The organism is Nostoc edaphicum CCNP1411, from assembly GCF_014023275.1.
In the GTDB taxonomy this organism is placed as follows: Bacteria; Cyanobacteriota; Cyanobacteriia; order Cyanobacteriales; family Nostocaceae; genus Nostoc; species Nostoc edaphicum_A.
In genome coordinates this window covers 5,275,687-5,333,357 of sequence record NZ_CP054698.1, presented here as the reverse complement: position 1 = coordinate 5,333,357, position 57,671 = coordinate 5,275,687, and the positions used below count along the sequence as shown (strand labels likewise).

48 protein-coding genes and 4 pseudogenes (2 of these 52 only partly in view) are annotated in these 57,671 nt (G+C 40.5%); 29 read left to right on the top strand and 23 right to left on the bottom strand.

The features are described from left to right. Together HUN01_RS25145 and HUN01_RS25140 are read left to right on the top strand one after the other, a co-directional pair. A protein-coding gene (locus HUN01_RS25145; protein WP_238845593.1) for a GNAT family N-acetyltransferase crosses the window boundary here: on the top strand, window positions 1-479 show its 3' portion. The gene continues 70 nt to the left of window position 1, outside the view; 479 of the gene's 549 nt are visible here — the last part of the coding sequence; its start codon lies beyond the left edge, outside the window; its stop codon occupies window positions 477-479. 174 nt (window positions 480-653) lie between these two features. After that, window positions 654-1,412, top strand: coding sequence for a HEAT repeat domain-containing protein (locus HUN01_RS25140; RefSeq protein ID WP_181928465.1), 759 nt, complete (start codon window positions 654-656; stop codon window positions 1,410-1,412). Between the two features lie 100 nt (window positions 1,413-1,512). Here HUN01_RS25140 and HUN01_RS25135 read toward each other — a convergent pair whose 3' ends face one another. The 9 genes from HUN01_RS25135 to HUN01_RS25095 form a co-directional block, all read right to left on the bottom strand. Beyond that, window positions 1,513-1,920, bottom strand: coding sequence for a phosphomannose isomerase type II C-terminal cupin domain (locus tag HUN01_RS25135; protein WP_181928464.1), 408 nt, complete (start codon window positions 1,918-1,920; stop codon window positions 1,513-1,515). Window positions 1,921-2,094: 174 nt separating this feature from the next. After that, window positions 2,095-3,438 carry a PQQ-dependent sugar dehydrogenase gene (locus HUN01_RS25130; RefSeq protein WP_181928463.1) on the bottom strand — a complete coding sequence of 448 codons (1,344 nt, stop codon included), beginning with the start codon at window positions 3,436-3,438 and terminating at the stop codon, window positions 2,095-2,097. Between the two features lie 220 nt (window positions 3,439-3,658). Beyond that, the gene (locus HUN01_RS25125; RefSeq protein ID WP_181928462.1) at window positions 3,659-4,870 is read right to left on the bottom strand and encodes an EAL domain-containing response regulator; all 1,212 of its coding nucleotides are present in this window, start codon (window positions 4,868-4,870) and stop codon (window positions 3,659-3,661) included. A 26-nt stretch (window positions 4,871-4,896) separates the two neighbouring features. Further along, on the bottom strand, window positions 4,897-5,760 hold the full coding sequence (locus HUN01_RS25120) for a PAS domain-containing sensor histidine kinase (protein WP_181928461.1): 864 nt from the start codon (window positions 5,758-5,760) through the stop codon (window positions 4,897-4,899). Between the two features lie 334 nt (window positions 5,761-6,094). Continuing rightward, window positions 6,095-8,845, bottom strand: a complete 2,751-nt coding sequence (locus HUN01_RS25115) for a family 10 glycosylhydrolase (protein ID WP_420832741.1) — start codon at window positions 8,843-8,845, stop codon at window positions 6,095-6,097. A 236-nt stretch (window positions 8,846-9,081) separates the two neighbouring features. Beyond that, on the bottom strand, window positions 9,082-10,215 hold the full coding sequence (locus HUN01_RS25110; RefSeq protein WP_181928460.1) for a mechanosensitive ion channel family protein: 1,134 nt from the start codon (window positions 10,213-10,215) through the stop codon (window positions 9,082-9,084). A 5-nt stretch (window positions 10,216-10,220) separates the two neighbouring features. Then, window positions 10,221-11,318, bottom strand: coding sequence for a mechanosensitive ion channel family protein (locus tag HUN01_RS25105; protein ID WP_181928459.1), 1,098 nt, complete (start codon window positions 11,316-11,318; stop codon window positions 10,221-10,223). A gap of 1,236 nt (window positions 11,319-12,554) precedes the next feature. After that, on the bottom strand, window positions 12,555-13,880 hold the full coding sequence (locus HUN01_RS25100) for a TIGR03279 family radical SAM protein (RefSeq protein ID WP_181928458.1): 1,326 nt from the start codon (window positions 13,878-13,880) through the stop codon (window positions 12,555-12,557). Window positions 13,881-14,026: 146 nt separating this feature from the next. Then, a complete protein-coding gene (locus HUN01_RS25095; protein WP_181928457.1) occupies window positions 14,027-14,989 on the bottom strand; it encodes an undecaprenyl-diphosphate phosphatase in 963 nt (320 codons plus the stop codon). Window positions 14,990-15,185: 196 nt separating this feature from the next. Here HUN01_RS25095 and HUN01_RS25090 point away from each other — a divergent pair, with 196 nt between their 5' ends. From HUN01_RS25090 to nadB, 3 genes are all read left to right on the top strand, one after another. Then, window positions 15,186-15,965, top strand: a complete 780-nt coding sequence (locus HUN01_RS25090; RefSeq protein ID WP_181928456.1) for a DUF3120 domain-containing protein — start codon at window positions 15,186-15,188, stop codon at window positions 15,963-15,965. 703 nt (window positions 15,966-16,668) lie between these two features. Next, the gene (psbU, locus tag HUN01_RS25085) at window positions 16,669-17,097 is read left to right on the top strand and encodes a photosystem II complex extrinsic protein PsbU (RefSeq protein ID WP_181928455.1); all 429 of its coding nucleotides are present in this window, start codon (window positions 16,669-16,671) and stop codon (window positions 17,095-17,097) included. A 143-nt stretch (window positions 17,098-17,240) separates the two neighbouring features. Next, entirely contained in the window at window positions 17,241-18,917 is a 1,677-nt protein-coding gene (gene nadB, locus HUN01_RS25080; RefSeq protein ID WP_181928454.1) for an L-aspartate oxidase, read from the top strand. Between the two features lie 1,369 nt (window positions 18,918-20,286). Here nadB and HUN01_RS25075 read toward each other — a convergent pair. The 3 genes from HUN01_RS25075 to btpA form a co-directional block, all read right to left on the bottom strand. Continuing rightward, entirely contained in the window at window positions 20,287-22,491 is a 2,205-nt protein-coding gene (locus HUN01_RS25075; protein WP_181928453.1) for a CHASE2 domain-containing protein, read from the bottom strand. A gap of 696 nt (window positions 22,492-23,187) precedes the next feature. Next, window positions 23,188-24,171 (bottom strand): vitamin K epoxide reductase family protein, encoded by a 984-nt coding sequence (locus HUN01_RS25070; RefSeq protein WP_181928452.1) that lies wholly within the window; start codon window positions 24,169-24,171, stop codon window positions 23,188-23,190. A gap of 144 nt (window positions 24,172-24,315) precedes the next feature. Beyond that, window positions 24,316-25,164 (bottom strand): photosystem I biogenesis protein BtpA, encoded by an 849-nt coding sequence (gene btpA, locus HUN01_RS25065; RefSeq protein ID WP_069069006.1) that lies wholly within the window; start codon window positions 25,162-25,164, stop codon window positions 24,316-24,318. A gap of 758 nt (window positions 25,165-25,922) precedes the next feature. On the opposite strand from btpA, the gene rimO reads away from it, so the two are divergent. Together rimO and HUN01_RS25055 are read left to right on the top strand one after the other, a co-directional pair. Further along, window positions 25,923-27,242 carry a 30S ribosomal protein S12 methylthiotransferase RimO gene (gene rimO, locus HUN01_RS25060; RefSeq protein WP_181928451.1) on the top strand — a complete coding sequence of 440 codons (1,320 nt, stop codon included), beginning with the start codon at window positions 25,923-25,925 and terminating at the stop codon, window positions 27,240-27,242. Window positions 27,243-27,515: 273 nt separating this feature from the next. Next, complete coding sequence (locus tag HUN01_RS25055) at window positions 27,516-29,027, top strand: DEAD/DEAH box helicase (protein ID WP_181928450.1); 1,512 nt, start codon at window positions 27,516-27,518, stop codon at window positions 29,025-29,027. Window positions 29,028-29,326: 299 nt separating this feature from the next. Here the strand turns inward: HUN01_RS25055 and HUN01_RS25050 are convergent, their stop codons facing one another. From HUN01_RS25050 to HUN01_RS35620, 6 genes and pseudogenes are all read right to left on the bottom strand, one after another. Continuing rightward, entirely contained in the window at window positions 29,327-30,274 is a 948-nt protein-coding gene (locus HUN01_RS25050) for an aldo/keto reductase (protein WP_181928449.1), read from the bottom strand. 20 nt (window positions 30,275-30,294) lie between these two features. After that, a complete protein-coding gene (locus tag HUN01_RS25045) occupies window positions 30,295-30,477 on the bottom strand; it encodes a hypothetical protein (RefSeq protein WP_181928448.1) in 183 nt (60 codons plus the stop codon). A gap of 49 nt (window positions 30,478-30,526) precedes the next feature. Continuing rightward, a complete protein-coding gene (locus HUN01_RS25040; RefSeq protein WP_109011393.1) occupies window positions 30,527-30,751 on the bottom strand; it encodes a hypothetical protein in 225 nt (74 codons plus the stop codon). 165 nt (window positions 30,752-30,916) lie between these two features. Next, window positions 30,917-31,783, bottom strand: coding sequence for a tetratricopeptide repeat protein (locus tag HUN01_RS35630; protein ID WP_238846417.1), 867 nt, complete (start codon window positions 31,781-31,783; stop codon window positions 30,917-30,919). A 135-nt stretch (window positions 31,784-31,918) separates the two neighbouring features. Next, window positions 31,919-33,121 (bottom strand): annotated as a pseudogene (gene rpoD, locus HUN01_RS35625) (RNA polymerase sigma factor RpoD); the annotation flags it as partial. 459 nt (window positions 33,122-33,580) lie between these two features. Further along, window positions 33,581-33,853: pseudogene (locus HUN01_RS35620) on the bottom strand (nuclease-related domain-containing protein); the annotation flags it as partial. A gap of 263 nt (window positions 33,854-34,116) precedes the next feature. Between HUN01_RS35620 and HUN01_RS25030 the strand changes: the two are divergent. From HUN01_RS25030 to HUN01_RS25020, 3 genes are all read left to right on the top strand, one after another. Next, the gene (locus HUN01_RS25030; protein ID WP_181928446.1) at window positions 34,117-34,389 is read left to right on the top strand and encodes a hypothetical protein; all 273 of its coding nucleotides are present in this window, start codon (window positions 34,117-34,119) and stop codon (window positions 34,387-34,389) included. Next, window positions 34,386-34,754 carry a clan AA aspartic protease gene (locus HUN01_RS25025; RefSeq protein ID WP_181928445.1) on the top strand — a complete coding sequence of 123 codons (369 nt, stop codon included), beginning with the start codon at window positions 34,386-34,388 and terminating at the stop codon, window positions 34,752-34,754. Before HUN01_RS25030 ends, HUN01_RS25025 begins: the two co-directional genes overlap by 4 nt. Window positions 34,755-35,070: 316 nt before the next feature. Then, complete coding sequence (locus tag HUN01_RS25020) at window positions 35,071-35,682, top strand: hypothetical protein (RefSeq protein WP_181928444.1); 612 nt, start codon at window positions 35,071-35,073, stop codon at window positions 35,680-35,682. A gap of 122 nt (window positions 35,683-35,804) precedes the next feature. Here the strand turns inward: HUN01_RS25020 and HUN01_RS25015 are convergent. Continuing rightward, window positions 35,805-36,140 (bottom strand): annotated as a pseudogene (locus HUN01_RS25015) (DUF2887 domain-containing protein); the annotation flags it as partial. A gap of 15 nt (window positions 36,141-36,155) precedes the next feature. Here HUN01_RS25015 and HUN01_RS36250 point away from each other — a divergent pair. The 5 genes from HUN01_RS36250 (at window position 36,156) to HUN01_RS24995 (ending at window position 40,802) form a co-directional block, all read left to right on the top strand. Beyond that, window positions 36,156-36,281 (top strand): hypothetical protein, encoded by a 126-nt coding sequence (locus tag HUN01_RS36250; RefSeq protein ID WP_257798004.1) that lies wholly within the window; start codon window positions 36,156-36,158, stop codon window positions 36,279-36,281. A gap of 41 nt (window positions 36,282-36,322) precedes the next feature. Next, window positions 36,323-37,756, top strand: coding sequence for a BCD family MFS transporter (locus HUN01_RS25010; RefSeq protein ID WP_181928442.1), 1,434 nt, complete (start codon window positions 36,323-36,325; stop codon window positions 37,754-37,756). Between the two features lie 84 nt (window positions 37,757-37,840). Next, a complete protein-coding gene (locus HUN01_RS25005) occupies window positions 37,841-38,647 on the top strand; it encodes an inositol monophosphatase family protein (RefSeq protein WP_181928441.1) in 807 nt (268 codons plus the stop codon). Between the two features lie 222 nt (window positions 38,648-38,869). Continuing rightward, complete coding sequence (locus tag HUN01_RS25000; protein WP_181928440.1) at window positions 38,870-39,442, top strand: hypothetical protein; 573 nt, start codon at window positions 38,870-38,872, stop codon at window positions 39,440-39,442. A gap of 403 nt (window positions 39,443-39,845) precedes the next feature. Beyond that, entirely contained in the window at window positions 39,846-40,802 is a 957-nt protein-coding gene (locus HUN01_RS24995) for an MDR/zinc-dependent alcohol dehydrogenase-like family protein (RefSeq protein ID WP_181928439.1), read from the top strand. A gap of 69 nt (window positions 40,803-40,871) precedes the next feature. Here HUN01_RS24995 and HUN01_RS24990 read toward each other — a convergent pair whose 3' ends face one another. The 4 genes from HUN01_RS24990 to petP form a co-directional block, all read right to left on the bottom strand. Next, window positions 40,872-41,159 carry a hypothetical protein gene (locus HUN01_RS24990; RefSeq protein WP_181928438.1) on the bottom strand — a complete coding sequence of 96 codons (288 nt, stop codon included), beginning with the start codon at window positions 41,157-41,159 and terminating at the stop codon, window positions 40,872-40,874. An 83-nt stretch (window positions 41,160-41,242) separates the two neighbouring features. Further along, on the bottom strand, window positions 41,243-42,280 hold the full coding sequence (chlG, locus tag HUN01_RS24985) for a chlorophyll synthase ChlG (protein WP_181928437.1): 1,038 nt from the start codon (window positions 42,278-42,280) through the stop codon (window positions 41,243-41,245). A gap of 156 nt (window positions 42,281-42,436) precedes the next feature. Then, complete coding sequence (locus tag HUN01_RS24980) at window positions 42,437-43,537, bottom strand: Get3/ArsA fold putative tail anchor-mediating ATPase NosAFP (RefSeq protein WP_181928436.1); 1,101 nt, start codon at window positions 43,535-43,537, stop codon at window positions 42,437-42,439. 120 nt (window positions 43,538-43,657) lie between these two features. After that, window positions 43,658-43,849, bottom strand: a complete 192-nt coding sequence (petP, locus tag HUN01_RS24975) for a cytochrome b6f subunit PetP (RefSeq protein ID WP_181928435.1) — start codon at window positions 43,847-43,849, stop codon at window positions 43,658-43,660. Window positions 43,850-44,433: 584 nt separating this feature from the next. On the opposite strand from petP, the gene HUN01_RS24970 reads away from it, so the two are divergent. The 14 genes and pseudogenes from HUN01_RS24970 to HUN01_RS24905 form a co-directional block, all read left to right on the top strand. Further along, window positions 44,434-45,828, top strand: coding sequence for a glycosyltransferase (locus tag HUN01_RS24970; RefSeq protein WP_181928434.1), 1,395 nt, complete (start codon window positions 44,434-44,436; stop codon window positions 45,826-45,828). Further along, window positions 45,825-46,976, top strand: a complete 1,152-nt coding sequence (locus HUN01_RS24965) for a hypothetical protein (RefSeq protein ID WP_181928433.1) — start codon at window positions 45,825-45,827, stop codon at window positions 46,974-46,976. The genes HUN01_RS24970 and HUN01_RS24965 overlap by 4 nt, the downstream gene beginning before the upstream one ends. Continuing rightward, window positions 46,967-48,331: a glycosyltransferase family 2 protein gene (locus HUN01_RS24960; RefSeq protein ID WP_181928432.1), complete on the top strand. Its 1,365-nt coding sequence runs from the start codon at window positions 46,967-46,969 to the stop codon at window positions 48,329-48,331. The genes HUN01_RS24965 and HUN01_RS24960 overlap by 10 nt, the downstream gene beginning before the upstream one ends. Before the next feature lie 25 nt (window positions 48,332-48,356). Further along, window positions 48,357-49,223, top strand: coding sequence for an ABC transporter permease (locus tag HUN01_RS24955; protein ID WP_338044495.1), 867 nt, complete (start codon window positions 48,357-48,359; stop codon window positions 49,221-49,223). A 2-nt stretch (window positions 49,224-49,225) separates the two neighbouring features. After that, complete coding sequence (locus tag HUN01_RS24950; protein ID WP_181928430.1) at window positions 49,226-50,524, top strand: ABC transporter ATP-binding protein; 1,299 nt, start codon at window positions 49,226-49,228, stop codon at window positions 50,522-50,524. Between the two features lie 12 nt (window positions 50,525-50,536). Next, a complete protein-coding gene (locus tag HUN01_RS24945; RefSeq protein ID WP_181928429.1) occupies window positions 50,537-51,250 on the top strand; it encodes a TylF/MycF/NovP-related O-methyltransferase in 714 nt (237 codons plus the stop codon). Window positions 51,251-51,254: 4 nt separating this feature from the next. Next, window positions 51,255-51,824, top strand: a complete 570-nt coding sequence (locus HUN01_RS24940; RefSeq protein ID WP_181928428.1) for a class I SAM-dependent methyltransferase — start codon at window positions 51,255-51,257, stop codon at window positions 51,822-51,824. A gap of 11 nt (window positions 51,825-51,835) precedes the next feature. After that, on the top strand, window positions 51,836-52,909 hold the full coding sequence (locus HUN01_RS24935; RefSeq protein WP_181928427.1) for a polysaccharide pyruvyl transferase family protein: 1,074 nt from the start codon (window positions 51,836-51,838) through the stop codon (window positions 52,907-52,909). Beyond that, entirely contained in the window at window positions 52,906-53,460 is a 555-nt protein-coding gene (locus tag HUN01_RS24930; RefSeq protein WP_181928426.1) for a class I SAM-dependent methyltransferase, read from the top strand. Before HUN01_RS24935 ends, HUN01_RS24930 begins: the two co-directional genes overlap by 4 nt. A 7-nt stretch (window positions 53,461-53,467) precedes the next feature. After that, window positions 53,468-54,835 carry a coiled-coil domain-containing protein gene (locus HUN01_RS24925; protein WP_181928425.1) on the top strand — a complete coding sequence of 456 codons (1,368 nt, stop codon included), beginning with the start codon at window positions 53,468-53,470 and terminating at the stop codon, window positions 54,833-54,835. A 13-nt stretch (window positions 54,836-54,848) separates the two neighbouring features. Continuing rightward, a complete protein-coding gene (locus HUN01_RS24920; RefSeq protein ID WP_181928424.1) occupies window positions 54,849-55,868 on the top strand; it encodes a KpsF/GutQ family sugar-phosphate isomerase in 1,020 nt (339 codons plus the stop codon). Continuing rightward, window positions 55,865-56,611, top strand: coding sequence for a 3-deoxy-manno-octulosonate cytidylyltransferase (gene kdsB / locus HUN01_RS24915; protein WP_203219500.1), 747 nt, complete (start codon window positions 55,865-55,867; stop codon window positions 56,609-56,611). The genes HUN01_RS24920 and kdsB overlap by 4 nt, the downstream gene beginning before the upstream one ends. Window positions 56,612-56,949: 338 nt before the next feature. Further along, window positions 56,950-57,060: pseudogene (locus tag HUN01_RS36660) on the top strand (IS4 family transposase); the annotation flags it as partial. Window positions 57,061-57,325: 265 nt separating this feature from the next. Further along, window positions 57,326-57,671, top strand: partial view of an acyltransferase family protein gene (locus HUN01_RS24905; RefSeq protein ID WP_181928423.1) — the start only. It continues 758 nt past the right edge of the window; 346 of the gene's 1,104 nt are visible here — the first part of the coding sequence; it begins with the start codon at window positions 57,326-57,328; the stop codon falls past the right edge of the window.

Below are 57,671 nucleotides of genomic sequence, written 5' to 3'. Positions count from 1 at the left end.
AATTCATGCAGCGAACTTACCAGGATCTCTTTCCCAACGACGATTTTTCCCACCTAGAGCAAACAGTTAAGCAATACTTCTCCAGCGATACGCCCTTGTGGTGGGTAGAAGAGGAGGGGGAGCAGGGGGAGATGAGGGAGACAAGAAGAATAAGCAATGCCCCATGCCCCATTCCCAATGCCCAATTCCCAACGCCCAATTCCCCCATAGCCTGCCTCTGGGTAGGCAATGCCATAGATCAAGTACATGGGAACCGTCATGCTCACATCTTTATCCTCTACGTTGTACCAGAACATCGGCGACGGGGTATTGGTACAGCCTTGATGCAATATGTGGAAAATTGGGCTATTCAAAGAGGCGATCGCCAGATTGGACTGCAAGTGTTTCAATCAAACAAACCCGCATTGAATCTTTACAATCAGTTAGGTTATCAAACCCAATCCATCTGGATGGTAAAATTCCTGAGTGCAGAAAAATAAACTCAAAAATAGCGATAACATACTGTAGCGTATGAGTTATGGAGGTTCTCGTTTGGATAAAACTCAACGAGAAAGAAAGGAAAATGTATAAGAACCCAACTAATATATATAAAGCTTTAACTTATTAGCGCGGGGGATTATGTGTTAATCCCTTTTCGGGATTGAAATCAAATTATGTATGACGAAGACGATCTAAGCCTACTCGATATTGAGGAGGAGCTAGAAAGCCCCTTAGATAAAATAGAGCCGCTAACTGCCGAATCAGTTGTGGCAAAGCCCGATCCAGAAGTGATGCTAGCCTTGCTGGAAAATCCCCAGCCCCAGCAAAGAATGTTAGCGGCACGTGCTTTTTGTGATATAGAAGATGCCCGTGCTACCCCTCATCTGATTCGCCTGTTAACTGATACCTGTCCCTTAGTGCGGGTAAGTGCAGCTTATGGCATTGGACGCAATCCCAGTTTAGAAGCAGTGAGTCCGTTAATTGCTCAACTAAACAGTGATTGGAATGGCTATGTGCGTAAAGGTGTAGTTTGGGCTTTAGGAAACTGTCGCGATCGCCGTTCTTTAGCACCTTTAGCAAACGCCCTCAGAACCGACATTTCCGCAGTGCGTTTGTGGGCTGCTAGCGCCTTAGCACAGATGGCAGAAGTCGGTTACGAGGCAGTTATAGGGGCAATGCCGCCTTTAATTGAAGCCTTAGTTCAAGATCCTGTAGCAGCGGTGCGGAGTAACAGTGCTTGGGCAATTGGTCAACTGTGCCGCGAATTGCCTTCTAATGTAGTTTATGCCACAGCGATCGATGCCCTAATTCAAGCCTTTGCCGAAGATCAAGATTTGGGAGTCCGGGAAGACGCCAAAGCCTCACTGTTAGGAGTGGGCGATCCCCGTGGCTTACAGTTGATTGAAACCCTGGAACAAGAAGGATGGTTTTGATTGGGTATGGGGAATTGGGCATTGGGAATTGGGCATTGGGGAAACTCTTCTCCCCTGCTTCTTCCTCATCCCCTGCTCCTCTACTCCCTCATCCCCGCCCTTACTGTCCTTCAGCTACAGGTTTGACCAAATTTAAGTCATAAGGGCGCTCAGTATCATCCTCACCTAAATATTCACCATTTTGAATTTCTAGAATAATTAGCGGGATATGTCCAGGATTTTCTACCTTATGTAGGGTAGCTGCGGGGACATAAGTTGATTCGTTTCGATTCAGTAATATTTCTGCATCGCCACAAGTCACTTTCGCGACACCGGAAACTACAACCCAATGTTCATTGCGATGATAATGAATTTGTGGTTTAATCCCGTGCCTGGGCTTGATTTCAACACGACTAATTCTATAGGTTTCTCCCTCCTCGATTACCTCTACCTCACCCCAATATCGTGTACCTGAATGTGGAGACAATTCGTTGATATTTGACTGAGTATTATTTTCATTGGGAGTCATAATTAGTTTCTCAACCAGATAAGTATTAGTATTTATCAGTAATTTACCGTAAACGAGATAAACCTGAGTAGGCAGATGTAGTCACAACGTCTCTATTGATGACAACTGCTCTAACTTTACTTTAGGCAACAGATCCTATCCGTAAATTTCTAAATGTTTGAATGCGTGAATTGCTTAACCACCCGTATACTGAATCCGATAAATTCGATTATTAGCTTCTTCTGTTAGTAGTAGACTACCATCTGGCAACACAAGTAAACCTACAGGCCGTCCCCAAGTGGTTGGTACAGAAGGATTTAGCAAAAATCCTGTGAGAAAGTCTTCGTAGTAGCCAAGCGATCGCCCTTTAGCATCGAAGGGAACAAATACAATTTTATAACCAGTGCCGCGATCGCGATTCCAAGAACCACGAAAAGCAGCAATTGCACCGTTACGGTATTTTTCTGGAAAGGTTTTACCATCATAAAACTGCAAACCCAATGCTGCTGAGTGCGCCTGGAACAGCACATCTGGCGTTTGGGTACGGGCTACTAAATCGGGGCGTTTACTTTTGTCATCCGTTTTTTGCCGCGGATCGAGGTTGTTTGGCGTTAGATAAGCATAGGGCCAGCCGTAAAATGCCCCCTGTTTAACGCGTGTGAGATAGTCTGGAACCAATTCATCACCGATTCCATCCCGTTCGTTAACAGTGGTATAAAGTTCCTTTGTTACAGGATGAAAGTCTAAACCAACAGGGTTACGCAAGCCGGAAGCAAAAGTTTGCTGCTGGGAACCATCCAAATTCATCACCTGTATCGAAGCCCGTGGTAGGGGTTCTTCATCTACATTGGTTCCTGAACCGACTGAAACATATAATTTATTGCGATCGGGTGAGACAACGACATTGCGCGTCCAATGGTTGTTATAACCTTGAGCAGGTAAGTCGGCGATTTTTTCCCCTTTACCTGTAATCTGGTTTTGGTCTTGGCTATAGGGAAAACGCACCACAGCATCTGTGTTCCCCAGAAAAAACGAATTATCTACAAAAGCCATACCAAAGGGTCTATTGAGTCCGTTTTCCCCACTAGCAAAGGTTTCTCGAACGTCTGCTACACCGTCGCCGTTGCTGTCACGTAACAGACGAATCCGATTTTGCCCGGTTTCAGTCACGAGTACATCACCACTGGGGGTTAAAGCTAGCCAGCGTGGGGCATCTAAACCTTCAGCAAAGACGTTTACTGTAAATCCTGGTGGTACTCGCAGCACCGGGTTTTGCGGAATCGGCACAACCTCTGGCCGCTTAGAGGCACTTTCTGTTGCAAAGGGTGCTGGTAAATTCTTCAGATTGATTCGGATGGGTGTAGGTGAAAGTGCTTCAGTACGGACAATATTTTTTGGCTGTGTAGGATTTTGTGTCTGTTGGGTAGAAGGTACAGATGTTTGTGGTGTGGGATTATCTAAGGAAGCGCGAGTCTGATTACAGGCTGCTGTCGAGGTCAGTAAAAAAACTGGCAGCAAGAAACGCGCAGGGACTTTCATGGCGGTAGAAACTATACACAATTTTCTTACTTTAGACTTGAGACTTAATAATTGTCGCCAGTCTAAAGTTTGATTTTTCTTAATTAGTTAAGGGATTGTGGATTGTGGATTGGGGAGATGGGGGACAAGAAGGAATTATTAAATAAGTCTCTTCTATTCTTTGTCTCCCCTTCTTCCTTGTCTGCCGTTTTGTCTCTTTTCCATTCCCCATGCCCAACATTTAAACATATAAGCATTTGTTAGTTAACAAAAAATTTTCAAACTCTGCTGCTGGTAAGGGACGACTAAATAGAAAACCTTGCATAGAGTTACAGTTGTGTTGGCGTAAAAAAGCCAGTTCTGCTTCCGTCTCTACACCTTCAGCAACTACATCTAAATTGAGATTGTGAGCCATTTGAATTAATGCTTTGGTAATGGCTGACTTCTGTGGATCATGAGCAACATTATGAATAAAGTAACGATCAATTTTTAAGGTGTTAATTGGTAAATTTTTTAGATAAATTAAAGAAGAGTAGCCAGTTCCAAAATCATCGATCGCAATTTTCACACCCAAAGATTGCAATTTGCTCATAGTAGCGATCGCACTATTTACATCTTGCATAATCATACTTTCGGTGAGTTCTACTTCTAAGTAATGTGCTTCCAACTCATTGACAGCTATCAAATTGACGATGTTATGAATAAAATCTGGTTGATTAAATTCAATCACTGACAGATTTACAGCAACAATCAAGGAGGTTATTCCAATATCGCGCCAGCTTTTAATTTGTTGACAGACCCTTTTTAATACCCATTTACCAATAGGAACAATTAAACCTGTAGACTCTGCTAACGGAACAAACTCTGTTGGGTAAATCATCCCCAACTCCGGACTTTGCCAGCGCAATAAACTTTCAGCAGCTACTATCTTCCCAGAAGCAATATCAACTATTGGTTGATAATAAATTTCAAACTCTTGAAATTTATGTTGCTTGATAGCCCGATGTAAGCTAATTTCTAACAACTGCATCTTTGGAGACAAGTTGTTAATTACAGTCTGAGGAGATAAATACCTTTTTAAGGTAGCGTGCTTTTCCAGCCTGTTCATGATGGCACTTAATAACTCAGCTCGAGTGAATGGCTTAGTTATATAGTCATCAGCACCCATATCCATGCCTTGACGGAAGTCAGATTTGGCTGATTTGGCAGTTAGAAATATGAAGGGAATTGTTGCCGTTGATGGATCTTGACGTAACGCTGTTAACACGCCATAACCGTCAATTTCTGGCATCATCATATCACAGAGAATTAAATCGGGAACTTCAGAGATAGCCAAATTTACACCGATTCTGCCATTAGCCGCAGCAATCGTTTCAAAATCCTCAGCTTCTAATAAATCTAAAATATTTTCACGGACTGCTTCCTCATCTTCTATTATTAAAATTTTGGGCATATTTACCTCAATTTATATTTTATTTTTTAAAGAAAAATTACAGTAAACTTTCTACCAAATTCCAGTTTACTTATTACAAAAATTAGCTTTTGTAGATATCTGTACACGTTTTTTACAACTGCTATTCCTAATTCAGTACTTAGTATATTACTGGCGTGATCAAAGGATTCAAACAGATATGTTATGTCTTCTGAAATACCAATTCCCCAATATTGAATTTCAAATACTGCTTGCCCATGCTGACAAAAGAGACTAAACTTGACAATGCTATCATCTGAGGAATATTTAATCGCATTTGAGAGCAGGTTAGTCAAAATGCGTTCCAGCAGTTTTTCATCCATGCAGCAGGTTACAGATTTATATTGACTGGTGAAATAAATCAAACGCCGATAGCCCAGATTCATCTGTACTTTTTCTAGTATTTGTCGGCTGTATTTGACCAAGTTGAAGAATGTTGGTCTATACTCTAATTTTCCCGCTTCTGACTTACTGATAATCAACACATCATTCAATATCTCAGTCATGATTATGTGATATTTGGGTGCATTCGTCTGCATCACCCTAATGTCACACTTACAGTAAAAGTCCAAATCCTCCTTAGAAACTCCAATTAGGCGAGCAAGTTTGCCTGTCGTATCTTTACGTACTATAGCGCGTGCTAGTAACCATTTGTACTTGAGTAATTGTCTCTCAACGATAATCTGATATTCTACCTCAAAGGAACCAATACTAGGTTTGTCTCTAGTTTTCTCTATTTTTTGTGCTAATCCTTGAGAGATACTTTCAGGGGTAATATTACCAAGAATCTGACCTTGGTTATCTGTTGGCAACGAACAGTCAATTATTGACTCTAACCTTTGTAGCCCGATAAGCTGAGGTAAAGCTTGCATAGATTTTACGATAGCTATTATCAAACAATAGTTATCTAAAGCTGGTTATCTAAGTATTTTCCAATATTTTGACGCTAAATAAGTAGTAATATTTGGGATAAAAACACTACAAAAAGTGTGTTAAGAATTACAAACTAGCTTATATCCAGCTAGTTGAAAATTGAAAATTAAAAATTGGGAATGGGGCATTGGGCATTGGGCATAGAGAAGAGACAAGTAAGAAGGGGAGACAAGGAAGAGACTTGTTCGATACATTCCCCCTCTCCCTTGTCTCCCTTGTCTCCCTTGTCTCCCCCCATCTCCCTCATCCACTCCCCTGCCCCCTGTCTCTTCACTAAGGACGCAACTGCACCCGCCGTTCGCCGTAACGTAATAGCCTTTCTATCGTTACAAGCCGATTTTCCCAAGCTTTGACTTGATAGGAATTCGACTTAAGTTCTTGGCTCATCAATACCCGAAATTGAGACTGGAACCGAGTTAGAGAGGCTCTAGCTACTAATAACTTACTAGGAGAAGGGGAAGCGGCAAGCTGATTTAAAGCACTGCGTAAAACTTCTGCTTGGTTGTTAAAATCTGATATTTTCTGAGCAGGTCTTTGTAGTTGGTCATTTTGGAAAATAAATTTCCATTCTCGTTGCAGCGCACTGTAACGGATGGCAGCAGTTTGAAAAGGTTGACGGTGAGGAATCGGTTCACTTTTTGTGGATTGAACCCTACCTTGGGTGCTGCTAAAAACTTTTTGTAGATCGTTGTTAAAATTCTCTGCGGCAAAAAGTGCATAACCACTAACTGGCAAATCCCTTACCAATTGGAGTTGATCGAATGCCCCGATTGTTGGCAAAGAAAGTAAGCGAATTCCCGGCACTAACAAGGTAGCTCCCAATTGTTTAGATGCAATCCAGGGTTGGGCCAGTCGTTGGAAGCGAGAAGTGTCTAGAGCATAAGTCATGGGAACAATTAAATCTACATCCCCACGCCTTGCCCAAGTTTCCCAGTTTTGTTGAATTTTCTGAATCCGTTCTGCTTCCTGCAAAGGAAATACTGCAACCGACAAAATCAAATTCGGTTGCTTTTGCCGTAACTGTTGTGATGCTTGGGCGACAAAACTATCAACTTGCTCGGTGCGAAATTTCGTCCACTTTTGCCACAAGTCTGCTTGGCTAGGGGAAATATTCACTGGATCTACACCAGTAAGTTGCTGAAATTGCGCTCTTGCAGCTTTGCCATAGCCATAGATTCGACCTGCTGATGGGTCTTGGAAAGGATAGCGAATGTAGTCTAGCTGTAGACCATCCACTTTATATTTAGTGACAATTTCCTCATACAGTTTGAGCAAGTATTGCCGCACTTCGGGGTTGGCTGGATCGAAAAATGGCTTGCTCTGACCAACGGGAATCATGTTGCCAAGGTTATCGTAGTTTGCCCAATCGGGATGAGCCGCCAGTACTGGCCCTGGATAATTAGGATTAATGTTGAGAATTTCATTGTGACGTTGGTTCCCAGCAGCAAAAGTCCAAACCCAAGCGTGTAATTCCATGTCTCGCTCATGGGCTAATTTCACCGCTTCTTCCAATGGGTCCCACCCACGAATTAATGGGTTTTGCTCTTTTGCAACTTGGCTCGGATAAATAGTATAGCCAGCGTTAACAGTTTCAAAGAAGACGGTATTAATCCCAGCTTGGGCGAGGCGATCAAAAATCTGTGCCAGTCCCGCCTTGCTACCAGCACGAACAATTGTGCCCCGATCTAACCAAACTGCGCGAATTTCTGGTTGAGCTAGTTTCCGATCAACAGGAAACTGCTGCCACAAGCTCGTTTTAGCGACTAGCCACTGCTGACGAGCTAGAGCGTAGTTTTTTTGAGCAATCAATTGGGGTAAGCTTTTGGCAATTAGCCTTGCTTGTGCCAAGGCTTGCTCTTTACTCGTGCCTAGCGATCGCAGTTGGGTTGAGGCTAATTGTAACGGCTGCTCTTTGACACTTGAAGACTGCTTTTCCTCAGATATCGTTTCGCCAACATTGGCCGCATCGGCTAACACTGCTAAATGGGCACTTTCCACTCGACCAATGAGATTTTCTAGCTCTTGCTGGAGAGCGATCGCTTGGTTGTTGTCAATCGGCTCATTGGAGTTTGGTACCACATCTAAACGCACCGCTTCTTCCAATTGGTCAATAGCCTCCTGGGAAGTTGGGGGTTTGACCATTGGAATCGCTCTAGGGATGGGAGCGGTGGCAGTTTTAGGAGGAGGGGATGGGGGAGATGAGGAAGATGAACTGCTCCCCTGTGCTTTCGGTGCAGTCGCTACCGTTGTAGAGCAATTTTGGGAACCTCCTGCTATTTTTTTCATGCGATTTGATGGTGCTGGCGCTGTCAGATAGTGATTGACAGCAGCTTTTAACCAGGCATTATCTAACTCGGCGGCTGAGGCTGTATCTGTTCCCCAACGCCAGCCCAAAAAGGTGGAACGCTCAGTTGTCACGACTGCGGCCGGATTATCTTTGGAATTCCAAACAGCGGGAGATTGAGTGCCCATATCGTTAGGAATCACAACACCGCCGCGCACTTTGCCAAAGAGTTCAGTTTGATTTGCCCATTCTGGGATCTTGGTTTTTGTGGGTTTAATCTGCTCTGTTTCACTGAGGCTGAATCCCCAATAACCTCCCAAGAGCGATCGCAATAACTGGCGCACTCCTGGCGATGACAAACTACCTACGGGGCCACTGGCAATCAGGCGTCCTCCCTTACTCATCCATTCTTCTAGAGCGATCGCTTGGGTTGGTGTTAATGTTTCGACGTTTGGCAAAAACAATACCCGGCGATCGCCCCAATCTGCCATACTCTTGACATCATTTAGAGGAATTACACAATATTTCACCCCTATTGCCTCTAAGCGATCGCTGATCCCTGTCCATTGATTTGCATTTTCTTGGCCATACACTACGCTTAATACGGGTTCTTCGATTGCTGCCGTTACTGGCAAAATACTCAATAAATTTAAAATTACAATTTCACAACTTAAAATAAATAATCTTCTAGATTCTTTAATTTTTAAACTTATATTTTTTTGGTTTTCTTGATGCCTCACCAGTCACTCCTCATTTTATTATTAATTAATTGAGTTATTAGTCAGAATTCATTAGTACATAATCTAGGACTCTGGCTTGATTCCTGGTAAGTTTACTGATACTATAGCCTGAATTCCGTAAACCTACTATTGGTCTGCCTTTTCCCAAATCAAATAGGATTCCTATAGAAGTACTTAGTGAGTTACTTTCATCAATCTAGCCTATCAAAACCAATAAAAAATGCCAAGATTGATACTCAAATTGTCACAGGCGATTCTACATAAATTGTTGGCTCTTGCAGCGTAAATTTAATTCCATTAGTAACTAGCTCTTTAGAAATTTTTTCATTTGCTAATTCCAACAAGCGTTTGCGTAATTGCAAAGAGTTCTCACTGGAACCCAAAATAAAAAATGTCACTCTTGTTCTAGTTATCTGTTTTTCTGCATTGTTGTGGGTTAAAAAAGTAATACTGGTACTGCCTGGATCGATACCAAATAGCGAATTAGTACTTTCGACAATTACCTGTTGAACCAGAGCTTGTTCTGGGTCTTGCAGCAAGTCTAAAAAATCGAGGTAGAGCAGCACCATAACTTTCTTGCCTCGTGTAATATTTTCAATTTCTAAGTTTGCCAATATTGAATTGGGAATAATAAACAACGTACTTTTAGCAGCAGCACGAATTTTGGTTGAACGGATGCCAATTGACTCAACTCGCCCAAATAAACCTTCAGGAATTTGTTGAGATTTCTGTAAACGAATATATTCTCCAGGGACAAAGGGGCGATCTAAATACAACACAATTGTTCCCAACAACTGCTCTAGGGTTTTTTGAGCCGCAAAAGCTACAGCTAATCCACCAATTCCTAATCCAGTTAATAATCCAACTAAATTAAATTGTTGACTTTGGGCAAATGCCAGAACAGCAATAAATCCGATAATTACATTTGCAAAAGTTTCAAATACTAAAAGTAATTCATCTACTTCTCGACCAAATTTACGTAATATTTCAATTCCATATACTCGAATAAACTGTCGGAATAAACGAGAACATAGCCAAGCAATACTGACAATAACAGCTAAATCAACAATGGGAGAAATAAATCTGTAGATAGATTCATATTCTACAATCCACGCCAAGGATAATGAAATGAGAATTAAACTACCTGTGATTCTAAATAAGTTTCTAATTGGGTCAATTAAATTGTTATAAATACTGGCTACTTGCTGCGGTGCAAAACGTCGAATAATAATTCGTAAGAATGTAGGAGTATATCGTCCTATCAGTAAAGACAGCAAAATAAAAACTAGAAAGACTCCAAGTCTAGATAGGGCTGATATTGTGCTATCACGTTGAAGAAATTCTAGAATAATCCGTGAAATATTCGTCATTATCTCTAAATTGTAATGGGCGAATCAACGTAAATTGTTGGTTCTTCTATATCAAAAGCAATACCATATTCTTTTAAACACTGCGTCATGCTTTCAGTTGCCATATTTAACAATTGACGACGTAATTCCATCGAGACATCTCCAGAGCCTAAGATAAAGAAAGTAACTTGTGCTTGAGTTTTGTCTGGATCTATGGAATTATTGATGCTCTTAAAAGTCACTTCTGTATTTCGCGAATCAATCCCAAAAATACCATTTGTACTGTCTAGAATAACTTGGCGAATTAAGGCTCGATCTTCACTACTGAGCATTCGATAGAAGGTCAAATACAGAATAGACATGACTTTCTTTGCACCAGTAAAATTTTCAATATTTACTTGAGTCAACGAACTGTTGGGAACGATCATCACAGTTCCCTTACCGGATGTTCTAATTCGGGTGGATCTTAATCCTATAGATTCAACTCGTCCAAAAGTCCCATCGGGAAGACCAATATAATCATCAATCACGAAAGGGCGATCAAGATAAAGAACAATGCCACCCAAAACTTGTTCTAGAGTTTTTTGAGCAGCAAAGGCTACTGCTAAACCACCGATTCCTAAACTAGCTAACAAGCCTAAAAGATTAATTTGATGTGTTTGAGCATAGGTAAGAATCGCTAAAAAGACAATGATGAGATTCGCAACCCATTTGAAGAGAATGAGTAGCTCACTGCTGATTTTTTGTCCAGTTTTAAAAGCAGCATTTAATAAATAGAAATCAAAGAACTTTTGAAATAATTTAGAGGCTAACCAACTGACTGCGATCGCCAGAGTTAAACTCACAATAATTTCTAATGAGTTCGTCCACTGATTTCTAGGTAAAAAGGATGTAACAACCTCAAAAATTCCAATTACAGCTACCACAATTAATAAGTCTTCATTTGGCTTGATTAACTTTTGGTAAATATCAGTAATTTGGAGAAAACCCAAACGTTTCCAGAGTAAATTTGTCAATGAAAGCATGAAACGACCAACTATGAAAATAAAAAGTCCGGCTACCAGCCCTAGTAAGCCAATTTGTATTTCTCTATTTGTGAAAATTTCTGACGAAAAAATATCCATTTCGGAAATTAATGTACAAGTTGCTATCAAAAGCATCCCAAATTGGTAAATCTACTTTCAATCTCTCTACGACATTCTGTCACCAGTTGCTAAGTTCAAACACATTCAGAAAACACGATCAATCATCAGAATTCTTGACCGCTGACCGTTGAAAATCAACAGTAAACAAGCTACACGATTAAATATGCAATCTTTTATGCGTAACAGCTTACAAGCTTAGTAACAAAAATAACGCACTGACTCTTGAAGTTGAAAACTCAGCTTTTTCTGACAGAGATTCTATGCAAGCTTTAAGAGTAGGAGTACAGAATTGGACTCCTCTGCACCAGACAAAAAATATTGATGGTGGAGATTTATTCGTGTTTTTCCAAAATTGGGATGCTCCCTTGCTATCTGGCTGAACTCCTAGTATGAGTCTTGTCTAGCTGCCTTTTTCTGAGATATACGCCCTATTCCTTGACAGATTAGGTGACAAAATGATATGTTTATCCATGTCTTAAAGACAAACTTATCATTTAGGTAGTCCAAACTACTAAAATTTTCTTTGGAGTGAATCTTTTAGCAGTTATTCTAATCATTTGAATTCTGAGATAAAGCTATCCAAAAGTAGATGCTGGATAGATATGCTACTGCTATGATGCAGATATTTCGGATAAAGTTAAAATCAGTCATGAGATTTAATTGAACGCAATAGTGAGCAAGAAGCTTACAAAGTGAGATTTGTAAACTTTGTATGTTGCATCCAAATGTATGGATGCCAAAAATTTTTAGCCCAAAGACTTGGACTAGGTAAGGTTAATTTGGTCGGTGAATCGATGAAACTTCGTATCTAGGCTATTCCCTAAATATGACTAACCTTAGAAGCTATCTATCTAAAAATTGACCACACAAACACGTGCAGTTTGTGGATTGCCCTCAATTCTATTGGGGCAGGTGGCTAAAAATGGTAAGGATTTAAATTTACCTTGTTTTTGATCAGCTTTTTACCAGAGCTATTTTTATGTTGCTAACCCTAAACCGCTGTACATACCAGCAGCAATGCCCAGTTAGCTAGCCTTAGTTAGCTGATTAGCCTAATTGCCTGCACGCTATCGCTAAAATTTACCTGCTGGTTTTCAGTCTACACCATAAGGGATCAAAAAACTAGGTTAAAAATGCGTTCTCCAAAGCACTAAGCAAGAAGGTCTTGCAGAACGTAGATAAATTGTCTAGACTAAAGAGTTAACAAAATCCAGTTTAAAGAATACAGGTATTGATTAAATCTTCAACTCCTGCTACTGGTAAGATTTTTGTATCTAATTTGCGGGCTAATTCTTCAATACTCATATCATCTAAAAATACCAATTCACCATGTTTGAGCATTACATTTGGCAGTAAAATTCCTTCTCCCAAATCTTGCCCTTGTAAGTTCAACAGCAAATCATGACCGGTTAGTAAACCTGTAACAGTGATATTTTGTCCCCAATAATCACTGCATAAAGCACGCATATTTACTTCTAAACCTTCAACAGAATTTAAACGTTTCAAGATAGGTTGAAATGCGTTTTCTACTGCGTTGCCTACTACCCAAGTTAATTTTCTCTGAGGATAAACTTTTGGCGGTAGTAATTCTGTTGCGGCGGCTGCAAATTGTTTAATAAACAATTGAATAGAACCAACACCGTTATCAATTTGAGGATATTCTTCATACTCAGATTCGCTTGGCAATTCCTCACCTGCAATCAAAAACCACTCATCGGCTAACCAAGCAATGCTGGAACCAAATTTTTGGCGAAATTGCTGCGAGAGTATTTTGACTTGAGAAATCACTTCTTTGGCTTTTTCTCTAGTTACGGGTGTGAGTTCGTCTGCTTGGGGACGGAACCGTGTCAACCCGACTGGCACAACTGCTACTGATGCCACCGCAGGCACTTCACCAGTATGAAAGGACGCTAAATCTTTGAGAGTTTGCTCCAGATGTTTACCATCATTAATACCAGGACAAACAACTACTTGAGCATGGATTTGTAGCCGCCTTTTTTTAAACCACTTGAGTTGTTCTAAGATTTGTCCCGCACGCTGATTTTTTAGCAGTCTAATTCTAACTTCAGGTTCAGTGGCATGAACAGAAACATACAACGGAGACAAACGCATTTGTTCAATCCGCTGCCATTCTCTTTCTGGCAAATTGGTGAGGGTAAGATAAGAACCGTACAAAAAGCTTAGGCGGTAATCGTCGTCTTTAAAGTATAAGCTAGTGCGCTTACCTGGTGGTTGTTGGTCGATAAAGCAAAATGGACAGCGGTTATTGCATTGAATTAAGCCATCAAATAGCGCTGTTTCAAATTCTAGCCCCAAGTCTTGGTCGTAATCTTTTTCGATTTCCAGACTATGAGTTTTACCAGCAGCGTCTAAAACTTCTAGTTCCAAGATTTCATCTGCACACAAAAACTGATAATCAATTAAATCGCGGGGACGTGTACCATTGATAGCAACGATCGCATCCCCGGCTTCAAAGCCAATCTCTGCGGCTATTGAGTCTGGAAGAACCTTAGTAATTCGGGCAGGATTAATTGTATTCATGGGCTATGGGGCATTGGGCATTGGGCATGGGGCATTGGGCATTGGGCATTGGGCATGGGGCATTGGGCATGGGGCATTAGTCATTTAGTTTGGACAAATGACTAATGACGAATGACGAATGACAGATGACAAATGACAAATGACTATTAACTATTCTGCAAAAATCCTGTACCGATCGCACCCAAGATTGCTACCCCAAATACCAATCGATACCAAATAAATACCCAGGTGCTTTGGGTTTTGAGGAAGCGCAGCAACCCAGCGATCGCTATATATGAGAAGATGGCGGCAGAAATCACTCCCGCAACTAAGGGAACTATTGCTGCACTGCTTAATCCTGCTTCCACAACATCTTTTAAGGAGACTAAGCCCGCTAGGGTAATGGCGGGAATGCCCAGCAAAAAGGAAAATCTTGCTGCTGTTTCCCGTTGTAATCCCATAAATAGCCCCCCTGTGAGAGTGGAACCTGAACGAGAAACGCCAGGGATTAATGCCAAAGCTTGGGCTAAACCCATCAAAACGCCGTCTCTCATCGTCAAGTTTTCAAAGTCCCGTTGACGCTTACCTAGTTGTTCGGCTAACCCCAGCAACAGCGACATCAATATGGAAGCAATTGCGATCGCCCTTAAACTCCTGATGGGTGAATTATCAAAGTCTGGGATCAAGTTCTTAATCAAAAGTCCAAAGAAGATGATTGGTATCGTTCCTAAAACAATCCCCAAGAACAGACGAAAGTCGTAATCATTGTAGTCTTTAAGGGCGATCGCTTTGGTCGCTCCCTTAAGAATTCGTGTCAAATCTCCCCAGAAATACCACAGCACGGCTGCAATACTACCAAGCTGAATGATCGCGGTAAAAGCTACTCCCGGATCACCCCAACCAATAGCCACAGGCACGACTTTTAAATGTGCTGTGCTACTAATTGGCAGAAATTCAGTCATTCCTTGCACGAAGCCTAAAACAATAGCTTGCAAAATATTCATTTGTTGCACCCCACTTTCTGCTTGATTCGGTAGGGCACTTAGAACTTCCAGTGGAAATACTACCACTGAGAAAGTGAAAGATACTGCACTTAGAACCACAAACCATTGACGTTTTGATAAAGCCATTAGTTTACCTGCGATCGCTTTCTTTATAACCAATTACAAAAACATCTACCTGGAGAACTTACCAGGATAAGAGTTAAAGAAAACATCGATTTTTCCTTGACTCACAAAATTCAGATAAAATCAAAATGCCCCAGGGGGGGATTTTAAAATGTGATATCTTAAATAAGATAAAGTTTAGTAACAAATATTAAAAACTTTGATTAATAATACACTGTCCTCCTACACTGCTTCCACCCCTTCTATTGATACCGAGTTGAATTTAGCTGACACTGGGCAGAATGGCATCAGGCAATTGGAATCTACACTTTCCTTGTCTCCTTCTCTCCCCTTATCTATTTCTGAGCGACAAACTTGGCTAGTGTTTGCGGCGGCAGTGTTTTTGGTATCAGTGCCAGTATTTATAGAAGCGCCAATAGTGCGATCGCTACCAAATCTGAGTTTAGCGCTTACAGCATTTTGGGTGTGGCTAAGTTTTAGCTTAATGTCACGTCCTGCAACCTACGTCTGGGGAGATTTACTCTTAGGATTTAGCGGGAGTTGGTTAGCAGGAGCGATTTACTGGGGCTGGTTACGTTGGGAACCTTTATGGCATCTGCCAGTGGAATCTATAGGTTTACCGTTTGCTTGCTGGTGTCTAATGAAGAATTGGGGCAAGGTGGGTAGCTGGTTTTATTTAGGTTCTTTACTCGGTACAGCTTTAACAGATGTATATTTTTATCTAGTAGATTTGATGCCCTATTGGCGGCAAATTATGAGAGTAGATGCAGATGGCGCACCGCAAATCTTACAAAATGCCCTCATGCAAGTACAAACACCCTGGGGACAAAGTTGGGCAATAATTCTTGCCTTAGTGCTACTAACAGTCGGGATTTTAGCTTTAGGTCGAAATCAAAGACACTGGTATGCCTTTGGTGGCGCAGTTTTAAGCACAATTTTGGTAGACAGCCTATTTTTGTTAGCTGCGATCGCAGCGTGAAAAAGGCTGGAGGTTGTAATCATCGTGTGCCTTCTCTTACCGAAACTTTTTCCAGCCCAGTCTACTAGTACCGCAAAGCGGAATTAAAAATTAAAAATTAAAAATTAAAAATGAAGACAGCGTAAGGGTTTTGTTGATTGGGAATTGGTGGTTTATTTCCGTCGTGCAGTAGTAGTCTGTCAAATTCATTTTGACGGACTACTACTGCACATCAAGAATGAGGCTGTAGATAATTAATTGGTTAAGAAATATTACATAACAGTTCATCACCATCAAGCCTTCTTACTAGGGTTTTCGGTATTAGATATCTGACGGTTTTGTGTCTGCTTGGCAGGTAGAATCAGCCACCCCGAAAAGATTTCGTCTAGCGGGGAATGCTACCAGGATCATGGATAGAAGACTATTGCAGCTATGCGGGCACTCTTTCTCGATGAAAATTTTTGGCAAAATTACAGTCAAACCCAGTAACGGTAAATATTGTGGATATTAATACGCTGTATATTAGTTTCTGATGACTGCTGTGTTAATTAAGCTATCAGCTTTTGTCCTTTGTCCTTTATCCTTTGTTCTTAGCGCTCTCACGTAGACGCATTAGCGACTCCCCGCAGAGTATGTCTAATGACTAATGACTAATGACTAATGACTAATGACCACTGTTAGCTTAAAACTTTTATTGCTGTTTGATGGAAAGAGGTAGAAAATCGTGAAAGGATTGGCGCGTTTATTAACAGTGTTTAGTTTGTTACTTGGTTGCTGGGTATGGTTGGGAACAACTCAGATAGCCCAAGCTGCTAGTTTCAACAGTTTTGCTTTTCCACAAGTCCCAGTTCTGGCAATTGAGCGGCAGAATCGGGCAGACGCTAAACTAGCAACGGAATTTGGTAAAAAAATTGATTTGAATAATACCAACGTCCGAGCTTTTCAACAGTTTCCAGGGCTTTATCCCACCCTGGCTAAGAAAATCATCACGAATGCTCCCTACAAAAATGTAGAGGATGTATTGGATCTTCCAGGATTGAGCGATCGCCAAAAACAAACCCTGCAAGCCAACTTGGATAATTTCACTGTGACAGAACTAGAGCCTGCCTTCAATGAGGGAGACGATCGCTTTAACAACGGTATCTACAGATAACTGTATATGCAGTTCATGTAGCAAATAGCAGCCCACTTCTGATTCTAAGGAGTGGGACATGATAGGAGTTAGGAGTTATGAGTTAAAAATTCAAAACTCCTAACTCCTAACTTCTAAATACTCACTTCCCCCTACCCATTACCTTGTCTCAGATAGATATTCCTAGCCAATTTGATGTCTTAGTAGTCGGTGCTGGTGCCGCCGGACTATATACAGCGCTGTGTCTACCAGAATCCTTGCGAGTCGGCTTGATTACCAAAGAAACTGTTGCTTTGTCCGCCAGTGATTGGGCACAAGGTGGCATTGCCGCAGCGGTAGCCCCAGAAGATTCTCCGACGCTGCATATTGAAGATACGATCCAGGCGGGTGCGGGTTTATGCGATCGCACCGCTGTAGAATTTCTCGCCCAACATGCCCCTAGCTGTATTCAATCCCTAGTTAACTTGGGGGTAGCTTTTGACCGTCAAGGTCAAGCCTTGGCTTTAACTTTAGAAGCCGCCCATTCTCGCCGCCGTGTACTCCACGCTGCGGACACCACAGGGAGGGAAGTTACCACCACCCTCACCACCCAAGTATTACGTCGCCAGAATATTCAAGTCATTCAGCAAGCTTTGGCTTTGAGTTTGTGGATTGAACCTGAAACTGGTCACTGTCAGGGAATTAGCCTGTTTTATCAAGGTAGAGTCACATGGGTAAGAGCTGGTGCTGTGGTACTGGCAACTGGTGGTGGCGGTCAGGTATTTGCTCAAACTACTAACCCGGCTGTGAGTACAGGTGATGGGGTAGCGATCGCATATCGGGCTGGGTCCATCCTCCGTGATTTAGAATTTGTCCAATTTCACCCCACTGCCCTTACTAAACCTGGTGCCGATCGCTTTCTCATCAGCGAAGCTGTACGCGGCGAAGGGGCACATCTCATCGATAATGAAGGGCGGCGTTTTGCCTTTGACTACCACCCTGCGGGTGAACTCGCACCTAGAGATGTGGTCAGTAGAGCAATTTTTAGCCATTTACAACGTACTGCCCTTGATTTGGCGACTGCCCATGTCTGGTTGGATATGCGCCCCATCCCCGTCGACAAGATTCGTCACCGCTTTCCCAACATCATCAAAGTTTGTCAGCATTGGGGCGTTGATGTCTTCCATGAACCAATTCCAGTAGCACCAGCTGCCCATTATTGGATGGGTGGAATTGTCGCGGATCTGATGAATCGCACAAATATCCCTGGTTTGTACGCAGTGGGTGAAACTGCTAGTACGGGGGTGCATGGGGCAAATCGCCTTGCTAGTAATTCTCTGTTGGAATGTATTGTGTTTGGGGCCCAAATGGGCCAAATTGAGTTGGAAAATATTGGGCTGCCGTCAGAAACACCAGTGCTACCATTACGGAAATTTAGTCCTGATGCCAGTGAGTGGCAGATCCAGCGAGCACAGCTAGAAGCACTCAGAGAGAAGTTACCACGTCTAGTGTGGGAAAGTGCTGGTATTTGTCGGGAACAATCAAAGTTGGAAAGTGCGATCGCTACTATTGAATCTTGGCAGCAAGATTTCGCGGCCTTGCCTTTAAGTCAATTCTTGCTTGCTTTACGTCCAGCAGAACCAGCTAGTTTTGACCTACCAGATGTTGAACGGCAATTGGGACTTTGGGCAGAAACCCGCAATTTATTAGATGTAGCTGATTTAATTCTCAAAAGTGCTGCTTTTAGAACCGAAAGCCGAGGCGGACACTACCGTTTAGATTATCCTCAACCAGACCCAAATTGGCAAGTTCACACACTTGTACAAACAGATCATTGGTGGAAATCTCCACTATTGTCTTGATTTAAGTTCGCGGAATGTGGTTTCTAGTGAAGGCTTGTAATCTCTTCTATTGTGGTCGCTGGTGTGCGTAGACAGCTTTAAGATAATACCAATTCAATTAATGATTGCAACACATCCTTGGGTAAAGACGCGATTCATCGCGTCTCTACAAATGGTCTATTTGTCGCATTCTTTTTTCAAATTGGTATAAGGTACGCTTAGACTCGCTTAAACTGTATAGAACTCGCTAATTCTCCCAAAGTAAGAAGACTATATAAACACTAACGACAGAAGCCTGAGCCACTCTGATGCTAAGGGCGATGGGGTATTTCCAACTAAAGGATATGATGCTCAAGACAATAGTTGCCTCATCACACTGCTTCAGCAGAATCTAAAATCCAAAATTGCCATCAGCGAGTGCCGCTTCCATGCTGACTGTCGGGGCCACCATAATTTGGTGGAATATACGTGTCTTTTGAATTTTGAGAATTGACTTTGCGGGCGATTAAAGTCTTGTTACTAGTAGTGCCAAAAGTATTAGCACTTGCAGTACTGAATATACCTGTGCAAGCAGCAATTTTAGGTATTAGTATGTAAGCACTTATACAGAAGATTATAAACTTTGTGATTCGGAGGTTAGTTTTCATAGCTGTCAGTAAATTTACTAGTTTTTCATTTCAAACGTGCTTTTATGTTTTTCGTATATTTACTGATGTTTTTGAAAAAAATATTTTAACTTTATTAAATTATTGCTGTTGGTGTACAAGTAATTATGGTATTTGCTTATAGATTAACCTTAATTAGCTGGTATTAAATAGTCTTTATACTTAAGTAGTATTCTTAATAAGCTGTTTTTACATCAGTCTAAAGTTAGATATGTTGATGAATGACTGTGAGCATTTTGCTCAATTCACTATTTATTTAATAAAATCTTAATTTTCTTAAGTATAAACACTATGTTTGCTAAATCAAGGGTTTAGACAAATATTAAATAATACTTATTTTATTGTATAGTTATGATTTTTTTAGAGTGAAGATATGTAAAGTTAAAATAACGTAATACCTATATTGTAAGGATTTTGCAACCCATGTAATTATGAAATATCGCTATAAACCGAAACAGTACAAGTAATATTTAAACATGTAAAAAATGCTACGCTAAAGATTTATTTTTTGATTACCTCTGATGACTAATTCCTTTCTCATCGATGTTCTTGGGTTTAGTCTTCAGGCAAAAAAGCCTTACTGGGTCTATATCTTGCCTAAACAACCATATATCCCATACTTTTTCAAGATAGTGCTTTGGACGTATCTCTAATACACATTCCTAATTGGAAGGTAAAAATTATAACTAAATTGAAAATAAATTGGAGACTTGACTCTTGACTAATTAAGCAAACTCGTAGCGATTTTTACCCAGACGCTTGGCACGGTACATTGCTGCATCTGCCTGTTTCATCAAAGTTTCACTGTCTTGACTGTTGTACGGGTAAACACTAATGCCAATACTGGCAGAGACTCGGATTGTATAGCCGTCCAAGACAATTGGCTTGGTAATACTGCTTAAAATTTTCTCAGCGACTTTAGCAGCTATTTGAACATTAGGAATTGCCCGTAAAATCACAGTAAATTCATCGCCACCCAAACGAGAAACTGTATCACTAGAACGTAAAGAGTTGCTGAGTCTTCCAGCGATAGTCATTAACAAGCGATCGCCCGTCTCGTGCCCCAGAGTATCATTGACTTGCTTAAAGCCATCTAGATCAATAAATAGCAGTCCCAGCAACAAGTTGTTGTGTTGCGCCCAATGTAATGACTCGTAAAGTTGTTCAGCAAAAAATTTGCGATTGGATAAACCAGTGAGGGGGTCGTGATACGCTAAATAACGTAAGTGGTCTTCTTTGAGTTTTAATTCATTGTTAGAGCGGAATAGTTCAGCAGCAGTACGCTTCAGCTGATCCTCCATCAGCTTGCGCTGAGTAATATCTCGGATAACCCCAACTAAAAAGAAATTGCCAGCTGAGTCTTTGTGGAGCGATCGCTTAGTGGCAATTTGATGAGTCTGTCCATCTGCATTTGTAAATTCTTCTTCATGTTCCTGGGGTTGCTGAGTCCGAAAAACCAGATCATCCTGTTGTCGAAACACATCAGCTTCATGTTTAGAGAAAAAGTCATAGTCTGACTTTTCAATTAATAACTTCTTCGGATAACCGATAAATCGACAATATGCCTCATTTAAAACAATCCACTGGTGTTGTTCATTTTTCACAAAAATTGGATCAGGAATCGTGTTAATGACGTGATGTAAAAATTCCTTAGAACGTTTCCACTCTTCCTGCATGTGGGCAATATGACTGATCATCCAAATAGCTGAACTGCCAAAGCAAAACAGTGAGGGAATGAGTGGTATCCACCAACCATGCAAAAAAGCAACGTATGCACTTAGGGTAAATACAAAGCAAGAAACTAAGATACTAAGCAGGCTCCTAGTTGTATTTTGCATCCGCCATGTCGTTACGGCTCCCAGATAAGACCAGACAAAAATCCACAAGTATTCCACCAAGTCAGTCCAGACTTTGAGTAATGGTCTTCCATCAAGAGCAGCAGAGATTAACTCACTAATAAAATAAGCTTGCAGTTGAATACCAGGTACAGGCTTTGCTGTACCCATTAGGCTGCTGGAGTAAGGAATGAATACAAAATCCTGGAGACTGGGTGCGGTGGAGCCAATAAGTATAATCCGATCTTTGATTAACTTTTCTTGGACTTTATCTGCCAGTACATCTCTCATCGATACCTGGCGAAAACTACAAAATTCTCCAGATGAACTTTGACATTGGGGTTTGGGAAAATTGGTCAAAATTTGGTAGCCTCTAGCATTAGCTCCCATATAAGCACCATCATTACCCTCAAAACGAGTAAATGCTGCCTTACCCAATTGCAAATACTCAGGATTACTTTTTGCTTTGCTAGGAGTAATATCTTCTGACTCTAAATATAATAAAGCCAGCTTCAGGGCAAAACTTTCGTGTACTTGATTATTGATATGCCAATATAACAAGCTGCGACGTACTTTCCCATCAGGGTCATACAGTACGTTGTTAAAACCCACTTGGTGGCGACTCAGCCCAGGTGGAGGTAAAACTCCAATGCTTTTATTTTTGTCATTTGCCAGTAATTCAATCCCAACCAAATTAGGCATTGACTTATAAGCATTACGCAGTTCCTTATTGCCAGGCTGTACTGGCAAATTTCTGTAGATATCTAAGCCAATAGCACGGGGTTTGTAGACATTTAATTTTTGCAACAACAGGGCAATCTTCGCATCTGGAATCGGCCATGAACCTACTTCGTCTAAATAGGCCTCATCAATCACTACAATCGTAATACGTTCTTCTGGCGGTTCATTTGGACGTAAGTGAAAAAATTGATCCAAAGCTGCCAGCTCCAAAGATTGCAATAATCCGATGGAGCGCAAAAGTAGGACGCAGGCTGCAACGCTGGCCGCAGTAATCAATTCTCTGTGTCCTCGACTAAGCGATTGTTTCAGTTCAAAGATTAACTTTACAAAACGCTTGCCTAGCTGCTGATTCATTCCCATTACCTAGTAGGCAGAAATATTCTCTATCTCCTATAGCTATTAACTATCGGACTAACATAGCTCAAAGAGGAGCTAAATAGAGTTTCTAAGAGTTTTTTCAACTCAGCAAGGTTATTTAAGACATCGTAGTATTTGTGATGTAATAGCATACATTGAGGCCAATTATCTGACCAAACGGCAACTGAGAATTTTGTGGCGATCAGCACAGATTAATAAATGCCGAAAACCTTGTCTGGTTAAGCTTACTCAATTAAAATTGCACATTTGTGATCAATTAGGTATTTTACTGAGAATTATGGTAACTCCCAACAGACACACCTTTGGGTTCGGCGCTGACATGATTACATCCCAAGGTGGCTCCTAAGTGCTGTAAAAAGAAATTAAAGTATACATTATCTTAAAGTAAATATACTTGATTAATTTCCTTTAGCGTCAGGTGTTTGCAAATAAAAGCCGTAGGAAAATTGATAATTGGGTATTGGACAAAACTTATTATCAGAGAAGGCAGGAGGCAGAAGGCATGGAGGAAAGAAGTATGAATGAACTATTACCAAAAACAAAAAAGCCAACTGGAAACAGACTTTGCTGTATTCATCCAGTTGACTATTAGATGTAAACTACACCGTACAGCTAGCTTGGTGTAGGCTTCCTAATGGATTGAAAGCCGCAGATGAAGTCTCTTCAAGTCAATTATTTGAAATACTTGAAGTTACGAGGCCCTGTGTAGGCAGAAACTTTCGCTAGTTCCTCTAAGTTTTGAACTCCGCTATAGCTTTTACCATTGATAATCCAAGTGGGAAAGCCTTCAATTTTTGCGGCTTGACAAAGTTCTGGTTGAGCTTTGAGTCCATCGGCAGCGCACTCTACCTTGATATCATTGTTGACTATTTCCTCAGCTTCTTTACCAAAAAGCAGCTTTTGTTCATGACAGTGAGGACACCAGTAAGCACTGTATTGCTTCGCACCTACTTGCGCTAGATGGCGTGCTAAGGCTATTTCTGCTTCACCAGAAGTAGTGGTAATTTCCCAACCAAATGCTGGGTTAGGTTTTACATTGGGAGTAAAGGAAATTTTTACAGGTTGTCCAGGAGTTCCAGGTGTAACCTGTGATTGATTCACACCAGCGTAGACACCTAAAGTACCAATCAGTGTCACCATCCCGACAATCAGAGCGGTAAATAAGATTTGTCCAATATCCTCCCAAGTCCGACCGATAATTGTCAGTACCAAAAGACTCACAGAGAACAAAGCTGAACCGATACAGTAAGGACAAATAGCTTTGATTTGAGATGCCAGCACGTACATTAAATAGCCGCTAAAGACAGACATCGCGATCGCACCCACCAGCAGCAACCACCATGTCCAATTTTCCAATTGTTTGCGGCTATTGTTTTCCCCTGATTTGAATGTGAAGGGAGCCAAAGCCAATACCACCATACTGATGTATGCCAAAAATCCAAACAAAGCTAACGGCTGACCAAAAACCGTTGCCCAAGGACTGGAAAGTACATCATTACAGCCCTTAGCACCAGCTTCTGCCACACAAGCGGCACTGCCTCCGGTTAACTTTTCTATGGTGAGATAACCTGTGATCAGGGCACCACATCCAGCGATCGCGGCAATCAATGGACGTGACCATTTATGAATCCAAGGAGTAGAACGACGGCGAATCATAAATTGTTATTGGTTAATGGGCATTGGGCATTGGGCATTGGGGAGGCAGTGCGGTCTTGGGGTCTCCCCAAGTGGAGCAACTGCCGTCATTGGGCATTATAATTATTTCTTCCCATGCCCCATTCCCCATGCCCCATGCCCCAATTAAGAATGTAACTTCACTTGTTCTGCTGATTTGCTTTCACCTTTGGAGTTCCAATTGCGACGGGCAGCTTCCACAAATTGACTGACGCGAATAGGGTCAATTGGTTGCTCTATACGTCCATGACGTTTCAGGGAACTGGAAACTATTACGCCATCTGCTGCCTGCATCAATGTATCAATATTTTCCCAATTGGCCCCGCTACCGATGAACACTGGTGTACCATTTGCTGCGCCACAAGCTAGTTCCAAATCTTCTAAGTTAGGAGGACTACCAGTAGCCCAACCAGATAAAATCACTGCGTCTGCTAAACCCCTTTCAATGGTGTCTTTCACGGCGACTGTGAGATTTGGAGAACTCAAAGGACGGGCGTGTTTCACCAACACATCGGCCAGGATTTTAACATCAGAACCTAACTCCCGTCGATAACGGAGTAACTGATGGGCTTCTCCCTCAATTAATCCTTGGTCGGTTGCCATCACCCCTGTGAGGACGTTGACGCGGATAAATTGCGCTTGCACACAGCTAGCGATCGCCATTGCACTTTTGCCATCGTTTCGCAAAACATTTAAGCCTATAGGCAAAGTCACCAAATTCTGTATTCGCTGCACCACAATGGTCATGGCACTCACAACCACTGGATCGACTTGGTTTTTGGTAAACGGCGCATCGAAAAAATTCTCGACAATCAGCCCGTCAACCCCTCCACTTGCTAAGGCTGCGGCTTCTTGTTCGGCACGATCAATCACCGCTTTTAAACTACCTCCCCAACGGGGTGAGGTAGGCAGTGGTAGCAGGTGAACCACGCCAATAATTGGTGAGCGAGTTTTAAATATCTGATATAAGTCCACGTCTTTAATCCGCCTCGCGGAGTCCAGAGTCCAGAATTTTTTGACTATTGAACGCCAGTTCAACACCACTCCCCTGAACAGAGAAAATCTCTATAGGGAGGTGGCTCTTCAACGGGGAAAACCCCGCACGTGACTGGCTCCTCTTGACCCTTGACTCTTGACTTTTCATTAACTAGTCAAATGTGTTTTATGATAGTCGGTTTACTGCCTCCTTCCTAAGATGGAAATTGGCGTGAAACCTCCCATAAGATATGTTAAGATAAAACCTGGCTACAAGAGGAGTTTGCCACTCACTAGACGCAAGGCAGCTTTCCGTGGTTTAGGCGTCTTGTCCGCGCATTGTCGTAGGACTTGCCAATCGCCAGGGTAGCATTACTGCTTTATAGGCGTAGTCGCTTTCGTCGATTTCCCTGAGGGTAGCGACTTCTCACAACAAGCCCTTTGGGCGGCTTCCCGATGGGTAGATTAACAACGCACACGCTGTGGTAATGTAAAATACCAATAGGCGAATTGTTAAAAAAGATTACAAGTGTCAAATGTACCCAAAGACACTTCAATTTACCCTGGGGAACAGATTGATAAAAATATCATAACATGGCCTCTATTTTTATTTATTGATAGGGTCATAAGTCCACGGACAATTACTGACAGTGGAAATCTACTGCATACTGTTATCTGAAGGATAGTGATAGAAAAAAGCGAAATTAGCGCTGCAATGTTTGACTACAAGAAGAAAAAAATGAAGATATTTTCAAAATATGGGTGATAAGCCAACAATTGCCATTTCTCACTTGGGCTGCGAGAAAAATCGGATTGATACAGAACACATGCTGGGAATGCTCGTAGAAGCAGGCTACGGTGTAGATACAAATGAAGAGTTAGCCGATTACGTTATAGTTAATACCTGTAGTTTTATTGAAGCGGCCCGGCAAGAATCTGTCAGAACTTTGGTAGAACTGGCAGAGGCAAATAAAAAGATCGTAATCACTGGCTGTATGGCGCAACACTTCCAAGAACAACTTTTGGAAGAGTTACCCGAAGCAGTCGCCGTTGTCGGCACTGGCGATTATCACAAAATTGTAAATGTAATTGAGCGTGTTGAACTTGGCGAGCGGGTCAAACAGGTTAGTATTGAGCCAACCTACATTGCCGACGAGACTACACCGCGCTATCGTACTACAACCGAGGGCGTAGCTTATCTACGGGTTGCAGAAGGATGTGATTATCGTTGTGCATTTTGTATCATTCCTCATCTTCGAGGGAACCAGCGATCGCGTACTATAGAATCTATCGTCGCCGAAGCGGAGCAGTTAGTTAGTCAAGGGGTAAAGGAAATTATTCTAATTTCCCAAATCACCACTAATTACGGTCTAGATATTTACGGCCAGCCAAAATTAGCGGAATTACTTCGCGCTTTGGGGAAAGTAGATATACCGTGGATCAGAATGCACTATGCTTATCCCACGGGACTAACCCCAGATGTGATTGCGGCGATTCAAGAAACACCCAACGTCTTGCCTTACCTGGATTTGCCCTTGCAGCATTCCCATCCAGATGTTCTCCGCGCCATGAATCGTCCTTGGCAAGGACGCGTAAATGATGGGATTATAGATCGCATTAGAACGGCGCTACCAACAGCCGTAATGCGGACAACATTTATTGTTGGTTTCCCAGGAGAAACAAGCGAGCATTTTGAGCATCTACTAGAGTTCGTTCAGCGGCATGAATTTGATCATGTTGGTGTCTTCACCTTTTCCTCTGAGGAAGGAACCCCAGCTTACAAACTACCAAATCACTTGCCCCAAGAAGTGATGGACGATCGCCGATACCAACTGATGGAACTCCAGCAACCGATTTCTCAAAAGAAAAATCAACAGGAAGTAGGCAAAATCGTCGATGTCCTGATTGAGCAAGAAAATCCTGAAAGTGGTGAATTAATCGGTCGTTCAGGTAGATTTTCCCCAGAGGTTGATGGTCTGGTATATGTCAAAGGCCAGGCAAAATTAGGAACCATCGTGCCAATAGCGATTCACCACGCTGATACATACGACCTCTATGGTCAAGTAGTCAATAACTAAATTGTCCTTTGTCTTTTGTCCAAAGTCCATTTGTTAAATGACCCTTATATATTCATCCTTATCCTAAGGTCAATACTGCATTAATGGCAGTTTTCATGAGGGTTTACCTAAAACGCTGGCGGACTTGTTGACATAGCCTCTCTAAGAGTTGAGGCTCCGCTATCGCCCTTGGCTGACTAACTAGCCAATAACTAATGACTAATGACTAATGACTAAATGACTAATGACTAAATGACTAATCCAAAAATACTTACAAAAAATTTAGGAGAATTAATGACTCTTTCATTCCAAGAACTAGGCATTTCCCAAGAACGTGTCGAACAACTAGAAAAAATCGGTTTTACCGAACCCACTAACATTCAAGTCCAAGCAATTCCCCAATTGCTGAGTGGTCGTGATGTAGTAGGTCAATCTCAAACTGGAACAGGCAAAACGGCAGCATTTTCACTGCCAATTTTAGAGCGGCTGGATATTAATCAAAGAGCCGTGCAAGCCATAGTTTTAACACCAACTCGTGAATTAGCGATGCAAGTTCACGATGCGATCGCACAATTCATCGGTAATGAAGGATTGCGGGTGTTAGCAATCTACGGTGGTCAATCAATTGACCGCCAAATGTTACAACTCAAACGTGGCGTTCACATGGTCGTGGGTACTCCAGGACGGGTGATCGATTTGCTCGATCGCGGTTGTTTAAAGCTCGATCAAGTGAAGTGGTTTGTGTTGGATGAAGCCGATGAAATGTTGAGCATGGGCTTTATCGACGATGTGATCAAAATCCTCTCGCAAGCGCCCGTAGATCGCCAAACAGCTTTATTCTCGGCAACAATGCCACCCTCGATTCGGATGTTGGTGAATAAGTTCTTGCGATCGCCTGCAACTGTCACAGTTGAGCAGCCAAAAGCCGCTCCCAACAAGATTAATCAAGTAGCTTATTTGATCCCCCGCCACTGGACAAAAGCCAAAGCTTTACAACCAATTCTGGAAATGGAAGATCCAGAAACAGCTTTAATCTTTGTCCGCACCAGACGCACAGCCGCAGAACTCACCAGTCAGTTACAAGGGGCTGGTCATAGTGTCGATGAATACCACGGTGACTTGTCCCAACAAGCACGGGAACGGTTATTAATTAGATTCCGCAACCGTCAAGTCCGCTGGGTGGTAGCAACTGACATTGCAGCACGGGGGTTAGATGTCGATCAACTTTCCCATGTGATCAACTACGACTTACCCGACAGCGTAGAAACCTACGTCCACCGCATTGGTCGTACTGGTCGTGCTGGTAAAGAAGGAACAGCAATTTCTTTAGTACAACCATTTGAGCGCCGCAAACAGCAAACATTTGAACGTCATAACCGCCAAAGTTGGCAAGTGCTGACAATTCCCACACGCGCCCAGATTGAAGCAAAACACATTCTGAAATTGCAAGAACTAGTGCGAGAAGCCTTGACAGGTGAGCGTTTGGCTTCATTCTTGCCAATTGTCAGCGAACTGATTGAAGAATACGATGCTCAAGCGATCGCTGCCGCAGCATTGCAAATTGCTTACGATCAAACTCGTCCTGCTTGGTTGAGTTCAGACGTGGAAATTCCCCAAGAAGAGTCTTCTGCTCCCAAACCCAGACTTGGTAAGCGTCGTGAATCTTCCAGCGATCGCCCCCGTGCTGCGTGGAAATCAGATAGCAGCAATGGAGATGAAGAAAGACATTCTTCACCCAAGCCCAAACTGCGGACAAGTGGAAGTGGTCGTGAATCTTCTGCATCCCCTAGTAAAAAGCTAGGTTAACCTACAGCTAGGGAATCAGCTTCTTAGTCAACAGTTAATCAATTTTGGATTTTAGATTTTTTCTTCAATCCAAAATCCAAAATTCCAAATCTAAAAATTGGCAGAGTTGAGAGTTAAGAGTCAGGAGTTAAGATTTTGACTTTATACTCTTGACTTTTTAGCTTTTTTAGACCGATACGCTTGGGTTAAGGGTTATTGGTGTAGGTAATTGGTCTTTGAAGACGCGATAAATCGCGTCTCTACATGAGGGTTTTGTTGCTCATTCTGAACTGTATTGTTTTTTAGACAAATCAAAAATACTACAGCCAAGGACGACTAACTTGTTCTAACTCCCCAATTTCATCGTCGTTCAATTTCCAGCCCAAAGCACCAGCATTTTGCCGCACGTGTTCGGCTGTCTTCACCCCAGCAATGGGAATAACGTTCCCCTGAGCAATTAACCAGTTGAGAGCAACTTGAGCAGGGGTGCGATCGTATTTTTCTCCGAAATTGCGTAGTAAAGATATGACTGGGGCAATTTTTTGCAGACCTTCTTTCTTAAATCGCGGGTCTATTTTCCTTGCACCAGTAGGGGTTTCAGTACTATCAATGCTGTACTTTCCAGTGAGTAATCCCTGTGCTAAAGGACTATAAGCCAAGATAGTCACACCCAACTCACGCGCAGTTGTGATAATATCTTGGCTTTCAACTTGGCGACTGAGTAAAGAATAACGCACTTGGTTCACAGCCAAAGGCACTCCACGGGCTGCCAATATTTGATGCGCGTCTCGCATTTGCTCTGCTGAGTAATTACTCACACCGACTGCGGCAATTCTGCCCCGCTTCACTTCATCCGCTAGGGCATTCATCAAAGTTTCTTGACTTAAAAAGAAGGCAAAAGGCCAATGCACTTGATACAGGGCGATTCGCTCTAATTGCAAGCGTTTGAGGCTGGCTGTTAAAGCATCAGAGACGGATTGGCCTGTAAATCGCCACGGTAGGGGGCCAAATTTTGTGGCAATTTGTACAGGTTGTTGTGTCTGTTGCAGAAATTGTCCTAAAAATTTCTCTGATAGTCCCATTCCGTAGACTTCGGCAGTATCAAAGAAGGTAATACCAGCTTCTAAGGCTGCGGTAAAGGCTTCTTGTAACTGTTCTGGGCCGTAGCGATCGCCATAATTCCAAAATAGTTTATCACCCCAAGCCCAAGTGCCGATGCACAAGGGGTTAACAACTGGGCCATTTTGCCCCAATGTGATGTTTTCCACGGTTGCAAAATTTAATTTATTTACATTTCTTTACTTTTATAGTGTATCGTTACAGCGCGATCGTCACCACTTGGACGCAACTCTTGTTGTGCGTAGGCGTAGCCCGTCGTAGACATCGCGCCATAAAAATTTAAAACCTGAATCAAACGTGCATAAACAAGATCCCCAACTTCTTCGAGAAGTCGGGGATCTGCGATCTGCAATTCTTACAAATCAAATAGGATTGCTATAGTTGAGTGTATTTACTTGTATTTATGAATTAGATGATTTATCCTGCTTGGCTTTTTTGATTAATTCCATGTAGACATTAATCTCACTAATTTCGATATCATGCTCAACTCTAGTTACTTTCCATTTCTCCTTTTTTAGGTAAACTTCCTCTCCTACTCTGGGAGTAAATTGGAGATCATAGAACTTTTTGAGAAAATCTTTTTGATTTTCTTCCCATAATATTACTTTGACTGGTTCTTTACTCATTGCTTATGCCTTTTTGATTACTAGATGAAGGTAGGTAGTTTGATGACATACATACAGCAAGTTTATCTTACTAATTCAATGCAATAGCGTAGTTAAAACCACATTTTAATATTGATATTTTTATGTGGCTTGATTGCGTCCGATAAAGTTATTTTTGATTTGCTATTACACATAGTGGAATTCTGAAGCATTTTTTAAGTCCTCCATTGCACCTTGGTAATCTTTCAGGGCAGCACGAATGCTACTTCGTTTGTTATAAGCTTGAGAATTGTTAGGATTAATACGCAGTAATTGATTTAAATCTTCAAGTGCTTGTTGATAGTTTCCCAGATTGTAATGAACACTACCCCGGTTATAGTAAGCTTCGGTAAATGCAGGATTGATTTCTAAAACTTGGTTATAGTCCTTAAGTGCTTTTATATAGTTACTTAAGTTCTCATACACAAGTCCACGGTAGTAGTATGTTAGAGTATCTTCACAATTAATTTGCACGGCTTGGGAATAATCTTCAAGCGCTTCTTGGTAATTTCCCAGGTAATAGTGTGCAAGCCCCCGCCGACTGTAAGCTTCAGCAAAGTCGGGATAGATCCGTAAAGTGAAATTGTAATTTTCAATTGCTCTATGTAAGTCTTTTAAGCGATAAAAGGCAACTCCTCGGTGAAAATAAGCTTCAGCAAGGTCAGGCTTAATTTTCAATGCTTGGCTGTAATTACCAATAGCTTCGTGCATCTCTCCCAGATTGCTACGGACAAAACCACGGTAGAAGTAAGCTAAGGCTTCATTGGGATTAAGGAATATTATTTCGCTGTAATCCTCAATTGCTTTTAGATTATCTCCCAAACTGTAGTGAACATGACCCCTCTGGTAGTAAGCATCTATATATTGAGGGTTTACGTTAATAGCTTGAGTAAAATCTTCAATCGCCCCTTTCTGAAATTCTCCCTCAGTCTTGGCTAGCCCTCTTTGGTAGTGTAGCTGGGCATTATTGGGGTTAAGCTTCAGTGCTTGGGTAAAGTTCTCAATTGCTCCCAAAAAATCCCGATTTCGATGACATATCAGCCCTTTTTCAACGTAATTAGTAGCATTATTTGTCTTTCGTGCATAATTCTGATTCCCTTTAAATTGATGCTCATATTTCTTCTGTTGCAAGTCATGTTGTTGGTAGCCACGAATATACTCTTTAAGAATACTATTACGGTTAGGGTGGCGTAATTTGCGTAGTGCTTTCGCTTCAATTTGACGAATCCGTTCGCGGGTGGCGTTAAGAATCTGACCAGTTTCCTCAAGGGTTTTCATGCGTCCATCATCCAAGCCGTAACGCAGTCTGAGAACATCGCGTTCACGAGGGCTGAGACTATCGAGGACTTTTTCGAGGTCTTCGCGCAGAAGATTTTTGGAAACTTGATCTTCTGGCGTTTCACCATCGGATTCTATAAAATCTGCCAAGCATAAATATTCTTCTATATCTCCCTTATAAAACCAAGGGTCTTTATCTAGAACTAAATAAATGGGAGTTTCTAGAGAAACAGGTAACTGGGCAGATTTAGCAATAAACCGCAGTTTCTCAATGGTCATTTCCATACGAATAGCTATTTCTTCCTCACTGGGTTTGCGACCCATTTCTTGAGAAAGCAGCTTAATTGTTTTCTTGATCCGAGAAATCGTTTCGTATAGGTGAACTGGAAGACGAATAGTGCGAGATTGGTCGGCGATCCCCCTGGTAATTGCCTGACGAATCCACCATGTAGCATAATTAGAGAACTTATAACCTTTTTCGTGGTCAAACTTTTCGGCGGCACGAATCAAACCGAGACTGCCTTCCTGAATTAAGTCTTGGAACGACAAACCACGATTCATGTATTTCTTGGCAATTGAAACTACAAGACGGAGGTTAGATTGCACCATCTTGTCTTTCGCCCTGCGACCAACATGGAGGCGATAACGAAAAGCTGGCAAAGGTAGTTGTACTGCTTCTGCCCATTCACTATTACGAGGATCGCGATCTAACTGTTCACAGAGCCTTTCCCGCACTCTCTCTAATTCCAGCAAATCAGCGATTTTCCGTGCCAGTTCAATCTCTTCATCCGCACGCAGCAAGCGAATTCTACCAATTTCTTGCAAGTAAAGGCGAATTGAATCTTCGGTATAATGCTTTTTCTGAGTTTGCTTCCAATGATGGAAGTTCGTACTCCTACCAGAGTAACCGTCTTCTTCATCTAACGGAATTTCTAAAAATTCATCTTCGCCTTCATTGATGATCAGCAAGTCCTCTTCATCGTCTATTAAGAGTTCTTCTAACTCGATCTCAGGCTGATTTATTATTTCTAGGTCAGGCTGAAATATGCTTTCGAGTAAGTTGTTACCAATAATAGGCAAGCTATTAATAGGAAACTTATAACGGGGCAACTTAATTATTTTACAGACAGGACGAGGGGTTTTTGATTCATCTGTTTTGTACGTTTTTTCTTTTTCTACAGAGATGTGTTTGGATACTGAAAATGATGCTTTGTCCACAAGTATCTGATTAGTTCCACCAAAAACACACATTAGCGATCGCCATTGTTCATCGGTTAAATTTCTTTGTCTCCTTTGAACACTCTGAGTAAAATTATGTTTTAAAGTATAAGGTTTCAAATCTTCTCTAGTCAGTACAACACCTTGAATATTTGGCAAATTATGAAATCCTTTATTTTGCCACTGTTCTTGGCCAATAAAGGGAATAGCAACTCTAAAGTTTAAGTTTAATGAGGCACAAAAATCTAGCTCTTTACGTAAATGGTTTTTAAGCGCAAACATCTGGTCTTGTGCTTGCTTAACTGGTTTTATGCAGTCTTTATACCAGTTTTTCATTTTCCATTCAGCACCCTTAATAGCTTCTATATCGTTGATGTAGCATCCTTTACATTCAATCACCCATAGTCCTAACTGACGATGGACAATAAGAATATCAATCTCTCGCTCAAGATTTCCATATCTGTCAAATAGCTGATAACCATGAAATGCCTCACCAGGATCATCCCTGAAGGCAGATTTTACTTGTTGCCAAACTTCTTTCTCAGCTTTGTTATTGGCATCAAAAATATTGTCGGGATAGAATTCCATAGAATCTCTAATTTAATAAATCGTTACTAAACTTAATTATTTGGGCGAATATCATCTGTACCAAATGTTGTAGTCAGTAACGGCTATTATTAGAGTTCCCAAAACTGAAGTTGTTATTAAGGTCACTTACTAGCAAGTTTCAATTCTGATGAAATCATGAGCATTTTAATCTGTCATATTTTGGCGCGATCGCTCTCTAATCTCTGTAGCTTCTGCTCTACAATGAAGTGAAGAATCTAGCAGCTTAAACAGGGGATTTATTTATGTTCCACCCGACGCTCAGTAGCCAAGAAGTCGCCCGACGTGGAAAGGAACTCTATCAAAAAAGTATCCGTGCCAAAGTTGAGACACGAGAGAACATTGGCAAAATTATCTCGATTAATGTTGAAACAGGAGATTACGAAATCGGTGATGATTTAGTCGAAACGAGTCTTCGATTACGATCCAAGCAAACCGATGCAGCGCTTTGGGGAGAAAGAATTGGTTTTGATGCCGTTTATGCAGTTGGTGGTACATTGCTCAGGACGGCACAGTGATACACGGGACTGTAATTGGACTTCAGGCAAGAATGAGTTTGATTATTCTTCCCCCAGAACGTTCAGGTGTAGAAATCGAATGTGTTATTGATACAGGGTTTGAAGGGTTCTTAACCTTGCCGTCTTCCGTGATTGCTGCTCTTGGCTTGCCCTACCTCATCAACATCAACGCAAACCTCGCTAACAATTCCAGTGTGGAAACCGATGTTTATTTGGCAACAGTTGTATGGAATGGTGTGGAGCGTAATATTGCAGCCCTAGCAATGGGTCGTCGTCCACTCATTGGAACTGCGCTGCTTGAAGATTATCATCTCAGTATAGATTTTTGTGAGGGTGGTACGGTTCTGGTGGATGAAATTTTATAACCTCCAGCAAGAAGTCTGAAGTAGTGACGCAGCATAACAATTTTTCTGTATTACGTTTTTTTGCTTCATACCAAAGCATGGTATTAGCTTATTTTCTTATGGTTCCCACTTGAACACAGATGCGATCGCCTCTGATAAAATCATGAGCATTTTAATCTGTCATATTTTGGTGCGATCGCTATTTTTTAGCTAATTCTTGCTCAATATAGTGATAAGTATTTGTTCAAGCTTTTTGACTTTTATTCTGATCGTGATAATTCAACCGAGTTTTACGGGAATACTTATAAATAGTTCTATCTTCTCTAAATAACTAAATATGGGTGTATTTAACAAAGTTGCAGCAACGTTTCAGGAGTCTAGACAATTTCTAAAAAGAAGTCTAGAGGAATACATAATGTTTAGCTCAGAAGCTAAACAGTTGACTTTGACAAAAAAAATGGTTTTACTTCTCTGTCAACAAGCAGAAACTAGAGTTGAGCAATTAAAAAGCTTAGAACCACACTCTGAGGAAGGGCTTATTGCGACAATAGAGTACAATAACATTCAAGTAAAGTTACATTTTACTCCTGAAAAAATAACTCTTAATCAAGATTGCGTTGAAGGGGAACTTCGCTTATTGAAACCCCCTCAGTTTGAGACTGAATCGATAGTTTACCGTTACCTCATTGCAGGTTGGACAAGATTTTTGGGAGGTAAACTTCCCAATGGAGCTTTACCAAAAGAGGTTAGAATTGAAAATAATAAGGTTTACTATACTCTTCCTCGAACTCAATTGCAGCTTTTAGATTCCCTTTTTCATAGTCTTGAAAATGGTTCTGCTTTGATGATTAACCTTCAACAAGGAGATTTAACTATTAAAACTTCAGTAGCTCTGAGTTGGAATAATTTTAAGCTTCAAAATCTGCTTCAACTTCTGAATCTAAAATAGGCATATCTTAATCTGTCATATTTTGGTGCGATCGCTCCAGATACGATAAAAAGGAAATTGAGGATTTTAATCAAGCTCTCCTGATTTTGCCAAAATATGACAACAGACATGAAATGTCCATTCTATGTGTTTTGCTGTGCGGCAAGCTGGACAGCTTCTATATCAACATTGAGGTGTTGAGCAATCTGCTCCACACTCATCCCTGTTTTTAGCAACAGAGGGACGGTAAGTTTCAACATTTCAGCTTTCTGTTCTTCTCGACCTTCTTCTCGACCCTCTTCTCGACCTTCGGCTTTGGCTTCCTGATAAACCCTTGTTTGTTCCAAAGTCAATCCCAGCATAGCTTCAACTTCCTCTCTACTTAAGGTTGAAAACTTATAAACGACGATTGTGGTGATGATGTCTAGTATTTCGTTTTTCGGCAGCATGTCCGTTGACTCTAATTTTACCCGCTCAATACTTGGCTGAAGTTTATGCTAATCGAGGTGTATAATTATTTGCCAAATAACTGCGATCGATCGCCTCTGGCGGCGCAACGCCATCGCAACTTCAACTTTTCGTTCGCTGATTTCGAGCGGGTAGGGTTTATCTTTATTTAAAGAGAGAGATTAAATCCTATAAACTATACGAAAAAGTAGCTATGGCAAGCGGTGAAGTATTTGATACCAAAACCAAATCCCTATCTGTGCCAAGAGTAAACCTGCTGACCATGTTCCGGCTGGGTTTATTTCAGATGGGATTGAGCATGATGTCTATCTTGACTCTGGGGGTACTCAACAGAGTCATGATTCAAGAAATAGCAATTCCGGCGACGCTGGTATCAGTAGTTTTAGCACTGCCTTTATTTGTTGCTCCTTCACGTATCTGGTTTGGCCAGATTTCCGATGCTAAACCTTTATGGGGATACCACCGTACAGCCTATGTTTGGGTGGGCGCGGCAATATTTGCGATCGCAGCATTTTTAGCTGTACAAGTAATGTGGCAGATGAATCTGGCTGGAAATAGTTCAGGTAATTGGGTATGGACAACCCAAACAATCGGTTGGACAGCACTTTTGGCTTTAGTTTTCGCTGTATACGGTCTAGGAATTTGTGCCAGCGGTACTGCCTTTGCTGCTTTGTTGGTGGATATATCTGAAGAAGATAACCGTTCTAAAGTAGTCGGTGTGGTTTGGTCGATGCTAATGGTGGGGATTATTGTTGGGGCGATTATTAGTGCCAGCTTGCTGAAACAGTTAACGCCAGAAGCAACTGTAGAAACCTTGCAGCCAGCAATCAACAGATTGTTTACTATCGTCCCTGCAATTGTATTTGGTTTAGCGATCGCAGCAACATTCGGCGTAGAAAAAAAGTATTCCCAATACTCAACCCGTTCTACACTGGTGAACCGGGAAGATAGCATTACTCTGGGCAATGCTTGGAAAATCTTGACAGCTAGCCCACAAACAGGTATATTTTTTACCTTTTTATTGGTGATGACTATCAGTTTGTTTATGCAAGACCCGATTTTGGAACCCTATGCGGGTCAAGTGTTTAAAATGCCTCTGGCGGAAAGCACCAAATTAAACATTTTTTATGGAACAGGTCTACTGATTGCCTACGGCGTTACGGGCTTTTACATTGTTCCGCGTTTGGGTAAGCGCAGAACTGCCCGTCTAGGCTGTATGTTGGTAGCATTCTGTGCAATTTTGCTCGGTATATCAGGATTCACAGCTAATGCAGCAGTTCTCAAACTAGGTTTGGTCTTATTCGGTTTAGCCACAGGTTTCTTAACAACGGCTGCAATTAGCTTGATGTTGGATCTTACCGCAGCGGAAGCCGCAGGTACATTTATTGGGGCATGGGGATTAGCGCAGTCTCTTTCTAGAGGTGTGGCGGTAGTAATCGGAGGTACAGTTTTGGATATTGGACGCCGGCTGTTACCAAGCCTAGAGTTAGCTTATGGACTGGTATTTGCTTTAGAAGCCGTGGGAATGGTGGTATCGATTTGGTTTCTGAATCGGGTGAACGTCACAGAATTTCAAACAAGTGCCAAGCAAGCGATCGCATCTGTTTTAGAAAGCGATTTAGACTAAACTGTATAGGGCATGGGGCATGGGGCATTGGGCATTGGGCATTGGGCATGGGACAAATGACAAATGACAAATGACAAATAACCAATGAATGATTTTTGGACAACAATTCTGGATTTTGCCCAAACTACCACTACTAGGGTGGGCAAGCAGCTAATGCAAGATTTTGGGAAAGTACAGGCTGACCAAAAAGCTGATGGTAGTTTGGTGACGCAAGCAGATAAATGGGCAGATCAGGAAATTCGAGATGCGATCGCTTCTAATTTTTCTGGTTACGGCATTTTGAGCGAAGAGAGTGATCAGTCGTTTCCCGGTACTGAGTGGTGCTGGGTAATTGATCCTCTCGACGGTACAACCAACTTCACACGCGGCATTCCTCTCTGGACAATATCTCTGGGTTTACTGTATCGAGGCACACCCATTTTTGGGTATGTTTACGCACCAACCTTGAATCAAGCTTTTCATGGTTTCTGGGCAGGTTCATCTGGTTTGGCAACACCAACAGGAGCATTTCTCAACCACCACCCCATCCACACAAGTGTTGATAGTCCCAGCAATAATCACTTTTTTAACCTCTGTTCTCGCAGCACCGCAGTTATCAAAAACGGCTTTCCCTGTAAAATTCGGATGTTGGGTGTAGCTAGCTATAACTTTTTGACAGTTGCTACTGGGGCTACTCTGGGTGGGATTGAGGCGACACCAAAAGTTTGGGATATAGCGGGGGCTTGGGTAATTGTTCAGGCTGCTGGTGGTGTGTGGTCATCGCTGAATTCAGAGCCATTTCCATTGTCAGCAGGAGAAGATTATAGCGATCGCTCTTTTCCTACCCTTGTGGTTAGTCGTCCCGAATTAGTTCCGGTATTCCAACCTTTTCTCAAAGGCGTAAAAATTTAATTTGCCGCTTACACACCTGGAAACAGTGATTTTGTCAACCAGCATAGTGGATGGCGGCATATCAATATATCAATATAAAACTTAATAAAACCCTAGTCAAACAAAGAATTGAGTATAAATAAAGCTGGTAATAATCCTGATTTAAGTGCAAAACCAGTGTAGTTACTAATTTAAGTAGTGTTGTGGCTTTTATCACACTGGTTAATTTAGTATAAAAATTTTATGTTGTCTAATCTAGATTTAATTCGGGAGTTTGTGCAAAACTCTATCCAGAAAAAAGAAGTTTTGTTGTCAAATCCTGCTTTGACAGCGCAAACAGTTTATAAAACCAACCAGCTTACAGCGAAATCTGAGGGCGTGATTGCCACCGTCCAGCTATCTAACTCCCTATCTGAATTCTCGATTTCTCCAAAATCAACCCAGTGGGAATTGATAAATCAGGCATTAGCAGAATATAGTTATCTTCTCAAAGGAGAAGTCGATAGTCGGGGTTTTTATCAGTATCAATACTGCGAAGTTCCCAAAGGCTATGAGATGCACTGTACTAAATGTGTCCTTCTATGGCGAGCTTGGTGGAAATATCGCAAGTATACTTCAAGACTAGGGATTCCGTTGGAACTTCTGATTAGAACACGAGATTCATGGTATCCAATCCGAGATTTAATTATTAGCGACGGACTTCTTTATATCAAAACCTTGGGAAGTGAGATCACACTTGACTCAGAAGACTTGGTTACTTGGTTAAGCAAAATTGATGTAACTAAAATTAAAGAAATACCTTCTACTGAGACATAAGCGTGGGTAGGATACGGATATAGCCATTTTCAATCCGGTGAGGTACAAGTATGCAAATAGACCTAACCCCTAACTCGTCGCGGGAAGGGGGAAAAATTCAAAGCCTCTCTCCTTTTAGGAGCTACGGTGTACACACAAGTCTGAAATCGCTGATTAACCAAGATTTTACCCCACCCTAACCCTCCCCTTGCAAAGGGGAGGGAACTAGATTTTCTATTTCCCCCCTTTGCAAGGGGGGATTAAGGGGGGTAATTAGACTTGTGTGTACACCGTAGCCTTTTAGGAGAGAGGGCAAAATTGTACCTCACGGTTGTCGAGAACCGCTATATACGCCCCTTCATTATGTTGCAAAGATTTTTGAAACCGGTATTACAACATATTTAGGTAAAGGACGTGAAAAAGAATGAAAGGACTCTGGCTCGAAAACAACCAGTTACAATTACGCACAGACATTGCCATTCCTGAACCACCACCAGGAGAAGCTTTAGTACGCGTCTTGCGTGCGGGTATCTGTAACACTGACCTGGAACTACTCAGAGGCTACTATCCCTACACTGGTATTTTAGGTCATGAATTTGTTGGCGTCGTTGAACAAGGGCCAGAACACTTAGTTAACAAACGCGTAGTTGGAGAAATCAACGCTGTGTGTGGGCATTGTCGCTTTTGTTGCAGCGGACAATCAACTCACTGCGAAAATCGTACAGTTTTGGGTATTGTCAACCGGAATGGAGCCTTTGGTGAATATCTCTGTTTGCCAATAGAGAATCTGCATCCTGTACCTGATAATGTGCCAACAGAAGTAGCAACATTTACAGAACCCATAGCAGCAGCTTTGGAAATTCAGCAGCAAGTGCCATTACATCCAAATAATCGGGTGCTAGTGGTTGGAGATGGCAAACTAGGGCAGTTGGTAGCCCAGACATTAGCTTTAACCGGCTGTGAACTCTTAGCTGTGGGGCGTCATCAAGACAAACTGGCTAACTTAGAGGCACGGGGGATTAAAACTGGTTTAGCTAATGCTGTGAAAGATGGATATTTCGATATCTCAGTAGAATGTACTGGTAATCCAGAAGGATTTGCGATCGCCCGCCGCGCCCTACGTCCCCGTGGTACGCTTGTACTGAAAAGTACTTATTCTGGCAAACTCAGTCTAGATGCTTCTTCTTTAGTAGTAGATGAAATCACCCTCATCGGTTCTCGTTGTGGTCCCTTTGCCCCAGCCCTTCAGCTACTAGCTACAGGACAAGTTAATGTGCAACCTCTAATTCATGCCACCTACCCCCTCATTGAAGGGCTTGCGGCTTTTGAACACGCTCAGAGTCGGGGTGTTTTGAAAATATTGTTAGATATTAGTCATTAGTCATTGGGCATTGGGCATTGGGCATTGGGCATTGGTTATTAATTCTTCTCCCCATGCTCCCTCTGCTCCCTAATAGAGATAAGGATTAGTCTTCGGTTGATAGTCAGAACAATCGATCGCTTCTTCTGTATTGGCAATAGATGGGCGTACAGTACATTTAAGACGGTAATTGTCGGTAAAAAATTGGCAACCAGTACAAGGGATTTGATGCATTTGCTTGGCTGTAGTCAAACCATCTCGTGCTGCTGCACAAAGACTCCAAACAACGAGAATAATTACAGTCCAAGCTACAACAAAGCAAATCGGGACTAACAAAGGTTGAATCCCATAAATGAGGAAAGATATCAGTTTAAACACGATATGTCCTGATACAAATTAGGAGTTAGAAGTATATTACCTCCTAACTCCTAATTCCTAACTTCTGACTATAGAAGTATAATTTAAACGCCAGCATGACCCAGCGCTAAACCAGTGACGAGCATTCCTAGAACAAGGAAAGGTTGGGCGCTGGCTTGGTACTTAACATCATTCTTAACGGGGTCGCGCAAGAAATACATATCTTGCAAGGTGATTTGCGGGATGATTAGCAGTACTAGTATCGCTGCATACAAATTCTCATGGATGCTGACGAGATAAGCTGCAATCAATCCTTGAAAGACATCAATTGTCACTACACAAATCCAAGATGCGGCGGTGATGCCAAACATTACGGGTAGTGAATTTAATCCTAGCTGGCGATCGCCTTCTACACTCTTAAAATCATTCACAATAGCAATGCCCAATCCAGCCAAGCTGTAGAACATTGTCAAAATCACAATTGTGGAATTTAGATCACCAAACAAAGCGTGTCCTGTAGACCAAGGTAGGGTGATATAGCTTGCACCCAAGGCGTAGCTACCTAGCCAGCCGTTTTGTTTGAGTTTCAAGGGAGGTGCAGAATAAATGTAGGCAATGAAAGAACCGATGATTGCGATCGCTGTAATTGTCGGGAATTCATGACCAGACCACACATCTAGCACAAATGCCAAACCAATACCAGCAATCAGTAATACCCAAATCTGAATAATTACCTGGGGTAGAGGAATTGCTCCAGAGGGAATCGGGCGATAGGGTTCATTTATGGCATCGATTTCGCGATCGTAGTAGTCATTGAGGATTTGGGTGTAACCTGTCATCAATGGCCCAGCCAGTAACATACAGGTTGCTACCTTCAACACATTTTCCAGTGTCCAAGTATAGTTACCAGAAGAAGCCGCACCACAGACTACGCCCCAAATTAGGGGAATCCAGGTAATCGGCTTCATGAGCTGCAAACGGATTTTCCAAATTGAGGTTTCCCCTGGCGCTGCACCTTTCATCCCTAGCAGCTGTCTAGTTTTCGCACTGCGATCGCTCGTTGCTATTGCTTGCTCACTGGGATTATTTGCTAATGCCTCAGATGGGTTGGGGTCTGGGGTAATGGGAGTTGATTCTGACATAATTTTTACTAATTAATTGGGCATTGGGAATTGGGCATTTTGGGCATTGGGAATTGGGCATTGGGAATTGGGCATTGGTGATTAAGTTTCTTCCCTATTCCCCAGTCCCTATTCCCCAGTTCCCAGTCCCCAGTCTCCAGCCCCCATTCCCATAACTTAAAACGAAATTATCAAATAATTATTCTGAAACTTGGCTCCAGCAACGGGTCTGCCACTCAGAGCCGGGGGCAAGGGGATATTGCGCCGCTGATCTCCTGCTTCCACAGTGACTTCTGGCCCATATTGAGTAAGCTTGACCTGCTTTTTGTCAAATCCTGGCAAGAATAAGCGTACCTGACGATTGTGGATGTCTATTTCAATTGGTTTAGGAGCCTGTAGCGCTTGTGCTTCAAAGTTGGGTAGGGCGTCTATCAATGGTTGCCAGTCACCTGTTGGCGAGTCGGGAACGACGCTCACAGGTAGAGGTATAAATTCCTCTGACAGGTTGACATTCGTTTCAGTAGACACAAGCAGAACACCACCGACAGTTAAACCGATTTGTTGAGCGCTACCCCACAAATAACGAGCATTTGCTACCTCAAGGGGATCTCCTGTAGTCACTAAGAAAGCAGCGAGACGCTTAGGATCGGCAAGAGCGGCTCTCCCCTTTTCTAAGAAATTATTGACTTGGTTAGTGGGCCCTGCAAAGTTATCTGCTGTCCAGTTGATATTGAAAAAACTGCTAATCAGCGGTTGAATCAAGGGTGATTCAGTAATCGTCTTCCCCAAATCGGAGTTGACAAACAATTGCCGAAATCGCCGGACATACCAACTGAGAGATTCTGGCAAGCCCAACATTCGCAACGTTAAAGAGTCACCCGTGCCATCGTAGACGATCGCATCATATTTGCCACTGGCATCATATTCGCGGATAGCATTCAGGGCTAGAGCATTGTCCATCCCTGGTAATACTACCAGTTCTTGACCAAAAACCTCTTTGAAGATGGGCGTGCGGAGATATTGTGCCTCCAGTTTTTTCACTTCATCCCAGTTACGCTCAAGCAGTACAGATGCTTGAAACTGTACCGCCTGTAACTTGGGAGCGATCTCTTGAGGATCGGCAGCAATGGGAGTACCCAAAAGGATTGATAATGTTGGTTCTGCTTGTCCTGCTAGGAGTACGCGCTTGCCTTGACTTGCCAATAATTTGGCGGCGGCGATCGCAATTTTGGTACGAGCGGTGCCGCCTTTGCCCAAAAATGTCAATATTAGAGCCATTACTTGATTCCTATTTTCACCGCCGAGCTTTTCAACTCCAACTTAGCACTCAACAAAGACTCTCAGCCTGTGCTTGAGATTTCAGATGCCAAGAAAAACCTGGATCTAAGTTTTTCAAAACTACACAGGTTTAATTTCATCTTCAAAAAACCAAGTGGAATAATTGTCGTCAAACAGCACCACTACACCGATCCCACCACCATCGGTGACTTTGTAGCCTTGGATAATACCCACTTGTCCGAGTTTTTTTACAATTGGGGGAGAAACGCGATCGCGCAAACGATAGACTTTAACCTTTTGTCCGATTTCCATGCCTGATTACAATGCAATAAACCAAGTCTCAGTGTAGCGGAAACCGTGACTCTGCTTTCATAAATTCAGTGGAGATAAGGGAGATGAAGAAGAAAATTCCCAATTCTTGACTTCTAACTCCTGACCTAACAGCTTAAAATTAAATCAACAACCAAGCAGGTCGATACCCATGTTTGTCACAGTGCAACAGGCATTGGAAGCGCAATGGTTGGCGGAACATTTGCGATCGCTGGAAGTTAATCCAGATAGCTTGAGTTAAGCAAGAAATCGCCCTCTTTACAAAGAAAACAGCATTGCCAACAGAAACTATTTTTGTAGTACAAATACACTAGGCAATACCCAATTTATTGTATAATTACCAAGATAATTTAGGTATTATTTTTTAGTCATGATATATTCTCCAAATAACACAAACAATCGTAATTCATACCTATGAAGTTTTATGGAGAGTAATTAAGTACCTAAGTAGTTAATTGTAAAAAATATTGCAGCGTATGGAAAATTTTTACGTAAACAAGAGAAACTCACCTGTATTTTGCTAATTTTAGTTTGTAACAAAGTTGTATTTTTAATATAAATTGAGTGTGTTATCCAGCCAAAGAAACATGTTAATTTGGAAAGCCAGTTCTCTAAATATAAACTTAGCTAGTCTGCGCTATCGATGCTTGATACCATTACATTATCTTGAATTGTATGGTTATCAGTCTTGTATTTACTCTAACTGTAATGCAATAAGATTCGATGATAATAAATCGGATGTTATCATATTTGTTAAAAGTTTTGCGCGGGAAGATTTAGAGCTTGCAAAAAAAGCGCATAGATTGGGTATACCAGTAATACTAGATATTTGTGACAACATATTTATCGAAGAATATACTAATCGGAGAGATAATATTCCAGCAGAAATATTTAAGGAAATGGCCAAAGTTTCTTCAGCAATAGTAACAACGGGGATAGTATTAAAAAATGTCATCAGAAAAGAAGTAGGAGAATCTATCCCCATTTTCATAATTCCCGATGCGAATGAAACATTGAAAGATGTTAAGCAAGCTATGACTTTTATTAAATGGAGACGTTGGTTGAAAATAGTTATTTATAGACCAAGTTCATTTTGGCTCTCTCTGAAAATTGTTTTTGAAGTCAAAATTCTTAGCTTAATTAAAAAAAGATACGCATCAATAGTTTTCTTATATAACGAAAATATATCTAAAAGCAGAGTTAGCTTAAACAGACTAGTTAATTTAGGGCAAGTGAAGGCAAGTGAAACAAAAATTACTGAAGCAAACAATAATTTAACTCAAGAAACACACACAGTAACGGCTGTGTTGCCAGTGACATTGATTGTTAAAAATAAAGACATCAAACAACAATATATTGAAAAATTCAATCAGGTGTCAAAGCATGATAAATCAAGTAAAAGTTTGTCAGTAAAGGATAATGTAAAAAGAATAATTTGGTTTGGTCATCATGGAGCGAGGTATGGCAACTTTGGTATGCTAAATATTTTGGATATAGTTGAGCATCTAATCAAAATAAGTAATGAAATAAATTTTACATTGTTGGTTGTTAGTAATAATTATGAAAAATATTCCAAACATATACTGCCATTACCATTTTCCACAGAGTATATAGACTGGGATCCCGTAAATATTTATCAACATATATCTCAAAGTGATGTGACAATAGTTCCCAACTCTAAAACCCCATTTAGTATTAGCAAATCTGCCAACCGTACAGTTCTTTCTTTATCTTTGGGAGTACCTGTTGTAGCTACAAAGACACCAGCACTCAAAAATTTTCAAAATTGTATAATGTGTGATGAATGGGAATATGGGCTAAGGTCATACCTGAACGATCGCCATCTTGTCAATAAGCACATAGAAATAGCGCAATCAATTATTAAGCAGAATTACAGTGGTGAGGCGATCGCCACTCAGTGGGTAAATGCGCTGAATCAAGTCAACAGGAAAGTGGTGTGATTAATTTTATACGTTTTTGGAACCATAAGCCAACAGTGCTAGTATTTATACACTTAATCCAAGATTTGGATTTAGTTTTACCTTTGTTGGTAGGTTTACAATATAGGAATGATCTTGTACCTCAAGTCTGCGTCCTCGATCAGATATTAAATAAATCACCACGAATTAAAAGCGCCTTACAAAAATTAGGAATTAAATATTCAAAAGTTTCGCGCTTGGGAGTTTTAACGGGAGTAGAACCAAATCTATTAAATATCCAAGGGTTGATAACTGCCTCAGAAAGTACAGCTGGACCTCATAAAGCGGCTTATGCTTTGACTAAAAGAGCAAATAAATCAGGAATATTAACATACACTTTGCAGCATGGTTTTGAGAATGTTGGCTTAAATTATTTTGATGATCTTTATACGGCAAAAAACACCAGATTTGCTTCGCAAAAAGTTTTAACTTGGGGTGATACCGCATTACTACCAGAAGAACTAGCTCATGAAACCCAGAGCAAATGTATTGCTGTTGGGTGTCCCAAATATGTTAACTCAACCACGACACCAAAAGTAGAATTTTCGAATCCTGGTAATTATTTAATAGTTATATTTGAAAATTTACATTGGGAACGTTATAGCGAAGAATACAGAATACTTTTTCTCCAAGACCTAGAGAAGACAGCGCGGCATTTTCCAGACACCACTTTTTTAGTGAAACCACACCATGCTGGTGTATGGCTAACAGATAAATATCAGGGACAGTTACCTCAGGGAAATAATATTATAATTGCCAACCCACGGAATCCTCAATGGGAAGTTTTTACTGCACCAGCATTGATTGCAATTGCAGATGGTGCAATTACTACACCATCAACTGTGGCATTAGATGCAGCAAAATACAAGTGTCCTGTGAGTGTAATCAGCTATGGTCTAAATTTAGAAAAATATGAACCATTGCCACTAATTAACGAATTAGCAGACTGGATTAATTTTGTAGAAACATTGCAAACTACAGAAGGACGTTTAGCAATACAGCAAAAAGCAGATGTCTATATTAAGCGTAATCTCATAGCTGGCAATGCAGTCACTCGCATTTTAGATTTAATTGCAAATGATATTCAAAAAAAAAACATATCAAATCCAATCCCTAAGAAATGTCTATAAATTTCTGTTTTGCCGACAGCACAAGCTCTATCCCTACCCCTACATCTGGGACAACTTATGTAATTGAGAAAATTCCTGGTCAATTATCTACTAAAAGTCTCTACTCTACTGTCAAAAAATTTTCTCTAGATATAGAAAATAAGATGTTACCAGAAGCGCTAGTCTGGGATGATTTGCTATTTTGCACGGCTAGTAGAGGAAGATTAATCCCTTTTCGTGTGGAGTGGCCAGAGAAAGATTCTCTTTTATACCCGCATGTCAATCATGCAGGTCGCTGTGCAATTCGTGGCGATATTTTACACAAGTTTCTAGAAGAAGGATACTTATCCAAAAGAGATGATACTTCAGGTGCTTTGGCTGTTCTCAGCAAAAGTCCCACAGCCAAAATAATCCAACTCGATCAGGTTCTGCGCTTCGTAGGCTTACAAAGCACTTCTATCTACAAGCCTTTAAGCTACCCCACGCCGAGCAAAAAAGCTCAGAGCATCACTATTATTATTAACTATCGCGATCGCCCAGAGCTAATGGAAGTATGTCTGAAATCCATTGCTGGGCAAGCGGTGACTGCCAATATAGAAATTGTACTTGTCGATAATCAGTCCCAGCCTGCTAATAGACAAGCTGTGGAGGAACAAGTCAAGCGTTTTCTACCTCAAGAAATTCTAGTCTGCCACTTGAATTATGACGCTCCTTTTAACCATAGCGCTCAAACTAACATGGCCGCAGAAGCATCAGTTGGTGAAGTTCTCTTCATGCTCAATAATGATGCCCGCTTTATAGATAAAAATGCTTTACAAACCCTTGCCGATTGGGCCATGACACCAGGAGTTGCTAGCGTTGGTCTTCGTACCATAGGGAAAAAAGGACGACTAGTGTCTTCAGGAGTACAAACTTGTTTGCCTATAGGCACTCGTCCAGTACGCATCCAAGAATCCACAGTTAATCCTCTGTCTCAAACAATTCATTATGCAGCTGGTAACGGTTTTGCTTGTGCTGCCATTTCCCGAGAAATTTGGTGTGAACTGGGTGGACTTAATGCTATAGAATTTCCTACACAGTATAATGATGCAGATTATTGTCTACGGGCTTTAGACGCTGGATTTCGCCATATTTATGTCGGATCTCTTCACGTGTACCATGAACCAGGACAATCTGAAACCAGAACCCGTGCGGCCGTTGAGGAAATTCATGATAAATTGCGCTCTTTCCATCCTAACTTGGGGCGTTTCCATAGAATCAGCCCTAATCTAACGAAGGTCACATCAGATGTACTTGCTATGTCTTTAAATGTCCCAGCTTTATTAAAGATTTGTTTAGCTTATCGCCGACTGTATAAGAAACTGGGATTGACTTAAAATTGACAAAATCTTCAGCAAAATTGTGGTAGGAAAGGTGAGGAAAGAAAGTAGACCAGAAGTCATATATACCCCTGAAAGCAGAGTACTGCATCCGATTCAGTTATTCAGGGAAATGTTTCAAGATTTGTTTGCTTCCCGTGAATTGGCTTGGCGATTACTAAGTAGGGATATTAGAGCTCAATACAGGCGGTCTTTCATGGGAATTACTTGGGCTATTATACCTCCCGCTCTCACAGCAGCAGGATTAACTTTTGCTAATAATACAGGACTAGTTCGTGTAGAAGAAACTGATATACCTTATCCCGCCTACGTCATGCTAGGTACTATTTTATGGCAAACATTTTTAGATGCTCTTAATAGTCCTCAAATAGCCATAAATACCTCCCGTCCGCTGCTTGCTCAAGTTAAATTTCCTCACGAGGCAATTATTCTGACTCAATTAGGCCAAGTACTATTTAACTTGTCAATCAAAATAGTTTTGCTCATAGTTTTATTTGTATTATTCAAAGTTTCGGTGAGTTGGACAATAATTTTTGCACCATTTGCATTTATTATTTTAATTCTATTAGGAGTATCTATAGGGCTGTGGCTGGTTCCTGTAATGAATTTAGTCCAAGACGTATCACGATCTATGGAAGTAATCACCTTAGCTTGGTTTTTTCTGACTCCAATTGCTTATCCTGTCCCTACTAGCGGTACACTCTCGGTTTTAGTGAAGTTAAATCCTGTCACACCCTTACTAGTAACAGCACAGGAGTTGATTACCACAGGAGAATTATCGCAATTAACCTTGTTTTTAATTATGAGCGGTATCACTTTAGTGGGATTAGTTCTAGGGTGGTTAGTGTACCGTCTTTCTATACCTTTTCTAATTGAAAGGATAAGTTAAGCATGACTATGCAAATAAATGATAGTGAAATACTATCATCGCCAAGTGAAGACGATGATGTGATTATTTCTGTCAACAATGTCTCGAAAAAGTTTTGCCGGAATCTTAAGCAATCTTACCTCTATGGTCTCAAAGATATTGGCGCAGAATTAGTTGGCAAGCCGAGATACAGCAGTAAATTAAGAAAGGGGGAGTTTTGGGCGCTTGATAACGTCAGTATAGAAGTTAAACGTGGTGAATCTATAGGTTTAATTGGAGTTAATGGGAGTGGGAAAACAACTTTACTAAAAATCATCAGTGGGTTGATTAAGCCAGATAACGGCTATGTAAAAGTTAAAGGTAGATTAGCAGCCTTGATTGCCTTAGGTGCAGGATTTAATCCCGTACTTAGTGGTAGAGAAAATGTCTATATTAATATGTCTATTTTTGGATTAACTCGCAAAGAAATAGACCTCCGTTTTCAAGAAGTGCTTGATTTTGCTGAGATATGGGATGCGATTGATGCACCTGTAAGAACCTACAGTTCTGGGATGAAAGCTAGACTGGGATTTGCTAGTGCTATTTATACAAATCCCGATATTCTGTTAATTGATGAAGTGCTAGCAGTTGGTGATTTTAAATTCAGAACAAAATGCTATCGCAAACTATCAGAACTTCGGAAAAGTGGCGTATCATTTGTTTTGGTTTCTCATAGTGCAGGTGCAATTACATCAAATTGTGATTCTGCTGCTTATCTAGCAAAAGGTAAGCTAGTTATGAACGGTAACGCAAATTTAGTAGTACAAAAGTATGAAGAAGATTTATGTATTAACCAAATTAGTAATGCCAAAGTCTTAACACCAGGCGAAGTACTTTTTTCTAGTAATTCTGTAAGTTCTACACTCAAGATTAAAGCACTTTCTTTTCAAAATTCCAAAGGTAAAGTTTTAGATACACTTGTATCTGGTAAACCTGCATACCTCAACATCATATTTGAAGCATATGAAGAAATTGAAGATGCTAGCATCAATCTAATAATTAGAGATTTCGCTGATAAAGAGAGGTGTAATCTTTTTATCCAGAGTGCTGATGATATTGGATTTGTTAATATATCAACTGGTGAACACTCATTCAAGCTAATGATGCCATACTGTTGTTTATTAACTGGATTATATTCCATGAAGATTAATATCACGGCAAATGGAAGCTACTATACCATTTTAGACATAATTGAATCATTTAAATTTAAAGTCAAAGCTAATCAATCTATTAGTCAATCATCATTTTATCAACCGCGTAAATGGGAAATAGATCATCAATAATTCTCAAAATATATGGAAACACATCTTTCTAAGTCTGAGCAAATACAGTTATTTAAAAAAGAATTTTCCCAAGAACATGAACTTATTAATAGGATACGAGAAAAGAATTTAACTTACTGCGGCTACCCAAAACTTGAAAATATTTGCCGAGCTATCAAATATATCCAAAAAAAACAAGTTCATGGTCTCTATTTGGAAGCTGGATGTGCCTTAGGTGGTTCTGCAATTTTGATAGCTCACATGAAGCCCAATTCCGTACCTTTACACATCTTTGACGTATTTGGTATGATTCCACCACCTTCTGAATGGGATGGTATTGATGCTCACAACAGATATGCAGAGATTAGCAGTGGGAAATCGCAAGGCTTGGGAGGAAATGAATACTATGGCTATATTCACAATTTAAAGGATATTGTCATTAACAATATAGAAAGTTTTGGCTTCAATTTGGAATCAGATAATATTCAGTTAATACGAGGGCTTTTTCAGGAAACTTTAAATGTTAAAGATGTAGTAGCATTTGCACATATTGATTGTGACTGGTATGACTCTGTAAAAATTTGTATTGACAGAATTACTCCCAGGATGAGTCTTAATTCCGTAATTGTATTTGATGATTATAGCTCCTATTCTGGGTGTAAAAAAGCAGTAGATGAATTAATCGATCTGGGAAATTTTGAGATTTTGTTTTGTCAAAGATCTATAGTTTTAACTAAGGTACGCTAGGAGTATGAGATTTAACTGTGATAGTCAAAGTGCTGCAAGCTGGCAAATACGTGCAGAAAGTGCAGTAGAAATGTTTATTGCCAATGATATTTCCTTAACTAATAATATTAATCCAATTAGAATTGCTGATTTTGGTTGTGGGAATGAGAGGTTAAAATCTGTACTTATTGGCAAGCTCGGTAATCAGTTTGATTACTATGGATATGACTTGGAACCACAATTAGAAAGCACATACAAAATAAATCTGGAATCGGAAATACCGTCTTTAAATTTTGATATTGTATTTTGTTTAGGTTTACTAGAATATATTAGCGATATTGATAATTTCTTAGCCAAGATTCCTCAAATATCTAATTTTTATTTAATGAGCTACGTTATTCGTGACTCAGGAGCCTATTCTCCGGCTGATATATTACAGAAAGGATGGTTACATCATTATTCTTGCCAAGAGCTAGAAAGAAAATTTAAAAATAATGATTTAATTAAAATAAAGTTTAACTTAACGAATAAAGATAAAACAGGATTATGGTTACTTCAAAGTCACTCTTTTACTAAAACATATAATATTCAATAGATAAATTTAATATGGATTATGCTGTGATTACACCTTATATAGTTCCTGTTGAAATACAGAGCAAGAAAACTGTAAATATAGGTGACGGATTTATTCTGAATAATTTGATTAAACTATTACATCCTGCTGAATGCAAATATTTGTTTACATCAAGAAAAGAATTATCTGAAAATGACATCGATAAAATCAATTCCACAAAAGCCTTAATCCTAGCAGGGGCTAATCAATTAAATGATAATTTCACTATAGTACCTGGCATGAGCCTCGGTACACTAGCTAAGATCAAAGTTCCTGTTGTGCCATTTGGTATTGGGATTCATGGTATTTCAAAACAAAATCTTGGAATGTCTAATACTACAAAAGAGATACTCACAGCTATCCATCAAAGAATCAGCTTCTCCTCCTGGCGTTGTCCCTTAACTATTCAGTATTTAAACAATAGCCTACCAGAAATTGTTGATAAATTTTTATTAACTGGTTGTCCAGTTATATATGATGATAAAATCCTTCACAATTCAAGATTTAATCATCAAGCAAAAACTGTTGTAGTAACTGTAACAGATAGACAAGATTTTTGGGATAGAGAAACTAAAACAATTGATTTTGTTGCTCATAAGTATAAAAAATCTCGTAAAGTACTATCTTTGCATCAGGATTTTCTAGGAATTCAAAGTAATTTGCAAACTAATCAATATACTATTTTGAACACCTGGAAGATAAAATTCCTGAAAAAATACGATGGAACTCCATTTTCATTAAGAAATTATGCCCGAAATCAAGGGTTTGAAATTTTTAAACCTACATCTGTAAATGAATGTTTAAGCTTTTATAATAAATGTGATTTACATATAGGCAGTAGAGTACATGCCCACTTGTATTTTTTAAGTCAAGCAAAAAAATCATTCCTTACCTATGTAGACGAAAGGTGTGTTGGTTTTTCTAAACTATTAGAATTTCCTATATGTAATTATAATAATTTGAGCGAATATTTGAATTATGACTTTGAAATTTATCGTCAGAACTGCATTAATTATTTTAGCAATATGCAAAAGTTCGTCGATTATTTGCAGGAGGAGGTATTATGAGTCCAAAAGTTTTTGCAGCTTTTGCTAAGATTCTCGCTTCATTTTATCAGAATAAGACTCACTCTGCTGCATTAGAAGTTGGTGCAGCAACATGGACGCTACTATCCATACCTTGCTTTGAACATTCTAGAAAAGTAGCTTTAAACGCACAGAAAATTAAAAAAACTTCTCCGGAATTGCAAAAATGTGAACTTGTAGTTGGTAATAGTAACCTTCTGGAGTTTACGGATAAGGAATTTGATTGCGTCATGTCATCTTCAGTATTAGAACATGACAAGTATTTTTGGAAGTCTGTAGAAGAGATTTATCGCGTGCTGAAGCCAGGAGGTATATTTATTGTTGGGGTTCCCATATATATGACATTACCCACAGACTATATGAACACCACTCTCACTTTTAAACGTCATGGTATTGCTTACAATGCTGACTTCTATCGCTTCAGCGAACAGGCTGTTAGGGAAGTTATATTAGAAAAGTTTACCATACATGAATCTATTCTGGTTCGCAAATATCCAAATCCTTATCTAGTAATGTCTGGAGTAAAAGACTAATCTAAAGATGATTACATTTGTCACATTTCATGCTGAAGTCCCAGGAGAGGATATTGAACAAAGTACCCCTTTGGATCAGAATAATCTTTATGATTATCAACAGGCGATAGATTTAATGTTTAAGTCTGTTGATAAATTTCACAGTAACTGTGAGAAAGTTATTTTAACTGATTTAGATACTAATGTCTCATTTTTCTCTTTGGATATCACTGTTCAAAGATACCCAGTTGATTCGCGAACAATCATGCTGAGTCGTTTAGTGTCACAGTTACATTTTCTCAAGAGTCATGAATTTAAATCAGATATTGTTTTTCTGGATTCAGATATATTAGTTAACGATAATATTGAATCATTATTTTCCCAAGAATTTGACTTAGCTTTGACGGTTCGTGATGATAAAGAAATGCCTATAAATGGCGGAGTAATTTATATTTCCAAGAGAAATAAAGAAGCGGTAGTTGCTTTTTTTGAGAAGCTTTATTTACTATACACAGAAAAATATATAGAAAAGTCTCAATGGTGGGGCGATCAACATGCTTTAGCGGATGCGATTAACTGGCAAAAGGGTAGTCAAGTCGATCCAGGTAATATAGAAATTGATAGCATAAAAATTCTTTTATTATCTTGTGATATTTATAATTTTTCTCCTGATTATGAATCAGATTTAGATGTATATGAGCTAAAAGAGAGAAAAGTTTTGCATTTTAAAGGACCACGCAAAAAGTATATGAATGTTTACTGGCGCAATTATCTTCATTTGTATGGTTCAGATGATTGGGAACAGGAAAAATCACTTTTAAAACAACAAGTTGTAGAATTACAGAATGAAAGATTAAATCTCAAATCTACAATCAAAAATTTACAATCAGAAAATACTGAATTGCGTCGCTTCATGAAGTCTAAAGTGAATTCATTACGTGCAGAAAATGAAGTTTTTGCAAAAAATATTCAAGAATTAAATGAGAATTTGAAAAAAAATATTCAAGAATTAAATGAGAATTTGAAAAAAAATATTCAAGAATTAAAAGACGATAATGCAAATTTGGAGAAGAATATTCAAGAATTAAATGAAAATCTCCAGAAAAACATTCAGGAATTAACTGAAAATCTGGAGAAAAATATTCAGAAATTAAAAGATGATAATATAAATTTGAAAAAAAGTATTCAGGAGCTAAATGGAAATTTGGATAGAAGCATTCAAGAATTAAATGAAAATTTGGCGATAAATATTCAGGAATTAAAAGATGATAATGCAAATTTGAAAAAAAATATTAATGAGTTAAAAGATGATATTGTAGAAATAAAAAAATCTAATTTTTGGAAACTTAGAGAACAATATTTAAGATTAAAGCACTTATTTATAAATGATAAATAGGCGGAAGATTTTTATGCAAAACAAACGTAAAATATTACCACTTTATGTAGGAGGGACAAAAAATCATTTTCAACAGGTTACTGAATTTCTGAAATTGGGGGCTGAGGCGATCGCTCAAACAGCAAACAAACTCCAGCCCCAGCAGGTAGCATCGGCAATCCAGCTATTGTCTGTCTGTAAGGGGAAAGTCGTTTTGGTGGGCGTGGGTAAGTCAGGTTTAATTGCCCGCAAAATTGCTGCAACTCTCACTAGTACTGGCACAGTCGCCGTTTATCTTCACCCAGCAGATGCGTTACATGGCGATTTGGGGATTGTTACCTCTAATGATGTGGCTATTCTCATGAGCAATAGCGGTGAGACTGACGAACTAGTAGAGATTACACCTTACTTAAAAAAGCGGCAAGTGCCAATTATTACAATTGTTGGTAACTTGTCCTCTACTTTGGCGCGTAATGCTGATGTTGTTCTCGATGCTTCTGTTGACAAAGAAGCTTGTCCGCTGAACCTTGCACCGACAACAAGCACCACCGTAGCCTTAGCGATTGGAGACGCGATCGCCATGACGTTAATGCAAGTTAAAGGATTAACCCCAGAAGATTTTGCGCTGAATCACCCCGCAGGACGACTAGGAAAACGCCTGACTTTAAAAGTCGCTGACATCATGCACAGTGGTTTTGAAAATCCTATAATTTCACCTACAGCTACATGGTTAGAAGTGATTACCGCTATCAGTCAAGGTGGTCTGGGTGCGGTCAACGTTGTAGATAATTTAGGTCAGTTGCTAGGAATTATTACTGATGGAGACTTGCGAAGAAGTTTTCAAAAAATAGACCCAACGAAATTGGAACGTATCAGCAGTGATGCAATTATGACCAAGAATCCAATCACAGTTTCCCCAGACTATTTGGCTTATGATGCTTTGCAAGTTATGGAAAATCGTCCCTCTCAAATTTCTGTGATGCCAGTAGTAGATGAACAGGGAATCTGTCTGGGGTTGATTAGACTGCATGACATTGTGAGGAGTGGTTTGTGATTAATATTCTTGCCGTTATTCCAGCTCGCTATGATTCTCAACGCTTAAGAGGTAAGCCTTTAGTGATGATTGGCGATCGCCCGATGGTACAGTGGGTTTACGAAGCAGCCAAACAATGTCCCTCATTTAGCCAAGTAGTTGTAGCAACTGACAGCGAATTGGTGGCCCAATGCGTCGAAAAATTTGGCGGTGTTGTCGAAATGACTAGCAGCACCCATATTTCAGGTACAGATAGAGTTGCTGAAGTCGCTACACGCTATCCCCAAGCCGTAGCAGTCGCCAATGTCCAAGGAGACCAACCATTTGTTAAGCCAGAAATGCTGACGCAGCTAGTCGCACCCTACTTGAATCCAGACAAAGCACTACCAGATATGACAACCTTAGCCTGTCCCTTGGATCACCAAACAGGTTATGCCGATGCAAATGTTGTCAAAGTACTATGCGATCGCTACAACCGCGCTATATACTTTTCTCGTTCCCCTATTCCTTATTTTCGTAATTCTGTTCCAGCACCAGTATTTCATCATCTTGGTTTATATGCGTTTAGGCGCAATTTCCTGGCGGAATATGCCAAACTCACACCTACTCCCTTAGAACAGTGTGAAGCCTTGGAACAATTGCGGGTTCTGGAACACGGTTACTCGATCCAAGTCTGTCACACCCAAGTCGCAACTTTGGAAATCAATACGCCTGAAGACCTGATTGAGGCTCAATCTTTGATTGCTAAAAGTGTCAGACCATAATTCCAACTCAAATTCTAGAGAGTCTTGCATCATTGAATCAAAAGGCTTTACTTGAAAAACTTTTGACTCAATTTTCCAACTTTGCGATCGCCTCTTTTGAGGAAAATAGACTATTTAATTTTTATTGCCTGTAAAAGCTATGCCTTAGAGGATGTTTTAAAAGTGATCGGCTGTAATTTTAGACACTTGTTGATCCCCCCAACCCACTTAAAAAGCTATCCATTACCCGGATCTTTCTCAACAAAACGTAAAAATACTTAAATAAAGCCGAAAAGGTTGATAGATATAGTTTTGAGGAGGAGAAAACAGAGGGGAATGAAAAATGGAAAGGTGGGCGTGGTTTTCTTGGTCGTAAAGGTGATGGAGAACCTGGCGTGAAAACTATTTGGAAAGGGTTACGGCGATTACATGATATCGCTGCTACTTGGAAATTAGCCCATCAATGCTAACACTCATACTTTCTGCTGTTTGTCTAGTCCTCCTATTGTCATCCAGCAATTCCAATCCTGTTGAGAATTAGCTTTTAGCTTTTGTTAAGAAAGATGTGACTAATGGATAGCTTAAAAAGGGGGGCAAAGTCTCTAAAAGTCTCCCAATTTATCGGGGGATTTAGGGGGATCTAAAACATTTTGCTACTGACCAGAGGACTTTTAAAACATCCTCTTAGTTTATTTTATTAATCATTAGTAATGAAACGTTTATCAAAGGTGTGGTATGAAGGATATCAATTTCGGATGGCAGAAAGGATTAGTTTTTTGGCAAGCAGATATAGGCAAAGATAGATATATATTAGATTTTCTCCGAGGCTTCGCGGCTATTTTAGTTTACCTGTCTCATGCAGACCAAGACAAAATAATCAATAATAGTTTATTAGTAGCAATGAAAGGCCCATTAGGTTGCCATCTATTTTTTGTTATTAGTGGTTATTTAATCTGGCGTAGTGTTAGTAGAAATTTCGGCAAAAAACCCCAGATGGAAATCGGAAAATATGTAATTAACCGGGCTACTAGGATTTTACCACTTTATTGGATAAACATCTTATTTTGTCTGACATTGCTTC

Coding starts and splice junctions, on each gene's coding strand:
- HUN01_RS25140 (WP_181928465.1), top strand. CDS start 654: ATGTATGACGAAGACGATCTAAGCCTACTCGATATTGAGGAGGAGCTA.
- HUN01_RS25135 (WP_181928464.1), bottom strand. CDS start 1,920: ATGACTCCCAATGAAAATAATACTCAGTCAAATATCAACGAATTGTCT.
- HUN01_RS25130 (WP_181928463.1), bottom strand. CDS start 3,438: ATGAAAGTCCCTGCGCGTTTCTTGCTGCCAGTTTTTTTACTGACCTCG.
- HUN01_RS25125 (WP_181928462.1), bottom strand. CDS start 4,870: ATGCCCAAAATTTTAATAATAGAAGATGAGGAAGCAGTCCGTGAAAAT.
- HUN01_RS25120 (WP_181928461.1), bottom strand. CDS start 5,760: ATGCAAGCTTTACCTCAGCTTATCGGGCTACAAAGGTTAGAGTCAATA.
- HUN01_RS25110 (WP_181928460.1), bottom strand. CDS start 10,215: ATGACGAATATTTCACGGATTATTCTAGAATTTCTTCAACGTGATAGC.
- HUN01_RS25105 (WP_181928459.1), bottom strand. CDS start 11,318: ATGGATATTTTTTCGTCAGAAATTTTCACAAATAGAGAAATACAAATT.
- HUN01_RS25100 (WP_181928458.1), bottom strand. CDS start 13,880: ATGAATACAATTAATCCTGCCCGAATTACTAAGGTTCTTCCAGACTCA.
- HUN01_RS25095 (WP_181928457.1), bottom strand. CDS start 14,989: ATGGCTTTATCAAAACGTCAATGGTTTGTGGTTCTAAGTGCAGTATCT.
- HUN01_RS25075 (WP_181928453.1), bottom strand. CDS start 22,491: ATGAATCAGCAGCTAGGCAAGCGTTTTGTAAAGTTAATCTTTGAACTG.
- HUN01_RS25070 (WP_181928452.1), bottom strand. CDS start 24,171: ATGATTCGCCGTCGTTCTACTCCTTGGATTCATAAATGGTCACGTCCA.
- rimO (WP_181928451.1), top strand. CDS start 25,923: ATGGGTGATAAGCCAACAATTGCCATTTCTCACTTGGGCTGCGAGAAA.
- HUN01_RS25055 (WP_181928450.1), top strand. CDS start 27,516: ATGACTCTTTCATTCCAAGAACTAGGCATTTCCCAAGAACGTGTCGAA.
- HUN01_RS25040 (WP_109011393.1), bottom strand. CDS start 30,751: ATGAGTAAAGAACCAGTCAAAGTAATATTATGGGAAGAAAATCAAAAA.
- HUN01_RS25030 (WP_181928446.1), top strand. CDS start 34,117: ATGTTCCACCCGACGCTCAGTAGCCAAGAAGTCGCCCGACGTGGAAAG.
- HUN01_RS25020 (WP_181928444.1), top strand. CDS start 35,071: ATGGGTGTATTTAACAAAGTTGCAGCAACGTTTCAGGAGTCTAGACAA.
- HUN01_RS36250 (WP_257798004.1), top strand. CDS start 36,156: ATGCTAATCGAGGTGTATAATTATTTGCCAAATAACTGCGATCGATCG.
- HUN01_RS25010 (WP_181928442.1), top strand. CDS start 36,323: ATGGCAAGCGGTGAAGTATTTGATACCAAAACCAAATCCCTATCTGTG.
- HUN01_RS25005 (WP_181928441.1), top strand. CDS start 37,841: ATGAATGATTTTTGGACAACAATTCTGGATTTTGCCCAAACTACCACT.
- HUN01_RS25000 (WP_181928440.1), top strand. CDS start 38,870: ATGTTGTCTAATCTAGATTTAATTCGGGAGTTTGTGCAAAACTCTATC.
- HUN01_RS24995 (WP_181928439.1), top strand. CDS start 39,846: ATGAAAGGACTCTGGCTCGAAAACAACCAGTTACAATTACGCACAGAC.
- chlG (WP_181928437.1), bottom strand. CDS start 42,280: ATGTCAGAATCAACTCCCATTACCCCAGACCCCAACCCATCTGAGGCA.
- HUN01_RS24980 (WP_181928436.1), bottom strand. CDS start 43,537: ATGGCTCTAATATTGACATTTTTGGGCAAAGGCGGCACCGCTCGTACC.
- petP (WP_181928435.1), bottom strand. CDS start 43,849: ATGGAAATCGGACAAAAGGTTAAAGTCTATCGTTTGCGCGATCGCGTT.
- HUN01_RS24960 (WP_181928432.1), top strand. CDS start 46,967: ATGTCTATAAATTTCTGTTTTGCCGACAGCACAAGCTCTATCCCTACC.
- HUN01_RS24950 (WP_181928430.1), top strand. CDS start 49,226: ATGACTATGCAAATAAATGATAGTGAAATACTATCATCGCCAAGTGAA.
- HUN01_RS24945 (WP_181928429.1), top strand. CDS start 50,537: ATGGAAACACATCTTTCTAAGTCTGAGCAAATACAGTTATTTAAAAAA.
- HUN01_RS24940 (WP_181928428.1), top strand. CDS start 51,255: ATGAGATTTAACTGTGATAGTCAAAGTGCTGCAAGCTGGCAAATACGT.
- HUN01_RS24935 (WP_181928427.1), top strand. CDS start 51,836: ATGGATTATGCTGTGATTACACCTTATATAGTTCCTGTTGAAATACAG.
- HUN01_RS24930 (WP_181928426.1), top strand. CDS start 52,906: ATGAGTCCAAAAGTTTTTGCAGCTTTTGCTAAGATTCTCGCTTCATTT.
- HUN01_RS24925 (WP_181928425.1), top strand. CDS start 53,468: ATGATTACATTTGTCACATTTCATGCTGAAGTCCCAGGAGAGGATATT.
- HUN01_RS24920 (WP_181928424.1), top strand. CDS start 54,849: ATGCAAAACAAACGTAAAATATTACCACTTTATGTAGGAGGGACAAAA.